Genomic DNA, 57,671 nt, shown 5'->3' with positions numbered 1-57,671 from the left:
CTGTTTATGCAGGAAATCCCGCAAAATATATCTGCGAGATTGAAGATTATGCCGATGTCCTGAAGAAGACAACAATAGATTATCCTATTGATCTTGAAAAAGACCGAAAAAAATTAAACCACTGGCTCATTCAAAATCTGCCTGAGAAATTCAAAATTACAAGATAGTGCCTAAAAAGAAAATTCTCATCCGTATAGGCTCTCTGCGTCATGGCGGAGCAGAAAAAGTTTTGGTGACTTTTTTGAAAAATCTGCCCTCCGATAAGTATGAGATTGATTTGCTGCTGAATCTGAATTCAGGAAAATATCTGCCTGAAGTTCCCGGCTGGATCAATATTCTGCATCTTCATCAAGGCGAAATGATTACGACCAACCGTCCTCATGAAATCCCCAGAAAAGCAGCGCGTGTAATCCATGAAAAGATCCTTAAAAAATTCCCGAATCTTCTTTACAAGGGTAAATTAAAGAATAAGCAGTACGACATAGAGTTCGCTGCCATTCATGGAATGCGGGATGAAATTTTAGGATCTCCTTTAAAAAGTTCAAAAAAAATCGTCTGGATTCACAATGATCTTTCACAGGTGAAAGGCTATACCAATGATGAGATCCGTAAGTTTTTTGGGTTTGACAAAATCATGGTGATTTCTGAAAAAATTGAGCAGCTTTTTCATGATTTAGCTAAAAGTGAGACTGAAAAACATAAAATTGTAAAGATTTACAATCCTTTAGACACCGAAGAGTTTCTCGCCAAAGCAGACCTTGCAGTTGTAAACTATCAGTTTGATCAGGATGTTCCTACCTTTATTTCAGTCGGAACTGTTTTTCCACAAAAAGGATTCGACAGGTTATTGAAAATTCATAAAAAACTTTTGAATGAAGGTTTTCAGCACAAAGTTTTAATCGTCGGCGACGGATATGATTTTGAAAACATTAAAAAATTAAAATCTGAGCTTGGTGTTGATCAAACAGCAACCATGTTAGGATTTACAGACAATCCTTATCCTTATTTTAAAAATGCTGATTTTTATATTTTAAGCTCAAGATACGAAGGCTTTCCGACTGTTCTTTTTGAAGCCATTACCCTGAAAAAGAAAATTATTTCTACTGAAGTTTCCGGAGCCAATGAAATGTTAAACGATGGTGAATTGGGTCTCATTGTGGAAAATTCTGAAGAAGGAATTTATAACGGAATGAAGAAAGCATTATCTGAACCTGAGTTTTTCAACAAATATCCGGAAAGACTTATGAATTATGAAATTCCTTTTAATCTGAAAAATTCCGTAAGCAAAATTATTTCTATTGTGGATGAATTGTAACTGATTAAAAATTTAAACCTGTAGAATTATTACATTTGTGGTATGGCAGAAAACTATTCCATTCTTCAAAAAGATTTTTACCGGGAAAGCGGAAAATGGCTTTCTCCATTTCAGATCTGGGCAAAATGCATCAATCCGAATCTTCATTTTATTTATGTTTTAAGAAAGAGCCAGCAATATCTAAAAACGCCGTTGCTGAATATTTTCTGGAAACTGGTTTTAAGACATTATCAGATTAAGTACGGCTTCCAGATCTATCCCGAAACAGAAATCGGGGAAGGTTTTTATCTGGGACATTGGGGAAGTCTTGTGATTAATCCCAATGCTAAAATCGGAAAAAACTGCAATATTGCACAAGGCGTAACCATCGGACAGCAGAATCGTGGAAAAAATCAGGGATTTCCAGCCATTGGAGATGAAGTATGGATTGGAACCAATGCCGTTATCGTGGGAGGAATTACCATCGGAAACAATGTTCTTATCGCGCCAAATGCCTACGTAAATTTTAATGTCCCTGAAAATTCTGTCGTGATGGGCAATCCGGCAAAAATTTATGAATCCGAAAACGCAACTGAAGGGTATATTAATAATAAGATCTGATAAATAAAAATATTTTAGCTACCATCATCAAATTGTTTGTAATTTTATCATAGAATCATCAAACCATATAAAAAAACATAATTTAATGATCTCTTTTATGATTTTAAGCATATTTTAATATTAAACTTTGTTAAAAGTATTTAGAATCTCTTCAAAAATTATATTTTTGTATCATTATCGATTTGGTCTATTGATTTTGAAAATAATTTAAACCAAATAAATAATTAATCCTTTAAAAAGCTCTTATGTCACAGTCGTACAAAGCTATTTTTGAAAACAACAGAAAATGGGTAGAGTCTAAAATCGCGGAAAACCCGGAGTTTTTTCACGATCTTGCCAAGACCCAGCATCCGGATTATCTTTATATCGGATGTTCAGACAGCCGCGCGACTGCAGAAGAACTGATGGGAGCCAAACCGGGAGAAGTTTTTGTCCACAGAAATATTGCCAATGTGGTGAATACTCTGGATATGAGTTCTACAGCCGTTATTCAGTATGCCGTGGAACACCTTAAAGTAAAAGACATTATTGTCTGCGGACATTACAACTGCGGAGGTGTAAAAGCTGCGATGACTTCTCAGGATTTAGGATTGCTGAATCCGTGGTTAAGAACCATCCGTGATGTATACAGATTGCATCAGGCCGAACTGGATTCTATTACAGACGAATACAAACGCTACGACAGACTGGTAGAACTTAACGTACAGGAACAGTGCATTAACGTTATCAAAATGGCGTGTGTACAGGAAAGATATATTTTAGAGGAATATCCAGTAGTTCACGGTTGGGTTTTCGATCTGAGAACCGGAAAAATCATCGATCTGGAGATCGATTTTGAGAAAATATTAAAAGATATCCAGAAAATTTATAACCTTACCAGCTCAGACTGGGTAATGAGCAGAAAGACCAAATAATTTTTATATAAAGAATGTAAAATGAAACTCTGGAGTATTATTACATTACTGTTTTTTCTCAACTTTACGGCTTTACCGAGTATTGCCGCAGTTTTCGGTTGGGATCTTACAAGAACCAATGTAGTAATTAATGAAGAAGAGCCACATTCCCACCCCTCAACTTTTATAGTTTACGAAAAAACACTTCCTAAAACTCTGGATGTTTTCGATTATCTGAAGTTTTATGAACCCTCACTGGAAGACAGATCGTTTGTACTGATAGACGATTCTTTTCATCTGTCTCCATTACTTACCATATTTTCTCCGCCTCCGGAAGCGTAATTTTACCGTTAGATTTTTTTGATAGCTATTCTTTGTCATACCATTGATATTGAATAAACACGTGCTTTAAAAATTACATTTTCCAAACTTTACAACGGTCTGTTCATAAAAACAGATCACTATTCACAGCATTTTCATCATGAAAAAAACATCATTAATCGGAGGAATTAAGGAGAATTTCCCTTCAGGACTCGTGGTATTTTTAGTAGCGCTTCCTTTATGTTTAGGGATCGCATTGGCTTCTGGAGCCCCGCCTTTGTCCGGAATCATTGCCGGAATTGTCGGAGGTCTTGTTGTAGGATCCATCAGTAATTCCAATATTTCCGTTTCAGGTCCCGCTGCGGGATTAACGGCAATTGTTTTAACTGCCATTACAGATCTTGGCGCATTCGAACTTTTCCTTTGTGCCGGAATTATTGCAGGATTGCTGCAATTGATTTTAGGATTTATAAGAGCCGGAAGTATTTCCAATTATTTTCCTAATAACGTTATCGAAGGAATGCTTGCCGCAATCGGGATCATCATTATTCTGAAACAGATTCCCCACGCTTTGGGATTTGATAAGGATTATGAAGGACACGAATCTATATTCGACAATGGTCTTAATTTCGGATATTTTACAGAATTATTCGGAGCGATTCAGCCGGGTGCGATCATTATTACCTTAATTTCGGTAGCGATTCTGATTACCTGGGACAAAGTTCCGGCTCTTAAAAGGATTAAAATGCTTCCGGGAGCTTTGGTTGCCGTTGTAACAGGAATTATCCTGAACCAGATCTTTAAAATGACAGGAAGTTCATTGGAAATCCAGACCCAGCATTTGGTTTCCTTACCGGTCCCCCAGTCTTTTGATGATTTTAAAAATCTTGTGACGATGCCGGATTTTAACGGATTCACCAATCCGAAAGTGTGGATTGCAGGAGCAACAATCGCTATTGTAGCCTCTATTGAAACCCTGCTTTGTATTGAAGCTTCCGACAGACTGGATGTACAGAGAAGAATTACCGATACCAATCTGGAATTAAAAGCTCAGGGAATCGGAAATTTAATAAGTTCATTCATTGGAGGACTTCCGATGACTTCTGTGGTGGTAAGAAGTTCGGCAAATGCCAATTCGGGAGCGACTTCAAAATTATCGGCCATTATTCATGGAATTTTATTGCTGATCTGCGTTCTGTCGATTCCTGTGGTTTTAAATTTAATTCCACTGGCGACTTTGGCAGCAGTATTAATTATGGTAGGTTATAAACTTGCAAAACCTGCTACATTTAAACATTTCTGGCATTTAGGAAAGTTTCAGTTCATTCCTTTCATTGCAACGGTGGTGGCTGTTGTGGCAACCGATTTATTAAAAGGCGTTGGAATAGGTCTTGCTATTTCAGTATTCTATATTCTTCAGGGAAATATGAAGAGAGCTTATTATTTAAGCCGTGAAAAGCTGGATGATGCAGATGAAATAAAAATGAAACTGGCGGAAGAAGTTTCCTTCCTGAATAAAGCGGCTATCAAAAAAACATTGAAAAACATTCAACCGAATTCTAAAGTAATTATTGATGCAAGAGAAACATCTTATATAGCAACCGATGTTCTGGAAATGATTCAGGATTTTGCCAATATCCGTGCAAAAGAAGAAGACATTACGGTTGAATTGTTAGGATTTAAAACGTCTTACAGAGATTATGAAAGAGACGAAGAATCTCACATTTTAGTTACGCATAAAAGAGCAATGTAAGCTCAAAACAATAAATTTTATACTTTTAAAAAATTCAATTTAATAAAAATTATATGAAAGCACATACATCCGAAACGCAATCGACGATTACTCCTGAAAAAGCATTAAACTTTTTAAAGGAAGGAAACCAGAGATTTGTAAATAACTTAAAGGCTAACAGAGATCTTTTGGAGCAGGTAAACGCAACCCGTGAAGGACAATGGCCTTTTGCGGTAGTATTAAGCTGTATCGACAGCCGTACTTCTGCAGAACTTATCTTCGATCAGGGATTGGGAGACATTTTCAGCATCAGAATTGCGGGAAATTTCGTTAATCAGGATATTTTAGGATCTATGGAATTCGGTTGTAACGTTGCAGGTTCAAAGCTTGTCGTAGTATTGGGACACACAAAATGCGGCGCTTTAAAAGGTGGTCTTGATGCAGCAAAAATCGAAGGTTTGGGAATGGATAATCTTAACCACCTGATCAATCATTTCAACCCTATCATCAACGATATTATCGAAGAAGGAGAAGAGCGTTCTTCTGCCAATGCAGATCTTTTGGAAAGACTGAATCAGCATAACGTAATTAATGCGATTGATGATATCCGTAAGCAGAGTTCTACCCTTAGAAAACTTGAAGAGGAAGGAAAAATTAAGATCGTAGGAGCCAATTATGATGTAGAAACAGGCGTTGTAACCTGGTTAGCATAAGAAATGTTATAGTTTAGATAAATTGATTGGAAATTAGCTTTAAGAGTACAATCGCAAAGACCATCGGATTTCGGTGGTCTTTTGTTTTATTTAAACAGTTTTAGAAAAAATTCAAAGAAAATGATTACCAAAGTATATAAAATCTTACTTTTGATCATTAAATTTTATTCTTTTCATGAAAATACTATTGAATATATTTGGGGTAACATTCTTTTTATTTCTTAATACGGTTTTAAATGCTCAAAAACCAGTTTCGGATACTTTAGCATATGCCAAAAAATTTGAAACCAATAAGCAAAAATACATTGGAAAACCTTTTTCTTTATTGCTGAAAGACATGACGCAGCTTCAGTTTAAGAAAGCAAAATCCGACATTAAAGAAGATCAGGAAAATGCTCTTCCGAGTACAATTTTCAGGTTTTCAGATAAAGAGGTAAATTCTTCAAATGAAGTAAGTTTTGTGATTAAATGGAAAGCCGACACGGCTCCTGTAACTCCGATAGAATTTTTTGAGCAGGAACATAATTATCGTTTTACGCTTAATGAAAGAAACTTTTTCGAAAAGAAGATCATAAAAGATATTGCGGTGTACAAATAACAAAAAACCTCCATTTCCAGAGGTTTTTGACATATTATTTTCTGAGAATTATTTTCCGTTGAATGCAGACATCGTATTGTTGATTCCTGCGAATACAAATGAGAGACACGCCTTGGAGAATTTTTCAATTCTTTCCGGAAGTTTTTCGTTTTCTTCTTCATTCCAGATTCCCAAAACATAATCTACCTGTCTTCCTTCCGAGAAATCGGCAGAAATTCCAAAACGCAGACGGGCATAATTCTGTGTCTGCAATACTTCATTGATGTTTTTCAGTCCATTATGTCCTGCATCTGAACCTTTTCCTTTCATCCTTAAGGTTCCAAAAGGCAAAGCCAGATCGTCTGTTACAATAAGAACATTTTCCAGAGGAATGTTTTCTTTCTGCATCCAGTAACGAACTGCGTTTCCGGAAAGATTCATATAAGTATCCGGTTTTAGGACCAAGACTCTTCTTCCCTTGTATTTTCCATCTGCCATCCAGCCGAAATTGGTGGTATTGAAAGAAACTTCCATGGTTTCTGCTAATTTGTCTGCAACTTTAAAACCTATATTGTGACGTGTATTTTCGTATTCTGCGCCTTTATTTCCAAGACCGACTATTAAATATTTCATTGAGAAATTTTTTGCAAAATTAAAGGATTTCAAATAAAAAAACCCAACCTTCATGAAGATTGAGTTTTTTATTATTTTAATTGTAAATTTTTACAATGGTTTGTAGATATAATTTACACCATAACCTTTTTGCATATAAGTCTGTGCATCGTAGTTGTAATTCGTGGAGAATACAACCGGTGTAGGAATTGGTGTTCCTAAATCCGTAACGGAATATCTCTGAGGGCTGTTTGGTGACAAAATCCAGCTTTTTACATCATTCGCTTCCGTGGATAACAGTCTTGAAATTTTGTACGCATTCGGAATTAAAGTAAACGGATTGATTTTCGTATCATAGTTTGTAAACTCATATCCTAGCTTAGTTGTCGGAGATCCAAACGAACCAGTTGAACCCATTGGTCCGTAATTTCTTGTTACTTTAGAAACATTATCTCCTGCGTATTCATATTTCGTTTTTGAATAAGAGGTATATACAAATGGAGTTCCTGAAGCTTCAGGTCCGTTTCTCATGATAATTGAATCCAGTTTAGCCGTTGCCGCAGCATACTTTAAGGTATAAAGTGTCTTTGTCTTTTTATAAAGCGTCTGTGGTCCCGGTACTAAAGGAGTATATGGAGCTGTAATACTTCTCTTGAAGAAAGATCTGTTTTCTGAAATGGTTTCTATTCTTCCTGTACTTCCATAAGTAAACTGCTGTGTAAAGATAACACTGTCTTTATCTAATTTTCCGTTTCCGTTAAGATCCAAAAATCCTTTGAAATCTATTCTGCTTACTTTGTCTCCGCTCCATGCTAAATCTGTAGTAGAGTTCATACTGTCAGTTACTACTTTCGATAACTGCAGACCATTGTAATAGTAGGTTGCTAAAGTATCTGAGTCTGTGATCTCTCTGTATAAAGCTCTCGGACCATTCAGTCCTGTATTGTCATTAATATCCACCAGAGGATTTCCGTCTTCATCCAATAAATCTTTACAAGAATGAATTGTAGAAATACCTACCAATAGTAAAACAAAATAAAAAAGTCGTTTCATTCCAATAGGGGATTATTTATTTTTTCACAAATATAATTTTTTTTTGAATAAAAATCACGTTTTTATTCATATTATCATAAAACTATTAAAAGATAATTCTTCTTATAACGGTTTATAGATGTATTTAATTGTCTGACTCTGATCTGAAACCGGATAATTCTGTGAATCATACAGATACCCTTTAGGATAAGAAATGGCAGCTCCTGCAGGATTTTGTATCGTAACTTTCCCTACATTGTTGGAAGACAGCATATAAGCATTAAGCTGCGTCATAGTGGAAGATACCATAAAATATTCCTTCGGAAGCGTAGTGTAAGGGTTCACTTTAGTATCGTAATTTTCATACAGGTAAGAAGTGGTAGATGCTGTGGAAGCAGTAGGAGTTCCTCCGCTCATCAACATCGTGGTGTAATCTGCTTTTACGATATTATTTGCCGAAAAGGTAAATTTAAGTTCCGTATAATGAGTATAGGAAGTACTTCCTGCCATTTTTTTCTTCTCAACAATCCTGTATAATGCTCCGTTCGCATCATAATATACTGTAAAATCACTGTGATTAGCCACTCCCATAACGGTCTGATCCATTGTAAATGCGGATAATTTTCCGCTTGTATACGTAAGTGCGTATGTATTATCCGTAACGTGCGGAGTTACATTATCCTGAATTTTTATCTGAGAAATAGTGGTTCCTGAATAGGTTACGGTAGAAGTAAGCGTATTGCTGGATCCGGCATCCCTGATAAAAACCTGAGAAAGCGCGCCTCCTGTAGTTACATACTCCTCCAGATCTTTTGTCCCATTGTTTACTTTAGATAAAATTCTGGGTCCTGTAATCGTAGTACCGGATGTTGTATTCTTGTTCTGATTCGGCGGATCTTCCGTTGTATTGTCACAAGAAACTACAAAACCAAGGGCAATTGCAGCAAAAGTGGACAGGATGTAATTTTTGGTCATATTATTAATTTTTAATGCCGTCAAATATAATTTATTTTCTCCTATCAGAGCCTTAAAATCATTAAATAAATATCACTTTAAAATAAAAAAATCTAAAAACTTTCGCTTTTAGATTCTAATTTATGAAAAATAATCTGTTTTTAATAAGGCTGCAAAACAGACGTTGTTAAAACAGACTGAGACATATCGGAATTCAGAAAGGTTGTATTCACTGCCGTTCCTATTCCCAGAGTTCCGCTGTTCAGATTCCTTTTTGTACAGGCAACCTTCACTTTATAATTGTTTTTCGGAGTTACATTCGTAAGCGTTGCGTTCATGTTATAGATTTTGTAAGAACCGTCTGTCCCGATCAAAACATCGGTTCTCACAGCTTTTAAAACATCATCTACAAAAATTCCGCAGGCAAATCCTGAAGAAGAATTCGAATTATTGGTTTTTTGTGCCGTAGTCTGAAACGTGAAAACTACTTTATTGGTTGTATTGGTTACCGAATACGTATCCTGAGTCCCCGTAAGTACCACCCAGTTAGAATTAATTGCTGAATTTTCAGTATAAGGAGAAGTAGAACCATTAGCACCGCTAAAAGTGGCTCCTGTCTGATCCGAAACGGTATTCATGGAAAATAAAGCCATACTCCCTTGTCCGTCTGCAATTTTTATGCTCTTCCAGTCATTTACCCCAAGTTCAGAATTATTATGAAACATTGTTCCGGCTACTCCGGCAGAACCTTTTACAGTGTTTGTTCCGCCCATTCTCATCTCTCTGTTGACGTTCAGATCCCCGTTGATATCTAGCAAACCTACAGGAGTTGTGGTCTTTATACCGACTTGGGCATAATATCCTATTGAGAATGCAGAAAATATTACTAAAGCTATTTTTTTCATGATTTAGTTTAAAATTGAATTAAATACTTGTGGTATTTCATAAACATCTACCTTAAGCGAAGACTGGGTAATAAAGCTGTCAATATTGCTGGCTACGTTAATTCCAATACCTAAATTTGCCGAAGTGTTATAAGATTTTAATCTGGAACACGCCACACTTACCGTATGCTGTCCTTTTGAAAGATTCTGTACCATCCCGATCTGGTTATGCGTAATAAATGTGCTGGATGCGCTACTTGCCTTCAGATTTCTCTGTCTGAGATTAACCAGTTTATCATCTACAAAAATTCCGCACGCATAATCTATGGAAATATCCGGAGAAGTATTTGCCGGAAAATCTGCCTGAACCACCGTTTCAAACTGGAAATACGTTTTACTCTCTGTACTGTATACAAAGAATGGCTGCGATAAAGAAGCTATTTTTTTAAACTGATTAAGACTGCTGTAATCTGTATCTTTTACCAGAGTCGTAGATCTGCTTGCACCGTTGCTAGATTCTTCTGTACTGGAAAATGTAACCCCTGTCTTATCTGAAAAGGAATTATTAAAAATTAAATAAAATTTATTGGGTTCATATTCCGGAATACGGAGTGATTTCCATATTGGAGGATTTCCTGCTCCCTGAGAAACCAATATCTGATCGTTATTTCCCTGAGAAATACTGTTATCTGTAGGATTGAAAACAGACAATTTATCTCTGAGATTAACATCACCATTTACATCAAGTGTAGATTTTGGAGTCGGAGTTTTGATACCAATTTGCGCAGAAGATAGAATTCCTGCAGAAATACAGAAAATTAAAAATATTTTTTTCATTGGTGAGATTAGTTACTTTTATACGTTACATATTCAATAATATCCACTTTAAAATCGGATTCAAGATTGAATGCGTTGGAAATTGAATTTGAATTCGAGATATTTTTTCCGATGGTAAACTGAGTATTGACATCTGAAGATTCAATTTTTCTGCAGGCAACCTCAATTTTCTGTGTACCTACAGGAACATTCTGCTCCGTATAGTTCAGCGTGAAGATATAATCCTGAAAACCTCCTTTCTCGGTATTGTTGTTGGAGGTAATTTTATCCGGACGTACCGCAACCAGCTTATTGTTTCGGAATATACCGCAGGCAAAAGTAACACTCTGAGAAGTCGTAGCAGCCGGAGCCTTCATTTCAATTCCTGTCTGGAACTGATACGTGAGCCTGTTTCTTCCGTTTTTAATGGTGAAATTATTCTCAAGACCGGCAATTTTTACCCATTTCCCGTTCGCAACATCTGTAATGTCGTTTCCGACAGAATTTTTATAAATTCCGTCTGCAGCAACACCGTTAGAAAGCGTACTGATTCCCACCTGATCGGAAGATAAATACGAGTTGATGAGTTTATACTGACCTTCTTCCATAAAGGTAACATTGATCGATCTCCAGTTTGGTGCAAGACCTTCACCCTGAGAAACCAGGACCTGTCCGTTCAAACCGGGATTACCCAGCGTAGTAGAAGTACCTCCTACTCTTAATTCTTTTCTTAAGGTGGTTTTCCCGTTTACATCGAGAACAGCATTGGGGGTACTTGTACCAATTCCCACCTGAGCGTAAGCCGTAACAGAAAATAATAATCCGGCTACACAGCTATATATAGTTTTTTTCATAATAAGGGACTGCAAAGATAAATAAAAAAATATACAGAAAGTAGAGTAGAAATACGTAAACTGATAGAAATTAAATAATTACGACATAGTGAGCATTCAATAAAAAGTAGAATTATTACTACTAACAACTGTTAGGGTAACCGTTATTTTGAATAAAATTTCATATTAATGTCTCTAATTGAGGAATTAGACAGGCTGATTTTTATGAAAGTCTCAGTATTTCAAAAAAAATATATCTCATTAACATAAAAACAGTTACATAAACCGGAAAAACAATTACCAATTAAAAAATTTATCCACAAACAGTGATAAATAGAAGAGTTTATAAATTTTTAAGACTAAAATAAATCACTTTTTTACTCCAATTTTTTCGATCAGTAAGAAAAACAAAAACACGACAAAAATCATGTTATCGGTAATTTTTTTAATCTTTTTTTAATGTTAAGTTTTCTTAACATTGCCATTGTAAAGCACTGTCTGTCAGTTACCTTTCAGAATACCGAATAAAAAATGCCGCATTGTACAACAACACGGCAAAATATATCAGGTAATGCAATCAATTACACATCACTCTTCAGAATTGTTTTCAGAAGATCATTTACCTCATCCACATTCCCTACTTTATCCTTTCTCATCATCAGCTGATTGCCTTCCTTTCCGGTCTTTTCCTTAAGCTGTGCTTCCTTAGGATTTTTCGTTAAATAATTAATGATGGTTCTAAATTTATTGGTCTGATAAAACTTATCCTGAGGATTTCCCGGAAAATATCCCAGAAACACACCGTTTTTCATGACAATCTTTTCAAAACCTATATCTGCAGCAAGCCATTTTAAGCTTACACTTTTTAATAGATTTACAGCTTCTTTCGGCAGTTCCCCAAAGCGGTCGATCAGTTCAGATTCAAACTTCGTCAGACTTTCTTCGCTATCAATTTCCGCAAGTTTCTGGTAAAGCAGTAATCTTTCTTCAGTATTTGAAATGTACCAGTCCGGCAACATCAGCTCCAGATCGGTATCAATATTAACGTCTTTTGTCGTTTTAAACAATTTGTTCCTTTCTTCTTCATTTTCGAAAAGATTTTCAAATTCCTCATCGTCTTTCAGCTCTTCCAAAGCTTCCTGCATCAGTTTTTGGTAAGTTTCAAACCCCATTTCATTAATAAACCCGCTCTGTTCCGCTCCCAGTAAATCTCCGGCTCCACGGATTTCAAGATCTTTCATGGCAATTTGGAAACCGCTTCCCAGATCCGAAAACTGTTCAATGGCTTCCAGACGTTTTCTGGCATCGGAAGTCATCATATCATAAGGCGGCGTAATAAGATAACAGAATGCTTTTCTGTTGCTTCGCCCGACACGGCCTCTCATCTGGTGAAGATCTGCCATCCCGAAACGCTGTGCATCATTAATAAATATGGTGTTCGCATTCGGAACGTCTACTCCACTTTCCACAATCGTGGTAGAAACCAGAACATCATATTTCCCTTCCATAAAATCCAGAACGTTCTTCTCCAACTGTTTTCCTTCCATCTGTCCGTGTCCCGTAATCACTCTCGCATCAGGAACCAGTCTTTGAATCAGTCCTGCAATATCTTTCAGATTTTCAATCCTGTTGTTGATGAAATAAACCTGCCCGTCACGCTGAAGTTCATAAGAAACGGCATCACGAAGAATCTCTTCACTAAAGCCAATCAAATGTGTTTCAACAGGCTGTCTGTTTGGCGGAGGGGTTTTAATAACGGATAAATCTCTTGCCGCCATCAAAGAAAACTGAAGGGTTCTTGGAATTGGCGTTGCCGTTAATGTTAAAGTATCAACATCAGCTTTTAAAGTTTTCAGCTTATCTTTTACGGAAACTCCGAACTTATGTTCTTCATCAATAATCAGCAATCCCAAATCTTTAAACTTTACAGAGCTGCTTGCCAACTGATGTGTTCCTATAATAATGTCTACTTTCCCATCTTTTAAAGCCGCAAGAGTTTCAGATTTCTGCTTGGCTGTTCTGAAACGGTTTACATACGCTACATTCACCGGAAAATCTTTCAATCGTTCCTTAAAACTTCTGTAATGCTGAAACGCCAGAATCGTGGTGGGAACCAAAACAGCAACCTGCTTTCCGTCTGTCGCCGCTTTGAACGCGGCACGAATCGCAACTTCCGTTTTACCGAAACCTACGTCTCCACAAACGAGACGATCCATCACCGTATCTGCTTCCATATCCTTTTTAACGTCGATGGTGGCTTTTTCCTGATCCGGAGTATCTTCGTAAAGGAAGCTTGCTTCAAGCTCATTCTGAAGATAAGAATCCGGAGTGTAGGCAAAACCTTTCGCAGATTTTCGTTGAGCGTATAATTTTATTAAATCAAAAGCCAATTGTTTTACCCTTGCTTTTGTTTTCTGCTTTAAAGATTTCCACGTTGGCGATCCGAGTTTACTCAGTACAATTTCTCTTCCTTCCGGACCGTTGTATTTCGAAATTTTATGTAGAGAATGAATGCTTACATATAATAAGTCTCCGTTTTTATACGTCAGTTTAAAACATTCCTGAATTTTTCCGTCGTTATTCACCTTTACCAGTCCCATGAATTTTCCGATTCCGTGGTCGATGTGAGCGATATAATCACCAATTTTCAAAGACATTAAATCTTTCAGGGTAAGCTGCTCCGATTTGGCAAATGTATTTTTCGCCTTGTATCTCTGGTAACGGTCGAAAATCTGACGATCGGTGTAGACCAGAATTTTATGATCGTTATCCACAAAACCTTCATGAAGTTCAGATTTAAAACTTTTGAACGGAAGCTGGTGTTCTAGCTCTTCAAAAATAGATTCCAGCCTTTCCTTCTGTTTTTCGGTGGAGAATGAGATCCATGTTTCAAAACCTGCATTCTGCTTCTCCTCGATATCTTCAATCAGTAATTCAAAATTTTTATGAAAAGATGGCTGCGAAGTCTGGTCAATTTTTATTTCGGATAATTCAATCAGTCCTTCAATAGGAACGCTTCCAAAATCTACGGTTTTGAATTTTTTATAATCAAAAAGAAATTCCTGATCTGAAATAAACAGCTCCTGCGGAGATCTGTGCGCAATATCTTTGCTCAATGTTTCATATTTTTCTAATGATTTTTCGTAGAAAGCTTTCAGCCTTTGCATTCCTACAATTCCGTTCTTGGAAATTACAAAACTTTCTTTCGGCAAGAGTTGCAACAAAGAAACCCTACTTCCCGTCACCGTAAAATTCATATTGGAAACCAACTGAAATTCTTTTACCTTATCAATCGAAAGCTGGGTTTCGATATCAAAGGTTTTAATATTTTCCACTTCATTTCCGAAAAATGTGATCCTGTATGGCTTTTCATTGGAAAACGAGAAAACATCCACAATTCCCCCTCTTACAGAAAATTCTCCCGGCTCTGAAACAAAATCCGCCTGTTGGAAATGGTAATGATTGAGCAGCTCATCCACAAAATCAAAATCCAGCTGATCGCCTACTTTTATATGATGCGAAATCGCCTTAAAATCTTCCTTTTTTAAAACCTTTTCAGACAGCGCTCCTGCATACGCAACGATAACGCGAGGAGATTTTCCGGATGTAACTTTATTAATAACTTCAGTTCTCAGGACAAGATTGGCATTCTGCGTTTTTTCAACCTGATACGGCTCCAGATGAGTCGCGGGAAAATAAAGCACTTTTTCTTTTCCCAGCAGATCTTCCATTTCCGTATTGGCATACAATGCATCTTCCTTATCATCAAGAATATAAAGAATGGTTTTCTTCTGCGTAAGAAACAGCTCGGCAACAAAAATAGAAACCGAAGATCCTGCGTTTCCTTTTACAGAAATATGTTGATTATTTTCCAGTTGAAAGAAAATCTCTTTTCCGAATTCTTTAAGAAGCAGCTCGGGAAGAAATTTTTCGTTAATGGTTTTTAATTGCATAGATAATTTGGTCTAAACGACAAAAGCGATTTCGGGAGTTTTCCGAAACCGTTTAAGCCTTACAAAGATAAGGATAAATATTTTTCTTTAAGATGCTGAATAAAGTTTTATAGGCACACATTTTCCTTAAAATTGCTATAACTCTTAATTTTTTGCTAATTTTTCAAATATAAAGTTAAAAAAATTTTATACCTACCACATGGCACTGCGTTTGAATGTGTCCTTCTACAACCACTAAAGAAATATTATTATGAAAAAAGCAATCAGAATTTTAGGAGCATTCCTATTACTATTCTTTGTAGTCACGGCAGTATCATGCAGCGATGATGATGATCCGGCTAACAACGACTTCTTCGCAGGAACCTATAAAGGCAGCGTCGGTTATAACGACAGCGACAACAACATCAGCTCCAATGACGGAAGTGTATTTGTAACAAAAATTGCAAGCGGTACAAAGTACAACTTTGCCTTCTCAAACGGAATTCCGGATCTTAACGGAGTAGAATTTAATAAACAGGGGGACAACACTCTGGTTATGGTAGGATCTACCGCAACATCGTACATCAGAATTGACAATAACGATCTGAAAATCTTATACATAAAAGATGGAAAAACCTGGACAGCCAACTGTACAAGATAAACCAACTTTTCATACATATGTTAGAACCTGCTTTTTCTTCGGAGAAAGCAGGTTTTTTATTTTAGTGGAAGTAAATTGGGATTATTGAAATCAAACTCAATATATTTATCTTTATTTTTGATGATAAGTTCTGTTGATTGTTCAGGCTTGATGATTGAATCTCCAACACTAATGTATTGATCCCAACTTTCAGAAATCATGATACTGTCTTTTTCATAAACAATGGAATGAATTCCGTGATTACTGTAATTAACAGACTTCCTTAAAACAACAGATTTTATCACTGTTTTTTCAATTTTTTCTTCATAGGTTTCATCTTTATACAGAGATTTATAAACGATCATTAGTCCGATAATGATAATCACGATCAGAGTATTTTGCGTGTTCCTGTTCATCATATCAAATGTACCATTTAATCTTTTTTTAAGCTGTAATAAACTTTAGTTAAGTTTAAAAAAATAGATTTTTCAGTTAGATTTTTCTCTACCTTTGATTCAACAAAACAAACAAATTCTCTATGAAAAAATTTTTAACCGCAATGTCTATCGTTTTAGGACTTGGACTTGCTTCCGCTCAACAGACGGCTCCGGCTGCTGCCACAAAAACTCAGACGGTAAAAACAGTAAAGCCTGCTAAAGCCGCTCCGGCTGCTACTGTAAAACCTTCAACAGCACCAACCGCAGCAAAAATGAAAAAAGACGGAACTCCGGACAAAAGATATAAGGAAAACAAAAAACTGAAAAAGGACGGTACTCCTGATAAAAGGTACAAAGAAAACAAGTAAACTCAACATTATTAGTTGTTATTTTCATAATCAAATTTCGAAGAACCGATGCACACTCATTCATCGGTTTTTTTGTGTCTTATTTTCTGAAAATGATCGCCAGTTGTTCAGTTATTTATAAATTTGAACCATGGTAAACTTCCTAAAGAAATATGCAGCTTTGATCTGGGCGAAAAACCACGTCCGGAAAGCAGAAGAGTTCAAAAAAAATGCGGAAAACGATCAGGAAAAGCTTCTTTTATCCTTAACGGAAACTGCGAAAAAAACGCTTTTCGGAAGAGAGCACGATTTTGAAAACATCAAAACGGTAAAGGATTTTCAGGAACGTGTAAAAGTTTCGGATTATGAGGATCTTAAACCTTACATCGAAAGGGTAAAAAAAGGACAGGCAAATATTCTCTGGACCGATACTCCCGAATATTTTGCCAAAACTTCAGGAACCACTTCAGGATCAAAATACATCCCGATTTCAAAAGAAGGAATGCCTTTTCAGGTAAAAGGAGCGCAAAGTGCATTGTTTCATTATATTGCTAAAAAAAACAATGCCGATTTTGTACAGGGAAAAATGATCTTTTTACAGGGAAGTCCTGAACTGGAAGAAGTGTACGGAATAAAAACAGGAAGACTATCCGGAATTGTAGCCCATCATATTCCTGATTATTTGCAGAAAAACAGACTTCCAAGCTGGGAAACCAACATCATAGAAGACTGGGAAACGAAGGTGGATAAAATCGTAGAGGAAACCGAAAAGGAAAATATGACGCTGATCTCCGGAATTCCACCCTGGCTGATTATGTATTTTGAAAAGCTGATTGAAAAACACGGCAAAAAAATAAAACAGATTTTCCCTAATCTTCAGCTGATTGTTACGGGTGGCGTTAATTACGAACCCTACCGCGACAAAATGGAAGAACTCTTAGGAGGAAAAGTGGATATTGTACAGACTTTTCCTGCTTCCGAAGGTTTTTTTGCGTTTCAGGATGACTATACGAAAGAAGGCTTATTGCTTTTAACCAATCATGGGATTTTCTATGAATTTATTCCTCTGGAAGAATACGGGCGCGTCGACTCCGATCAGCATAGCACAAAAAGACTGATCTTAAAGGAGGTTGAACTGAATAAAGATTATGCTTTAATTTTAACAACAAATTCAGGACTTTGGGCATATTCCATTGGAGATGTCGTGAGATTTATCGATAAAAATCCGCACAGAATTCTCGTGAGTGGAAGAACGAAACATTTTACCTCAGCTTTTGGAGAACACGTGATTGCCTTTGAAGTGGAGGAAGCCATGAAAGCCACGTTGGAAAAATATCCTGCACAGATTACAGAGTTTCATCTTGCACCACAGGTAAATCCCGATGAAGGACTTCCCTATCATGAGTGGTTTATTGAATTTGAAAAAGAACCGGAGAATTTAAATTTGTTCAAGAACGAACTTGATGATCAGCTCAGAAAGCGCAATACCTATTATGATGATTTAATTTCGGGAAATATTCTGCAGAAACTTCACCTCACAGCTCTGAAGAAAAATGCATTCCACGAATATGCAAAGTCTCAGGGAAAACTGGGCGGACAAAACAAAACGCCAAGACTTGCGAATGACAGAAAAATCGCCAATTTATTAGAAATTTATAAACTTTAAGCACATTTTTTTGATTCCGGAAACGTATATTCGAAAAAAATTATAAATTTGGAAAACTAAAAAATAATAATGAAAGCATCTGTACTTTTAAAATCATCTTTATTGACGTCGTTATTTGTAATTTCATCTTGTGCAACCACAAAATATAGTATGGATACTGCTAAAAATGATTATTCTAATCTGGAGGCAGGAAAAGTATATACTGTAATGATGAGAGATGGTTCCAAAAATCAAAAAATGTTATTCCGTAACGTGGAAGGAGATAATCTTATCGGAACGAAAGGAAAGAAAGACAGTACAGTAGTAACCATTCCTAAAGCCAATGTTGCTGCCGTAAGAGACAGCAGAAAAGCAGGAATTGCAACCGGAGCCACCATTATCGGAGCAGCGGGAGTTGCCGCTTTGGTGTTCAGTGCTTCAAGAGCAGACTAAAATAGATTTTATCTTTTAAGTCTCATTTAATTTTTCATTTAAAAAATGACGATAACAATAGCCTCAAGTTAATATTTGAGGCTATTTTTGTCGTATGATTTCATTTACCCCGCTACAGACATTGAAAAATGTCGAATTCAGAAACCTTCTTACCGGAAGATTTTTTATCGTTTTAGCTTTCAGAATGCTCGCTACTTTACTCGGATGGTGGGTGTATCAATTAACAAAAGATCCTTTTTCAATCGGTTTAATCGGACTTTCGGAAGTAATTCCTGCCGTAAGCTGCGCTTTGTACGCCGGTCATGTTATTGATATGAATGAAAAAAAACGGTTGCTTCTGATCTGTAATTACGTCTACATTTTTTTAATCAGCCTTTTGCTGATTCCTGCTTTCTTTAATGTTAAAATGCATTTTTCGGGACATGAGATCACTTACTTTATTTACGGTGTTATTTTTTTTACCGGTATTGCGAGAGCCTTCATCGGCCCCATTATTCCGGTGATGATTCCTAAAATTGTAAAAAAAGAAAATCTTCCAAATGCTGTTACCTTAAATCAGGCAACATTTCTGATCTCTTCCGTTTGCGGACATGCTGTCGGAGGTTTTCTGATCGGCTATTTTGGCGTAAAATGGACGCTGGTTGTCATCATTTCATTAATCTTTCTGGCTTCATTATTCTTTTTTCAGTTAAAAAAACAACATTCCGAATACAAAAAAGAGAATATTAACGTTATGGATAGTATGCGGGAAGGAATTTCGTATATTTTTAAGACGAAAGAAATTCTCGGAGCGCTGTGTCTGGATATGTTTGCCGTTCTTTTCGGAGGTGCGGTAGCGATGATTCCGGTGTATGCAACGGATATTCTGAAGGTAGGAGCGGAAGGATTCGGATTACTGAATGCCGCATCTGATATCGGGTCGATGTGCATCATCACCATTTTATCGGTGATTCCGTTAAGAAAAAATCAGGGTAAGATTTTGCTTGGCGTGGTTATAGGTTTCGGGCTTTGTATTATCGGTTTCGGGCTTTCGAATCTGTATTGGCTTTCATTCCTTTTCCTTGTGATGAGCGGAATGCTGGATGGGATTTCCGTTGTAATCAGAGGAACAATTGTTCAGCTGAAAACGCCGGACAACATCAGAGGAAGAGTATTGAGCGTAAACTCAATCTTCATTATGTCGAGCAATGAAATGGGACAGTTTGAGAGCGGATTATCTGCAAAATTACTGGGAGTTGTCCGTTCAGTAGTTTTCGGAGGAACCATGACGGTGCTGATTGCAGTGATTGTCGGGGCGACCAATCCAAAATTGAGAAAAATGCAATATTAGGGCAATATACACGTTTTTATTAAATAAATCTTAAAAACTTCAAATTAAAGTTAATAATTTTTTATATTTGTCTATAAAATATTTTCTATTATGGTAAAAAAACTATCTATTATCTTTTCTTTAGTGGTGGCTGCCTATGGCTTTGCACAAACCTCCGCTGAGAAAGGACTGGAGACTCAGATTGCAAAATTAGAGTCTGCTAAAAAATCTGAAGACTTTCAGCAGTCTAAGGATTATTTCATGAAATATGTAAATACCCTTTCCAGAGGTACTGAAACAAAAAAAGAAGACTGGAGAGCATATTATTACACTGCTTTATCATTGGTAAGAAGTGAAATCAACGCTCAGCGACAAGGAAATACACAAAATATTGATGAAACTTCCGGGTTAGCAGAAAAATATCTTTCAGGGGTATTTGTGAAAAATCCAAATAATGCGGAAGCCAATATTCTTTTGTCTCAAATTTATGTATTAAAAGCATCAAATAATTCAGCGGACAGTGCTGCTCATTTGGCTAAAGCAAACGAATATCTTGCTAAAGCAGAATCTGAAGACAAAAACAATCCGAGAATTGATGTGATAAAAGGCGAAATTGCATTTAATTCTAATAAAGAACTGGCAAAAACCTATTTCAATTCTGCTTTAAATAAATTTAAAACGTATAGTAAAAAATCCAATCTTGACCCAAATTGGGGGAAAGAAGATATTAACTACTATCTTTCTATTCTTAAATAATCATAATCAAGATAAAATTCTACTATTATGAAAAAAATCTACCTTATATTACTATTAATTTTTTCACAATTCTTTTTTGCACAGTCCGATTGCGCCTCTGCAATACGAGTATGTGGAAACTCAGATATTTCTTATTTTCCCACGGGCCCGGGAATCGTGGACGATCAGGTAAATGCCAACGGAAGCTGTCTGAGTGCAAACGAACATTACTCAGTTTGGTACGAGTTTACGGTGGCAACAGCCGGAACTTTAACTTTTACGATTTCTCCTCAGGCTCCTTATACCGCAGATTATGATTTTGCCGTATACGGACCTAATAAAACCTGTGGTACAAAAGGTGCTCCGATTCGTTGTAACTACGCAGGTGCGCAGGCTTTTCCAAACCAGACAGGATTACAGACAGGTCTTACAGGAAACTCTGGAGCGTGGAGCCCTGCACTGAATGTTCTTCCGGGAGAAACCTATTATCTTATTGTTGATAACTGGTCCGGAGCAAATGCTGCGATGGCTTTTTCATTAACCTGGGGAGGAACGGCTACATTAACTTCTCCGTTCAACGATCCTGCGATTCAGCCTAACCCGTTCAATCCTATCGGAATTCCGGGAGCTACTGCATCAGATCCTAGAATCATCGAAGTATGTGATATTACAGCACCTTACAATTTCCAAACTAACAGTGCCAATATTGTTAACGGTAACCCTAACTTCTATGTAAAATATTACAGAACATCTAATGATGCTTTAGCGGATACCAATGCGATTACTTCTCCAATTGTTGTAAATACAACCAGTACCTATTATTATACAATTCGTTATCAGGATCCAACGAATCCTAATAACCCGACAAATAAATGTTTCAACGTTAATGCATTCAAATTTAAAGATGTTACCTTTAAAGCAACAAATGCCAGTTTAACGGCGTGTAACAACAATAATAACGGGGTTGCCGTGTATAACCTTACCTCAACAACCTTATACACTCCTAACCCGAATTATACTTACGTTATAAAGTATTATCCAACGCTTGCAGATGCCAATAACGGAACCAATGAGATCTTGAATCCTGCAGCTTACACATCGTCTACAGGAGATGTATATGCAAAAATTACAACCAACTTAGGCTGTTCTGATATTGCAAAAATTACATTAAACTTCTTCCCTGTTGTTGTGGTAACAGATGCAACGTTAAGATCTTGTTATCTCGATACCAATCCGGCTTTAGCTTCTTTCGATCTTACTTTGGCTCCTGTAACGACTCAGGCAGGAACAAAAACATATTATCCGTCTCTTACGGATGCTATCAACGGAACGAATGCTATTCCAAATCCTAGTACTTATACTGCTCCGAACGGTGTTGCATATATTAAAGTAACCAACGGAAACGGATGTTATGCAGTAGCAAAAGTAACTTTAATTGTTCTTCCGCCAGTTTATTCAAGCGTACTTGAAGATAAGATTATCTGTATGGAAGATAAGACAACTTTAGATGCAGGACCTGGATTTACAGCGTACAAATGGAGTACAGGAGCTACTACACAGGCAATCAACAATGTAACCGTAGGAACTTACTGGGTTGAACTTAAAACAGGAAACTGCGTTACAAAACAGACTGTAAAAGTTTATCCTTCCGAACAGCCGGTAATTTCCAGCATCGATATTACAAACAATACAATAACTGTAAACGTAATCGGAGGAACTGCTCCTTACAAATATTCTTTAGACGGAATCAAATGGCAGGATTCAAACGTTTTCGAAAATGTTGCCAGAGGAGACAATACCGTTTATGTAAAAGATGGTTACGACTGTGATCCTCTTACGGTAACTGTAGTTGTTCCAAACCTAATCAACGTGATTACTCCAAACGGAGACGGTGTAAATGATGTGATCGACTACTCTGCTTTAGCAGGAAAACAAGGTCTTGTTCTAAGCATTTTCGACAGATACGGAGTAAAAGTTGGTCAGGCTGATAAATTCAACGGATACAAATGGGACGGAACTACCAATGGTAAAAAAGTACCTACCGGAACCTACTGGTATACCGTAGAATGGAAAGAAAATGACAAGAAAAACACACCATTCAAGTTCTCAGGATGGGTAATGGTTAAAAACAGAGAATAAACACCAGAAATTAAATAAAAAAACCGCTTGGGAAAAGCGGTTTTTTTCACATCATAAAGTCTAATATATTTTTAAAATCTTTCTAATGAAGAAATTATTACTGCTGACTATTTTATTCCTGTCGCAAATGGTTTTCTCGCAATCAGATTGTATTTCGGCAATTCCTGTTTGTGGAAATTCAGACATTTCTTATAATCCGAGCAGTTCAGGAACCGTTCAGGAAGCCACTTCAGGAAGCTGTCTTGCCGATGAGCATTATTCTGTATGGTATGTTTTTACCGCTGCCACAACAGGTACTATAGAATTCACCATTACCCCAAATACCGTTCCGGGTGTAACGCATTATGATTATGATTTTGCGGTTTACGGACCCAACATCAATTGCGCGACATGGGATTTTGGAAACGCGATTAAATGTAACTTTTCCGGAACCAGCGGTCCTACAGGATTAAGCTCAACAATCACGGGAAGCCAGTGGGAAACTCCACTGAACGTAATTGCGGGAGAAACTTATTATCTTCTTATTGATAATTATATTCCGAGTAATCCGTATGGATTTTCTTTAACGTGGGGAGGAACCGCATCTTTAACTTCTGCATTCAACAATCCTGCTTTAACGCCTAATCCGTTCATTACTCCGGGAACACCTGCTGCAAACCCTGCAGATCCGAACGAAATTTTAAAATGTGCTTTACCAACCATGTTTGATTTCAGCACATTGTCTACAGGAATTATCAATGGTAATCCAAACTTCACGGTAACTTATCATTTAACAAGTAATGATGCGATTACAGGAACGGCACCTATTACAACGCCGATCATGGTAAATGCTACCACAATCTATTATTACAGACTTAAATATGTAGATCCAAATAACCCGACCAACCCGATAAACGGATGTTTTCAGGTTGGAAAATTCAAATTCAGATCAGGAAATATTGTTGTAAATAATGCTACGATTACTTCTTGTAACTATGACAATACAGGAATCGGTTATTTCGATTTAAATTCCGCAAACGTATACGGACCGACCAATGTTGTGAAAAAATACTATCCGACTATGGCAGATCTTACGGCAGGAACCAACGAAATTACAACACCGTCTGCTTATGCGTCTCAGGCTCCAAAAACAGTTTTTGTAAAGATTACCACCAATGAAGGATGTACTGCAAATGCAGAAATAACTTTACAGTTCTTACCAGCACTTGCTGTAGTTCCGGCTACTGTAAAAGCTTGTAACAACAACAATGCAGGAACTGGTGTTTTTGATCTAACGGCTCCTGATGTTTATCCTACATCTACAAACGTTACAAAAAAATACTACCCTACTTTAGCAGATCTTAATGCAGGAACCAATGAAATTGCCAATCCTGCAGCCTACACTTCTGCAGCTCCGAAAACAGTATATGTAAGAGTGAGAAATCCTCAGGGATGTACAGGTTACAACCAGATTACTTTACAATTTAATCCGGTAGTAACGGTAAATGATGCTTCTATTGAAGAATGCTACATTGAATCTAATGTAACGACTGCTTCATTTAATTTAACTGTACCAAGTGTAACGACACAGACAGGACACACCAAGAGATATTACAAAACTCAGGCAGATGCTATTGCAGGAATTAATGAAATTTTAAATCCTACAACATATATTTCAACAACAGCCGTAGTTTATGTAAAAGTAATCAGCATAGAAAACTGTTATGCCATTGCAAAAATCAACCTGAAGGTTTTACCTCCGGTACAATCATCCGTTCTTAAAGATAAGATCATCTGTATTGAAGATAAAACAACGTTGGACGCAGGACCTGGTTTTGATGCTTATGAATGGAGCACGGGAGCAACGACTCAGTCTATCACAAATGTTTCTGCAGGAATCTACACGGTAAAATTGAAAACAGGAAAATGCTGGACATTACAGCAGGTGAAGGTTACCGCTTCAGTACAGCCTGTAATTACAAGTATAGACATCAACAATGATTCATTTACAATTAATGCAACAGGAGGAAAAGCGCCTTATAAATATTCTATCGACGGAGTAAACTGGCAGGATTCCAATGTTTTCACAGGTCTTCCGAGAGGTGAAAATAAAGCGTACGTAAAAGATGCTTATAACTGTAGCCCGATCAGCGTTCAGGTAACGGTTCCGAATCTTCTGAATGCCATTACGCCAAACGGAGATAACAAGAACGATTATATCGATTATTCTGCTTTAGCATATAAAAAAGATTTGGTTTTCACGGTTTTCGACCGATACGGGAACATGATTTATAAAGCAGACAAGATCAGAAATTACACATGGGACGGAACTTCCGGTGGTAAGAAAATCGTTACAGGAACTTACTGGTACACGATAACGTGGACAGAAAATGATAAGGATAATACACAAACGAAATACAGCGGTTGGGTATTGGTAAAAAACATCCAGTAATCATTTAATCTGATTTTCAAAACATTAAATCACCTCATTTTTGGGGTGATTTTTTTATTCTCTTTGCAAAGCCTTTCTGAATAACGGTTTCAAAAGTTATCCACATTTTTTTGTTAGTTACTCCGTTTCATTTGCTTTTCAAAAAAACTATCTTTGCACTATTATGGCGCAGAAAGAAACATTATCTTCTTTGACGAACGGAAATTTTGCAAAAGAACTCTCCATTGCAGACGGGAAAATGCCTCCCAATGCATTGGATTTTGAACGATTGGTGATTGGTACTTTTTTAATTGATAAAAAAGGGCTCGATCATTCCATCGATTTGCTTACCCCTGAAGTTTTCTACGATCCGAGACATCAGGTCATATTTTCTACCATTTTAAAATTATACGAAGGCAACCAGCCTGTCGATTTAATGACGATTATTCAGGAGCTTAAAAAAGAAGGAAAATTAAGCTCTGCCGGCGGAGACAGCTACATCATCGATCTTACGATGGGAGTAAGCTCTTCTGCCCATATTGAATACCACGTCCGCGTTATTCTTGAAAAATATATTCTTCGAAGCTTAATTAATGTTTCGGCAAACGTAATTGATGCTTCCTATAAAGAATCTACAGACGTTTTTGAACTTCTGGATAAAGCCGAGCAGTCTTTTTTCGAAATTACAAACGGAACCATTAAAAAAGGATTCGATACTGCCAATTCACTGGTAAAACAGGCAATCGACACCATTAAATCTCTAAAAGACAAAGAAGGACTTTCCGGAGTTCCTTCCGGATTCCGCGATGTGGATAAAGAAACCGGAGGATGGCAAAACTCCGATCTTATTATTATTGCAGCACGTCCTGCGATGGGGAAAACAGCATTTCTTCTTTCGATGGCAAGAAATATTGCGGTAGGACATAAAATTCCTATGGCTCTGTTCTCGCTTGAGATGGCATCGGTACAGCTTATCACAAGGATGATTGCTTCCGAAACAAGAATTTCATCAGAAAAACTCCGAAAAGGAACACTGGATGATGAAGAGTGGGAAAGACTCTTCTCTAATGTTTCTGAACTGGAAAACGCACCATTATATATTGATGAAACACCATCACTTTCCATTTTCGATTTCCGAGCCAAATGCCGAAGACTTGTCATGCAGCATGGCGTAAGGCTCATCATGGTCGATTACCTTCAGCTGATGACAGCCGGAAGCGGCGGAAAAGGAGGTGGAAACCGTGAACAGGAAATTTCCATGATTTCACGATCTTTAAAAGCCATTGCCAAAGAACTGAATGTTCCGGTAATTGCACTTTCGCAGCTTTCGCGAAGTGTGGAGACACGTCCGGGAAAAAGACCTCAGCTTTCCGATCTAAGGGAATCCGGAGCAATTGAGCAGGATGCGGATATTGTATCTTTTATTTTCAGACCGGAATATTATAAAATTACGGTTTGGGACAACGATGAAGAAGGACAGGAAACCTCAACAGAAAATCAGGCGGAGCTGATTATTGCAAAGCACAGAAATGGTGCAACTGCCGATGTGCGTTTATCTTTCTTAAAACATTTTGCAAAATTCGGGGATATTGAGGCTGCTTTTGACGGAGGAATGAGCGGAGGAGCTTATCCTTCAAACTTTGGAAAGCAGGAACCGAGCGGTTTTGATAAAATTAAAACAACCATTCAGCCGGGCGCAGCTTTTGATCTTCCGGACAGTTCAAAACTTTCAGGATCTTCAATGAATGATTTTGATGAAGATGACGATTTTCCTTTTTAAATTCAGGATAAGATTTAAAAATGAAAATTGAAATATACACCGACGGAGCGTGCAGCGGAAATCCCGGAAAAGGCGGATATGGAATTCTCATGCGCGTTCCTGAAAAAAATTACCAGAAAACATTTTCAAAAGGCTTCCGGAAAACCACCAACAACAGAATGGAACTTCTTGCTGTGGTTACTGCTCTGGAAAAACTGAAATCTCCCGATAACGAAATTCATATTTATACAGACAGTAAATATGTTGCGGATGCCATAAACCAAAACTGGTTAGCCGGATGGATCAAAAGAGGGTGGAAAAATGTAAAAAACCCTGATCTATGGCAGAAATTTGCGGTACTTTATAATCTACACAAGCCTAAAATGCACTGGATTAAAGGTCATGCAGGACACTTTGAAAACGAATTGTGCGACAAACTTGCCGTAACCGCTGCTGCATCAGCAAATTTAGAAGTTGATTCTTACTTCGAAAATCTCGAAAACAATACATTGTTTTAAACAGCAATTATGAGATTGCTGAGAAAATTTTTCAGCATTTCTTTCTTTTTCTTATCATTTATTACAAAATAAACACTAAATAAGGTAAATTTAATATTAAATACATATTATTTAATTAGGATTTAATATATTTACACGTCTAATTTTAAGCATGTTAATAAATGAATAAAAAACTACTCCTTTATTTATCCCTTTTCTTAGTTTGCTGTTTCGGAAAAATTTCCTCCCAAACCTATCAGCTTATCGGAAATCCCGTTAATACTACAGGTTGGAATATTGTTCCGTCTGCTACTGTAAATACAGATTTTATACAGCTCACCGCAGATCAGATCAGTCAGGTAGGTGGTATAAAATTAGACTCTCCCATCAATCTTAAGTACTGCGATAAATGGAGAGTGGAATTTGATTTCAGAATCGATGGAAACGGAACAACAACGTATGGACGCGGAGACGGTCTTGCTTTCTGGTATCTGGCGAATCCGCCGGCTTCCTATACTGCAGGTGGAGGATTAGGAATTCCGGCCAACTCTACCGGTCTGATGGTTGGATTTGACATTTTTAACAATACAACAGAAGGACAGATGAGCAAGGTTCATATTTTATATGGAACCAATAATACTGCGGGATCAAATATCGAATACAACAACACTCCCGGAAGTACATTCCACTCTCCGGATCTTAACCCTACACAACCTTTTGTAGGAGCAACTTTCAAACACGTTGAAGTAAACGGACAGGTAAATCCTGCAGCTCCTGCAAGCTGGATCATCACGCTTAAAATTGACGGTAATACAATTGTGAGTCAGTCATTTGCTCCTTCCGGTGCTGCGGCGACCATGACAACCGGTTATTTCGGATTTTCCGCTTCTACAGGGGGCGCAAGCGCAAGACATTCTATTAAAAATGTAAAAGTTTATATTGATAAAGTAGCACTGACCCAGACCTTGGTAACTGATACTTTCTGCCCGAATCCTACAACAGGACAAGGAACCGTGAATTTAACGTCTTATCAGGGACAGTTTGTAGCCAATCCTGCCAATTATACGTTCTCGTACAGTGTGGGCGGAACTCCGATTACGAATCCAACCAACTATCAGTTCAGCGCGAATACTTCGGTTTCTGTTTTAATTAAAGACAATTCCGGATTGCTTTGTGATAATCCGGACGGGAAAATTCAGTTAAATCTTTCTCCATTCACGGCAACACCGGCAACGCTTACGGAATGTAATAACAACAATACAGGAACGGCAACCTACAATCTTACGCTTGCCAATGTAAATGAACCGACAGGTTCTACAAAGAAGTATTACAAAAACATGGCAGATCTGAACGCAGGAACAAATGAAATTACGAATCCTACCGCTTATACTTCTGCAGCAGGAACCGTATATGTAAAAGTAACGACTCCGCTTGGCTGTCAGGGTTCTGCTGCAATTACTTTAGCATTTTATCCTCAGATTGCCACTACTGATGCTACTTTAGAGTCGTGCTTTATTGATAATGCACCGACTACAGGTTTATTTAACCTTACACAGGCAAACGTAACTTCTGCAACAGGCATTACCAAAAGATATTTTAAGACACAGGCAGATGCTTTAGCCGGAACAAATGAGATCCTGAATCCCGCAGCTTACGTAAGTACCTCATCGGTAGTGTATGTAAGAATTACGAATGTGACCAATTGCTGGACACTTGTAAAGATAACTCTGAAAGTTTTAGCGCCAATTTATTCTTCCGTATTAAAAGATAAAATCATCTGTATCGATGCGAAAACCACTTTGGATGCCGGTTCGGGCTTTGACAGTTACTTATGGAGCACAGGAGCAACCACTCAGTCTATTGCGAATGTAACGCCGGGAATCTACTGGGTACAGCTTAAATCAGGAAGATGTACAACACAGCAGACCGTAAGGGTAAATCCTTCGCAACAACCCGTAATTGCAACGATTGATATTAAGAACAACACGATAACTGTGAATGTGAAAGGTGGAAAAACACCGTATCAATACTCTTTAGACGGGATAAACTGGCAGGATTCTAATGTCTTCACAGGTCTTGCAAGAGGTGAAGTGGTCGTGTATGTAAAAGATGCTTACAACTGTACACCTATCCATGTTCAGATTACTGTTCCGAATCTTCTGAATGCCATTACTCCGAATGGAGACAACAAAAACGATTATATTGATTATTCCGCACTGGCGTATAAAAAGAATTTAGTGTTCACGGTGTATGACAGATACGGAAATAAAATGTACGAAGCGGACAAAATCCGAAACTATAAATGGGACGGAACAACCGGCGGTAAAAAAGTAATGACAGGAACTTATTGGTATACCATCACCTGGAATGAAAATGACAAAAACAATACTCAGACCTCTTACAATGGATGGGTACTCGTAAAAAATATAGAATAACACTTCTCTTAAAGATCATCCGTTTTCGGATGATCTTTTTTCTTGGAGCATTTTTAAAATTCTAATTATTGCGGCATGATGGTTTTTTGCCACTCTTGTGGTGAATTCTGAAATTTATTTAAAGAAGTTTTATGAATTTATTTGATAAAAACCATTTTTCACGGCAAAAATAATCAGATCACTGGTTCTGTTGACATTAAATTTCTTCATAATGTTTTTATAATAGCTTTTAACGGTATGCACGCTCAGATTCATTTTATAAGCAGCTTCCTTAATTGTATTTCCTGAACAGATAAGCTGTAAAACATCTTTTTCTCTGGGAGACAGATGATAGACAATTTGCTCATCAGAAATAAAATTATTGATGATGTTTGTCCGCAGTTTCGTTCCGATGTATTTATTTCCTCTCATACATTCATGAATAGCTTCTATAAGCTCTTCTATCGTAGACTCTTTTGAGAGATACGCATCTGCGCCATAACGCATTGCCATTTTAACGGTTTGAGGATCTGAAATGGTGGATAAAACAATAAGCTTATACTCTTTCTTATTTTTACTTTTAAAAAATTCCTGGTAAGCTTTGAGTAGCTCGACACCATTTGTTCCGGGCATTAATAAATCTGTGATGATAATTCCGGGCAGGTTTCCGGGATCAATTCCGTCAAAAAAAAGCTGAGCGCTGTTGAACGTAAAGATCTCGGAAGCAACGTTCTGAGAGAGCAGACAGCTCTTTATTGCCTCTGCAATCATTTTATGATCGTCTATTATTGCGGTAACCATCTTTGTGTATATATGTTACAAAACTATCATAAAAATATCAGAATTTAATACCCCCTATTGGAGGGAGTGTATTTTATTACGATTGAGGGAAATAAAATAGTCAATTAAGTAGTAATTTGCATAAAAAACAAGTGATGAATGATATTCTGTTGGACAGTGTCTTTCCTTATATTACAATGGGAGCTATTGTAATCGTCATTTTATTTTTCTCATTCTATCTTCATTATGTAGAAGAACCTGTATTCAGGAAATACCGTAATTATCTTTGCTTCTGTTTCCTGTATCTTGTGATGAAGGAAATGATCCTCGTTCCTAAATATACACAAATACCTTTGCCTCTTTATTTATTAAGCGAATGTTTCATTTGGGGCAGCTTTGTGTATTATGTAAGGTTTATTTACAGCACAGTGGATTTTAAAGACAAAAAATCTTTTTTTGAACACCTTGTAAAAATTTCTCAGATTATTTTGATGCTGGGTTTCGTAATGTACGTCATTACACACGTCTTCTTTAAAGAATATAAAGATTTGTTCAGCATTATTTACATTTTCATCTCGCTGTATATGTTGGGGGTTTCCGTTATTTTTATCCTTTTTTTATACAAAAGCAGATCTTTCCTGTATTACAAGTACTTATATCTCGGAAGTATATTTTTACTTCTTTTTAATATTATTGCTTCGTTTTTTGATGATCCTTCTAAAAATTTTTTCGGATTTACCAATCTTTCCATCATATCAATGGGCTGGTTTTCAGAATTAATCATGTTCTTACTGGCATTGGGAATCAAAGTGAAAAATGAATGGGAAGAAAAACTCAGCATTATGAAGCAGAATCTTGAGCATGAAAAGAAAATACTGCTTCAGGAAATCGACAACCAAAAACTGGTTTACCAAAGCCGACAATCTGAAAGGTTACGCATTTCAATTGACATCCATGATGGAATCAGCAATGCCATTACCGGACTGAAGTTTTACATCAGCGATAAAAGACTTCAGGCTAAAGAAAATTCTGAAAAAATTCTGCTTCAGGATATCGAGCAGGAACTTAACAGTATTTATATGCAGGTAAGAGACTACATTCAAAAATTATACGGAGGACAGGATGAAGAAAAGTACGATATTTTATTCTTCCTGTCCTGTTTACAAAAACAGTATCACAACTCTAATTTGAATCTCATAACCGATGTTGATGAATTGGCAATAACCAGAAATCTGAATATCGATCAACAAAATGAGCTTTATTTTATTCTGAATGAATGCATTGGGAATTCCATAAAACACTCTCAGTGCAATACCATAAAAGTTTCCATCTGCTTTGAAAATTCTATTTGCTGTTTTAAAATAAAAGATAACGGAAAAGGGTTCGATTATGCAGAGAAATTAAATGCAGATTCAGGTCATGGTCTTTCTAATATTATGCAAAGAATTAAAAAATTAAACGGAAATATAACTTTTGAAAACTCCTGCGGAACATTAATCTCAGGAAATTTCCCTTTCGCCAATCCCTCATGAATACCCCTTTTTGTGGGAGGAAAAAACACCCCGTTTTAGTGTGATGACAGTATTGATCCTGCTTATACCTTTGAAACATCAATTTTTATATTATTTTAAACACTTCAAAAATGAAAAAATTTATATTTCTAGGAATCCTTACGATTTCTTCGTCCGTTTTTTCCCAAGTAGGAATTAATACACCATCTCCCAATGCCACGCTCGATGTTACGGGAACACCCAACAATCTTAATGCTACTGACGGGATAATCGCTCCCAGAATTACCGGCAACGAATTAAAACTAAAAGACCCGCTGTATGGCGCTAACCAGACGGCTACTCTGCTATATGTAACAGCCGCAGCAAGCCCCACAACTACAAAAACAGCCAATGTTACTGAAGCAGGATACTATTATTTCGATGGTGCAAAATGGACAAATGGAAATTTCTGGCGCCTTTCAGGGAACGCCGGAACCACAACGGGAACCAACTTTTTGGGGACAACCGATGCCCAAAACCTAATGTTTAAAGTAAATAATGCAGAATCGGGATATATTCAAAGATCTACAAGCTCAACCGCTGGTTTTGATTATAAAACAACCTATGGTTACAATGCAGGAGCAGCCATTACAACAGGAGATGACAATTCATTATTCGGGGCCAGTTCAGGAGCAGTATTAACAACGGCTGCAAGGAATACTGCCATTGGTTCCCGAACATTGCTGAGTACAACCACCGGAAACGACAACACCGCTGTAGGAGCTTATTCTTTAGGACTGAATACTACAGGAACAAGAAATACGGCACTCGGTTCCAATACTTTATTTAGCAATACAAATGGCAATAGCAACGTAGCTATTGGTACTTCCTCACTAAGCAATTTAAATAGCACTACTTTTGCTACACAGAATACAGCTTTAGGACAAGCTTCTTTATCTGGAATGAAGTCCGGAACAGGAAATACAGGTCTCGGAGCTTTAACTCAGATATCCGATGATTTAACCAACGCAACAGCTATAGGATATAGCGCATTTGCAACCCAAAGCAATAGTCTGATTTTAGGAAGTACCGGCGCTTTTGGGGTAAATGTAGGCATTGGAACCACGGCGCCAAAAACGAAGCTGCACATTACTTCAGGAGATGTCTATTTAGAAACCATAGGAAATGGTGTTATTATGAAATCCCCCGATGGAAATTGCTGGAGAGTAACCGTAGATAATTCCGGAAGCTTTTCTTCGGCATCCATAAGCTGTCCATAAAAGATAAAATATATTGTAAAAAAGATCACTTCAATTAGTTTTTGGGGTGATCTTTTTTTATGTCTTATTTAGAACGAAATATTTTGTTTTAAGCATACTTAATTCGCATTCAATTCTTAAATTTGAACTATGAATTATTTAGAGGCTTTAAGCAGAAGATACTCTGTAAAAAAATTTAATCACGAAATTATTCCTCAGGAAATATTGCATAATATTCTTGAATCCGGAAAATTATCGGCAAGCTCTCTTGGTCTTCAGCCTTACGAAATTCTTATTGTGGAAAGTGAGGAAATGAAGCAGAAATTAATTCCCGCGTTCTACAACCCGTCACAGATTTCCACCTGCTCTCACTTAATTGTTATTGTTTCCAAAAAAATCGTAGACGACAATTACATCAACGGATATTTCCGGCACATTTCAAAAGTGCGGGAAACACCGCTGGAAAAACTGGATCTTTTTAAACACAGCATCAACCAGCATATTAATCAAAAAACACAGGATGAAATTTTCAACTGGGCAGAAAAACAGTCTTACATTGTTTTAGCGAATCTTATGTACGCAGCAGCGATAGAAAACATAGACACCTGCCCGATGGAAGGCTTCCGTCAGGAAATTATCGAAGAAATTCTGGAGATAAATCCTGAGACCGAAAAAGTAAGTGTAACCCTCGCTTTGGGATACCGTTCGGAGGAAGATCATTTTCAGCACATGAAAAAAGTAAGAAAACCAAACGAAAAATTGTTTAAATTTATTTAACTATTTAGACAATTGTCTTAAACCAAGGATATGATAAAAGCGGATGTACTAGTAATCGGTTCCGGAATTTCGGGACTTTCCTATGCCATAAAAATTTCTGAGCAGCTTCCTGATGCCAAAATAATCATCGTAACAAAATCGGACGAAGATGAAAGCAATACCAAATATGCACAAGGCGGTCTTGCGGTAGTTACAGATTCTAAAAATGATAACTTCGAAAAACATATTGCCGATACGATGCGTGCCGGAGACGGCGAAAACAAACGCGATGTCGTAGAAATGGTGGTTACGGAAGCGCCTGCAAGATTCAACGAAATTGTAGAATGGGGGGCAAATTTTGACAAAAAAAACGGCGAATTTGCTTTAGGAAGAGAGGGAGGACATACCGAAAACAGAATTGTACACCACAAAGACATTACCGGTTTTGAAATTGAAAGAGCACTTTTACAGACCGCAAAAAGCAGTCCGAATATTGAAATTCTCGATCATCATTACGTGATTGATATCATCACGCAGCATCATGTTCCGGGAAAAGAATTAAATGAAGGCGATATCCATTGCTACGGAGCTTATATTCTGGATGAAAAATCCAAAACCATTAAAAAAATTACCTCAAAAATAACATTGGTTGCAACCGGAGGAGCGGGTCATGTTTACAAAAACACCACTAATCCGACGATCGCAACAGGAGACGGAATTGCTTTTGTAGCAAGAGCAAAAGGGAAGGTTTCCAATATGCAGTATTATCAGTTTCATCCAACGGCTTTGTACAGTAAGTTGGATGGGATGTTATTCTTAATTTCGGAAGCCGTTCGTGGAGACGGAGCCAAATTAAGAACCAAAAGAGGCGAAAAATTCATGCATAAATATGATGAGCGTGAAGAACTCGCTTCCAGAGACATTGTTGCAAGAGCTATCGATGCGGAAATGAAAATTACCGGAGACGAATTTGTAGGGTTGGATTGCCGTGAAATGGATCATGAAAAATTCCTTGAACATTTCCCAAATATTTATAAAAAATGTAAAGACGAAGGAATAGATCCTTTCAGTCAACTCATTCCTGTAGTTCCTGCTTGTCATTATCTTATGGGGGGAATTGAAGTTGACCGTGACGGACAGTCCTCTATCCGAAATCTTTTTGCGGTAGGAGAATGTACCAATTCCGGACTTCACGGAGCGAACAGACTGGCTTCCAACTCATTATTGGAAGGATTGGTTTTCGGACACAATGCTGCAATGAAAACCGTTGAACTTTTAAACGAAAATAATTTCAACTTCGACGATCTGAAAGCCGTTCCGGAATGGGATGAAGAAGGAATGAAAATCATGGACGAAATGGTGATCGTTTCCTATCTTAGAAAGCAACTTCAGGAAATGATGAGCGATCTTGTAGGAATTGTACGAAGCAACCGCCGTCTGAATATGGCTTTGCAAAAACATCAGGAAATCGCTGCCGCAGTGAACGAAATTTACCACTACTCTATCCTTTCGCCACAGTTATCGGAGCTTAGAAACTTAACAACCGTTGCCCACCTCATCATTACGCAGTCTATGGAAATGACGGAAAATAAGGGTGCGTTTTATAATAAAGATCTGGTTTAAAAATTCTTCCAATTTAATGAGGATTTCCAATTTAAATATTCTTACGGTAACGAACATTTTATTTTACTCAAGGATAGTTATTTCATTAATTTTTGGTGGTCTTATTTTATTTATAACAAATAATGGAAAAATGGTTGAAAATCAAATACTCAACGCAGTTTTGGTTTTTGGATTATTACTTTTCTGTTTATTGTTAGGACAAATAGGTTGTGTTTTACTAAGAATATATTTTACCTCTAAATCAAAATATCCTTATATATTAAATATCATTTGTAATATGTTAGGTTTTGGAAGAAAGCGGCTCCAAAAAGAAAATATCAATATTAATCTTGATGATTTTATTAAAGACAACAATCTTTCATTAATACTGTATTACATTAATAATCCTCAATATCCCATTTTAGATTTTCATAAAAATAAAATTCGTTATTTTACACAAGAATATGATTGGGAAAACTTTAGATGGAGCTATAAAATTAAATCTCAAGGAAGAAATAGTATTCAAATATTAGAATATGAAGGAATTAATCAAAATAATGAGAAAATAAAAGATTTTATTGATTTCGAAAAAATAGATGCTGAAGAAAATGAAGTTCTGCTATTATTTATAGTTCATGATTTGTTATTTGGGAAATCCTCATCCATATATTATTAAACTTAAAAAAATATGAAAAGACCGGCATACGTAACCGATAAAGTTTTAAAACAGTTTATTAAAAACGCGCTTGAAGAAGACATTCAGGATGGCGATCATTCTACGCTTTCCACCATTCCGAAAGATCTGGAGCAAAGTGCAAAACTACTGGTAAAACAGGATTGCATTCTAGCCGGAGTGGAACTCGCTGAAATTATTTTTAAAACTTTTGATAAAAACTTAAAAGTTGAAACTTTTGTAAAGGATGGAGATGCAGTAAAATTTGGGGATATTGCTTTTATCGTAACCGGAAGCGCAAGATCAATCCTTTCAACAGAAAGACTGGTATTAAACTGTATGCAGCGAATGAGCGGAATTGCAACGTTAACGCATGACTGGGATTCCAGACTTATCGGCACAAAAACAAAACTTCTGGATACCAGAAAAACAACCCCAAATTTCAGAGTATGCGAAAAATGGGCAGTAGCAATTGGTGGCGGAACCAATCACCGATACGGTCTTTATGACATGATTATGCTGAAAGACAACCATATCGATTATAACGGAAGCATCACGAATGCCGTAAAAATGGCAAAAGATTACATCAAAAAGAACAAGAAAAAACTAAAAATAGAAGTTGAAACCAGAAATCTGGAAGAAGTTCAGGAAGCAATTGATGCAAAGGTAGACAGAATCATGCTCGACAACATGGATGTAAAAACTATGAAGAAAGCAGTAAAGCTAATTAACGGTTCCTGTGAAAGTGAAGCTTCAGGCGGAATTACCCGTGATCAGCTTAAAGAAATCGCTTCTACAGGCGTTACCTACATCTCTGCAGGGGCACTTACCCACTCAGCAGAAAATATGGATTTAAGCCTCAAAGCCGTGAAATAGCATTGAATTTTTATTAAAAATGATGCCGATTTGTTAAAAATTCAATAATGTGATTTTTTTCATGCGAAATCTCAATTATTATTCAATACATTGTAAATCAATATTTTAAACCTTATTAAGAACCTTTAAAAATTAACATACAGTTAATATTAGTTAAAATAAATTTCCTCAATTTTGCAGAAAATTAAATCTAACTATTACTAACGATTATGAAATTAATCAACAAATCAATGCTAACTGCGATAATTACATTATCCACAGCTAGCGTTTATTATGCTCAACAGGTTAAGGACACTGTAAAAGATACAAGGTCTAAAGACATTGACGAGGTAGTGTTAATTGGAGTTGCTGATATCGCAAAAGATAGAAAAACTCCTGTAGCAGTTTCAACAATCAAAGAAGCGCAAATCGTTGAAAGATTAGGAAATCAGGAATTCCCTGAAATCTTAAATACAACCCCATCTGTATATGCTACAAAAGCTGGTGGTGGTTTTGGAGACTCTAAAATTAACATTAGAGGATTCGCACAGGAAAACATTGCTGTAATGGTAAATGGTGTTCCCGTGAATGATATGGAAAACGGAGCTGTTTATTGGTCTAACTGGTCTGGACTTTCTGATGTAACTTCTGCAATGCAGGTACAAAGAGGTCTTGGATCTTCAAAATTAGCCATTGCTTCTGTTGGAGGTACAATTAACGTATTAACAAGAGCTGCTGATAAAAAGCAGGGAGGAACTGTTTCTTTGGGTCTTGGTAATAATGATTATTTAAAAACTTTATTTGCATATAATACAGGTAAATCTGCGAAAGGATGGTCTTCTTCTTTCTTAATGAGCAGAACTGCAGGATCGATGTATGCAGACGGAACAGAATTTGAAGGATACAACTATTATTTTGCCTTAGGATATCAGCCAAATAAAAAACATGATTTCCAGTTTACCATTACGGGAGCTCCTCAATGGCACAATCAGAGAACAACCTATTCTACTATTCAAAATTACATTAAATATAATTCTGATAATGACGGAACTCCTAACAGAAGATATAACGCAGACTGGGGATGGAGAAACGGTGAAGTTTTATCAAACAGAGTAAACTACTATCACAAACCAGTAATGTCATTAAACTGGGATTGGAATATCAGTTCAAAATCTAAATTAAATTCAGTATTCTATGCTTCTTTCGGTAGAGGTGGCGGAACTGGAGATTTAGGTAGAATCTCAACAGGTGTAGGTACTGCAACAGGAGGAGTAAATTCTTTTGTTGATGCAAACGGACAAATTGCGTATGACAGAATTTTTGCTACAAACGCAAATGTTAATCTAAACACTGCAGCAGCAGGTAGCACTTTAGTAAGAAGATCATCTATCAACTCTCATAACTGGTTTGGAGCAATTATTAGTTTTAATCACAAAATTAATGATAACTTAAACTTCACAATCGGTACAGACGATAGATACTATTACGGATATCATTATCAGGTACTTTCTGATCTTTATGGGGCAGCAGGATACAAAGATAATACGAATAAAAACTTTTACACTGCTCCAGGAAATCTATATACTGTAACTCCAAGAGTAGTTTCCAATACATTTAAAGCTGAACCTACTTTCAATCCGTTCGGAGGAAAAAGAAACAGCATGGATGATATGGTAGGATATAACAATGATGGTGAAGTTCTATGGTATGGAGGATTTGGTCAGTTAGAATATTCTAGTGATAAATTATCTGCATTTGTTTCAGGAGCATTATCTAACCAGTCATTCCAGAGAATAGATCACTTTATCATCGATGGAGTTACTCTTTTAAATGGTCAGCAAGCAGGTTTTAGAAATTCAGCAACATCTACCGTAGTTGCTCAACCAACCGCTACTAATCCATTATTGTATGAGAAAACAGGCTTTAAAGATATTGTAGGATATAATGTAAAAGCAGGTGCTAACTACAACATTAATGATCAGCACAACGTTTTTGTAAATATCGGATATTATTCTAAGCAACCTTTCCTAAACGCTGTTTATCCAAATAACAAAAACTACTTAAATCCTAACTTAACGAATGAAAAAATCTTCGGTGTTGAAGCAGGATATGGATTCCGTTCCGGTATCTTCACAGCCAATGTGAACCTTTACAGAACTGAATGGAGAGACAGATTCTTGAGAAGAGGTAATCTTTCATTTAATTACACAGATCCTACAACAGGGCTTCCTGTAAGCACTACAACTGCTTATTCAAACCTTCAGGGAATTACAGAAATTCACCAAGGATTTGAAATTGAAGCAAATGCTAATGTTCACAAAATGCTAAGTCTATTCGGTATGCTTTCTGTGGGAGACTGGTACTATAAAGGAAATGCACAAGGAAATATCTTTAGCGAAACGAATGAACTGATCAGCGCAGATACTCAGACACTTTATATAGATAAAGTAAAAGTTGGTGGAGCAGCACAAACTTCAGCAGCAGTTGGATTTACATTCAAGCCAACAGACTGGTTCTCATTCGACGGAACATATAGAGGAATTAAAAATTTATATGCTAACTTAAACCTTCTTAACTTCTCCAATCCGGATGCAGGAAACCAAGGTGCTTTAGAATTACCTTCTTATGGTTTAGTTGATTTAGGAATATCTTTTAAAATCAAATTAAATAATCCTAAACAATTCTTTACGATTAGAGGTAATGTTTATAACTTGCTGGATAAGACTTACATTGCTGAATCTAATACAAACACCAAAACTGGATTAACTCTAGATCAGTATATTGCAGTAAATAAACCTCTACAGTCAACACCATTAACCACTGCTCAGATTGCAACATTAACGTCTAACTATCAGACGTACCAGGCAGCAGGAACATGGAATGGAGTAAGCCAACAAAACCAGGTTTATTTCGGATACGGAAGAACATGGTCTGCAACCCTGTCTTTCAACTTCTAATAAATACATGAATTAGATTTTATAAATATCAATCCCGGCTTTTCGCCGGGATTTTTGCTATATTTGTGTCTGAAAAACAGAAAAAAATAAATATGGACTTTTACAACATTTTACTTAATGCTCACAAAGGATTCGGATATCTGGAAATTCTTTTGGTGACGCTGTTTGTTATTGCACTTTTAGCAACCATGTTCGGATTCAGTGGAAAAGTAAATAACTTCCTTAAGAAGACCACTCTTTTGACGATGATCTTTTTCCATGTTCAATTCTTATTGGGATTGGTAATGCTGATTATCAATTTCTCTAATGGTTTAAATATGGGTGAAGTGATGAAAAACTCAGCATTAAGATTTCAATATGTAGAACATCCGTTTTCTATGCTGATCGCCGCTGTTTTAATGACGATCGTTAACAAAAAAGTAAAAACCAATCCTACGATTTCTTTAGGAGTCGTAATTATGGGATTAATTGCCGTAGGTTTATTTGCATTCGCGTTCCCGTGGGCGAGAGTCTTCGGGGAATAATATATTAACAAAATAATTTTTAATTAAATCAATGAAAGTAGCTGTAGTAGGTTCAACAGGAATGGTTGGACAAGTTATGCTTAAAGTTCTCGAAGAGAGAAACTTCCCTATCACCGAACTAATTCCGGTAGCATCCGAAAAATCTGTAGGTAATAAGGTGAAGTATAAACAGGAAGAATTTACGATTGTAAGCATGAAAGACGCTATAGCTGCCAAACCGGATATTGCTATTTTTTCTGCCGGTGGCGGAACTTCCCTGGAATTCGCTCCTCTTTTTGCAGAAGCAGGGACAACAGTAATCGACAATTCTTCAGCATGGAGAATGGATCCTGATAAAAAACTGGTGGTTCCGGAAATCAATGCAGATGTATTGACGAAAGAAGACAAAATTATTGCAAATCCGAACTGTTCTACCATTCAGTTAGTAATGGTTTTAGGACCTCTGAACAAAAAATACGATTTAAAAAGAGTAATTGTTTCCACCTACCAATCCGTAACAGGAACCGGTAAAGCTGCTGTAGATCAGTTGAACGGAGAAATCAGCGGAGACGATTCTATTGCAAAAGTATATCCTTATCAGATCTTCAAAAATGCATTGCCGCATTGTGATGTTTTTGCAGACGACGATTACACGAAAGAAGAGATTAAATTAATGAAAGAGCCTAAGAAAATTTTAGGGGACGATACCTTTAATTTAACCGCAACCGCAGTAAGAGTTCCGGTTCAGGGAGGGCATTCTGAAAGTGTAAATATTGAATTTGAAAATGAATTTGATCTTGACGAAGTAAGAAAAATCTTATCTGAAACTCCCGGAGTTGTGGTGGTAGATAACGTGAAAAACAACGAATATCCGATGCCGCTGTACTCGGAAGGAAAAGACGAAGTCTTCGTAGGAAGGATAAGAAGAGACCTTTCGCAGCCCAAAACACTGAATCTCTGGATCGTGGCAGACAATCTGCGAAAAGGAGCCGCAACGAACGCGGTACAGATTGCAGAATACCTTGTAGAAAATAACTTAGTATAAACTAACAAACATAAAAAGAGTCTCAGAATTGAGATTCTTTTTTTTATCAAACCTATGAACGTTCAGAAGAATAAAAGTAAAGATAAATTAGCCTTTCAGAAACTTATAGCCGCTTTCGGAGTTATTCTCTTTATCGGAAAAATTATCGCCTGGAAACTTACCAATTCCGACGCTGTTTTTTCTGATGCCATGGAAAGTATTGTAAATGTAATCAGTGCCTTTATGGGGCTTTATTCACTGTATCTCGCGGCAAAACCAAGAGACGACGATCATCCATACGGACACGGAAAAGTAGAATTCGTAACTTCCGGAATCGAAGGTGCCTTAATTGCCATTGCAGGAGTTATGATTATCTACGAAGGCATTAACAGCTTAATTGTCGGAAAAGTTTTAAGCAAAATAGATTTCGGAATCTGGATCATTGCCGCCACTGCTGCTATTAACTATTTATTAGGCTATATTTCCATTCAAAAAGGGAAAGCCGAAAATTCTATCGTTCTTATTTCATCCGGAAAACACCTGCAATCCGACACCTTAACAACACTTGGCGTTGTCGTGAGTTTAATTGTAGTATACTTTACCAGAATTTATTGGCTGGATTCCGTTGTTGCCTTAGGTTTCGGTATATATATTATTGTAGTGGGATACAAAATAGTCCGCAAATCCTTAAGTGGAATTATGGACGAGCAGGATCCCGATCTTCTGGAACAAATCATACAGGTTTTAGAAGAAAACCGAAAAACGGAATGGATTGATGTTCACAACATGAAAATCCAGCAATTCGGAGCACATCTTCATATTGATGCACATATTACTTTGCCTTGGTATTACAGCCTTCGTGATGCACACAATGAAATGGAAAAAATGATCATCCTTTTGGCAAAAAACACAAAAAGAACGGTGGAATTTAATTTTCATATGGATGACTGTAAGCCAATTTCCTGTTCCGTTTGTCAAATATCAAATTGCCCTGTGCGCGAAAAAGATTTTGTAAAAAGAGTGGTTTGGACTCCGGAAAATGTGACTTCTGTGGATAAGCATACAGCGGAATAAAAAAATTATTACATTTGTTAAAAATAATAATATGGGAGTAGGAACAAATCTTAAAAGACTAAGAAGCAAAACAAAATTTTCTCAACAGGATATTGCAGATAAGCTAAATATCGACAGGGTAACCTATGCCAATTGGGAAAGTGAAATGTTTGATGTAAAGTCTCAATACATCCCGAAATTAGCAGAAATTTTTGAGGTTGAATTAAAAGAGCTTTTTGAAAATGATCAAAAAATACAGGTAACAAACAATATTGAAAATAAGGATAAAACAGGAGCAGGTGGAGTTGGTGTACAAAAAGGGAAGGTTATTATAAACATGATAATCACCGATGAAAACTCTCTTTCAAAAGTTAAGGAGGAATTGGATAAATATCTTAATAAAGAATAATTTTTATTTAAATGTTATTAATTTGAAAACACCAACAATTTTTGAATCACATTACGTCAAATAAAAAACCTTGCAATATGAATTGCAAGGTTTTATTTATAAAAATGTTATACTTAGCCCTTATTAAGTTTTTTATATTGTAAAAAATTATACAATATAATACCTATTGAACCTACAAAAGGGAATAAAACCATAATAAGAATAGCTTCTATACCCATCTTTTTTTTAATTATTAAATATAAAGATGCTAAATAAAGAGCAAATAACGTAAATAATACGTAAGATAATTTAAATGGACCCAAATACATATTCATGGTGATTAATATTTTAAATTTATATTATTCAAGTACTATAAACAACAGAAAGCTCGATTTTGTTGAAACCAATGTACCGTTACAATAAATAACTCAATTTCATTTTCTACCATATGTGCTCCTCCTAAAGCAGTGCAGGATTTTCCTCCAGGTAATGCTCCATGTGATAAATTCCAATTATAATCTGCACTCGCAGCTCCAGGTGTATATCCCCATCCTGTTACATAGTATGTGTTAATCCAAGAGCATCCCCCACCGCCTGTATAAATTCGATTTACATGGTTATTATAACTATCCTTACCTTTTTCAGAAGAATTAAGTTCTGTGAATATAATCAATAATAACCTAGACTCCAAATCTAGAGAAGAAAAATTCAAATTTTCATCAATTACAAATAAATTATTTTCAGTCTTTAGTACTACATTTTTATCATCTAAGGTTATGTATTTCGTACCTAAACTAACTTTATTTTCCTCAATCTTAAAATCATACGTAGAAAGATTACCTACTTTATCATCTACATTAAAATCTCTGTAAGTTTCAAAAGTAATTTTGTCATTACTTACGGTATAGGATTTAGCACCATACATAAACAAATTTTCTGATATAGATTCTACTTTTACATTTTCTCCTAATCTATTTGTTTGTGCCGTTTTGAGTTTGGATACTTTTGTCGCTTCTTTTTCTCCGGTAGTCTCATCATTATTTCTATTACAAGCGAAAATAACCAATGTTAAAACTAATAAGAAAAATCCAAATTTAATTTTTTTCATAATTATACTATTTTTTGTTAACATCACAAACCTATGAAGTAAAAATGAGAACTTATGTAAAAAAAACACAGCAAATATTGCTGTACTTTTCCAACATTTAATCAAAATAACAGGCTCACATTTAAAACATTACAAATAAGTCACTTTTAAATGAAATTTTTAAAAGCAAAACCAATTTTCAAAGCAAAAAAATTATCTTTTTATTCCTAAAGCTGCTTTGTAGATTTCAATTTCTTTTTCCATATCTGCTATTCTTTGGGTTTTCTCTGTAAGCTCCTTTACAATCTTAGCATCCTCGTTTAAAGCTAAAGTAGACGGATAATAATTTGTAAGCTCAGTGAGAAAATCGTAGCCTATTGCTAAGCCAATATTCCAGACAATCCCGAATTGCAGCGACGATTGATTGAAGTAATTAGCTAATGATGTTGGAGAAATCTGCATTCTTCTTGCTACTTCCGCCTGTGTAAGTTTTTTATCATCAATAATTTTTCTTACAAGCTCCCCAAGATGGGGATGCGGAAAGTCTCCTTTTTTTTGATATTTTCTGGAACTCATAACCTACTATTTTAAGTGTAAAATAAATAATTATACGTATTAAATATATAAATTTATGTTTAAAGAATATTTTTCAAAAATTAAAACACATAATTTTATGTAAAAAGCATATATTGAATTATATAAAGCATGTAAAAATAGGTCTTATGTATATAAAAATACATCTTATGCTTTTTTTTAAGATATTTTTCACTTGTTTATTTGCTTCCTGTAATAAAACATCGGAATAATAAGAAGTAAAATCAAAGGCTGAATGACAAACCTTCTCATATAAAAAGAAAAAAGATACCCGATTTCAAATCTGTCATAAATACAGTACAAATAAATCGGAAAAGTGATCGCAAAAATAATCGTAATTAAAATAGCACCCTGAATTGTCCATTGCCTGTTTTTAAACCAAAAGTGAATAACAACGCATGAAAATAACAGATTCAGAATAAACCGGAAAAGATATCCGGGAATTAATTTTCCCCATTCAAAAGAGGGAAAAGGAATATTCTTATTGGCTTCATGGAAATAGTTGAGAAATGGATCATAGAAAATCATGTCTTCAAGTATTCTTACACTTACAAGACCTAAAATCCCCAATATGACTAAAACCCAGTTAAGATTTTTCATGTTTTAAAGCAAAAAATTTTATCCAGACCAGCCATAGTAACACTACCGTTCCGTAAATAACCGCCGGAAAAATATAATCATGTGCTATTTTGCCGTATTCTTTGTGATTCAAAATCACAATATTCAACCCTGCAATTCTTAAAACATTAATGATATAAAGCAAAACCAGTCCTAGAATTACAAAAACAAAGGTCTTTTTTCCTTTGTAAAAGGCAAAAACAAATGCCACAAAAAGAATCATCACAGAAACGGCATTGCAGCCTTCCACCATTCTTGTAGGATATTCGTTCCGGACATAAAAATACACCTGTTCGCCTTTAACATCATCATACAGTTGTATTGAAAAACCCATAAAGTTCTGGATATCCCTCACCTGCTCTGCAATCATTCTCGAAAAGGGATCAAGACCTTCTTTCTGAAAACTGTTCAGAAAAAACTGATACGCAAAAAGCAGCACCAGATAAATGATGATGAAGCGCAGCAGAATGCCCAAAACAGGTTTAAAATCCTTTAGCATAATGCAAATATAGAAATTAGCCTGTAAATTATTATATTTGTGACATCTATGATTTCCGAATACGCCCAAAATTTTTTTGAAAATTATACTGGAAAACAACCTTCTGAGTTGATCACTTTAGCTCAAAGTGGTTCCGCGAGAGTAAATTTTATTGCGAAAACTGATAAAAAGTTTATCATTACCTACAATGAAAATATAGCGGAAAATGAAAGTTTTTTGTATTACTCAGACCTATTTTCAGATTTAAAGCTTAATACGCCTAAAATTTTTGCCGTTTCGGATGACCGTAAAATGTATATTCAGGAGTTTTTAGGAGACAATACCCTTTCTGAAATCATCTCAAAGGAAGGTTTGTCTGAACATGTAAAATCTTTGGTAAAACAAACCCTGCAAAAACTGTATCAGTTACAGATTTCAACGCAGAATAAAATAGATTTCACAAAAACTTTCGAATATGAGAGCTATGATGAACTTCCGGTAATGCACGATCTGTATTATTTTAAAAATTTCGTGGCGGATGTTTTGGAACTGGAATATCACAAATCTACCCTTCTGAAAGAATTTAAAAAAATTGTTGCCCTGATTGAAAATCTGGAACCCAAAGGATTGATGATCCGCGATTTTCAGGCAAGAAACATCATGGTGAATGATCAGAAAGAAGTCTCGTTTATCGACTATCAATCGGCAATGAAAGGTCCGTTGATGTATGATGTCATTTCTTTTCTGTTTCAGGCAAAAGCAAACTTTCCGGAAGATTTCAAAAATGAGATGTTGAATTTATATATAAATCAGTTTGAAAGTCAGGAAATTAAAGACAAACTAAATTTTTCGGTAAAACCAATTCAACTGATGAGGTTTCTTCAGGTTTTGGGAGCTTACGGTTTCCGGGGATTAATTCAGAGAAAACCGCATTTTATTTCAAGCATAGAAAAAGGAATAGAAAACATTACAGCGTTTGCGCAAAACTGGGAAAATATGAAAGATTATCCCGAACTGGAAAAAGTGATTAAACAATTGAGTTCGGATAAAATAAAATTGAAAATTGAAGAAATATTAAACCATTAAGATTTATATTTAAGAAGTTAAGCATAGTTAAGTGTTATGACGAAAAAAGAAATTACACAATTATCTTATGAAATTACCGGTTTTGCAATAAAAGTTCACAAAACACTTGGACCCGGTTTGCTTGAAAGCATTTATGAAGAATGTTTAAAAATTGAACTCATTAACAATGGATATGATGTAAAACAACAACTTTTTACAACCATTAATTATGAAGGAGTTGATATCAAAACGAAACTGGTTGTTGATTTGCTTGTAAATGATGCTGTTATAGTAGAATTAAAAGCAATCGAAGAAATTTTGCCTATCCATGAAGCTCAATTATTAACTTACATGAAAGTTTTGAAAAAGCCTCAAGGTCTGTTAATCAATTTCTTCACCGATAACATAACCAAATCTTTAAAACCTTTTATTAATGAGTATTTTAAAGAGCTTCCAAACTAAATTTTGATTTATCAAAAATCTTAAATAAACTTAACTTCTTAAATATAAATCTTAACGGTTTAAGAATAAATAAATAATTATAAAATTAAAAAAATGCTACACATCGATATACACAGTTTTTCGTACAAAAAAGGAGGAATTCCGAAAGATGAAACAGGAAACGGAGGAGGTTTTACGTTTGACTGCCGCGGAATTTTAAATCCGGGAAGAGTGGAAGAATATAAAACCCAGACCGGAAACGACATCGGTGTTCAGGAATATCTGGAAACCAAAACCGAAATGCCTAAATTTCTGGAATTAATCAAGAATCTTGTTTCCATTAATATAGATAATTATCTGGAAAGGGGATTTGAAAACCTTCAGATCAACTTCGGCTGTACAGGAGGACAGCACAGATCGGTTTATTCTGCGATAAAAATCGCTCATTTTATTGAAGAAAAATATGGTGAAAAAGTTGAAATCAGCCTTCATCATGACGAACAGCATCAACTTAATCATAAGTAATGAATAATATGCAATAAGTAATATTTTTAACCTTATTGTTCATTTTAAAATGTATTTCATCTATTACTCATTACCCATTACTCATTACCCATAAAAAATGAAGGCACTTATTTTCGCAGCCGGAAAAGGAACCCGACTGAAACCATTCACCGACCATCATCCGAAAGCTTTGGCAAAGGTGAATGAAGTTCCGCTTCTGGAAAGAAATATTAAATATTTAAAAAATTTCGGAATAAACGATTTTGTCATAAACATTCATCATTTTGGAAATCAAATAGTTGATTTTTTAAAGCAGAACGATAATTTCGGATGTAAAATAGAAATCTCAGACGAGAGCGAAGAGCTTCTGGAAACCGGAGGCGGCTTGGTTTTTGCTAGAAAATTTCTCGATCATGGAGAAGATTTCCTGATCATGAATGCCGATATTCTTACCAACATTAATATTACAGAATTTGTAGAATATCATAAAAAGATAAAAGATTTTGCTACTTTAGCTGTATCGGACAGAGAAAGCTCAAGAAAACTGCTTTTTAACGATGATATGGTATTAAGAGGATGGCTGAATGTACAGTCCGGAGAGCAGAGACTGGCAGAATTCAACAAAGGATTCAAAGCTCTGGCTTTCAGTGGGGTGCATTGCATCAATCCGCTTATCTTTGAAAAAATAAAAAGAACAGGCAAATTTTCTGTTATGGAAGAATATCTGGATCTTATGCATACCGAGCATATCCATGGTTTCCTTCACGACAGTATTCTGATCGATGTCGGAAGACCGGAATCTGTAACGGAAGCCGAAAAACATTTTAAATAATTGTACAATGGGAATTGAAGGAACGAGGGATGAAAGTCTGGTAAATCCTGAATTTGACAGTAACGAAACGAAATTACAAAACAGCCTCAGACAAAAAACCTGGGACGAAACCATCACGAAAGACAGTTGGATGGTTTTTAAAGTAATGGCGGAATTTGTGGATGGCTATGAAAAATTGGCTAAAATTGGTCCGTGTGTTTCTATTTTCGGATCTGCAAGACTGAAGCCACAAAGCAAATACTACAAAATGGCGGTGGAAATTGCTGAGAAAATTACAAAATTAGGCTTCGGAATTATTACCGGAGGTGGTCCCGGAATTATGGAAGCCGGAAATAAAGGTGCTTTCAACACTCAGGGGAAATCAATTGGTCTGAATATCGATCTGCCCTTTGAACAGCATTTTAATCCTTACATCAATAAATCATATTCGATGAATTTCGATTACTTTTTTGTAAGAAAAGTAATGTTTGTGAAATATTCTCAGGGGTTTATTGTAATGCCGGGAGGATTTGGAACACTGGATGAGCTTACGGAGGCTTTAACGCTGATTCAAACCAACAAAATAGGAAGATTCCCTATTGTTCTGGTCGGTTCGGAATTCTGGAGCGGATTACTGGATTGGTTTAAAACCACTTTGCTGAAAGAAAAGATGATCCACGAAGAAGATCTTGAGCTTTACCGTGTGGTAGACAGTGCTGATGAAGCGGTAGCGCACATCAAAGCTTTTTATGATAAATATTCCGTAAACGTGAACTTTTAATTGGCACATTATTTGTGACTTAAAACTAACAATCATGATTGTAAATCTATTATCTAAGATGAAAAAAATTTTATATATATTAGGAATTTTAACATTTTTTGTGTTAATGAGTTTCACGTATGTAGACTTTTTCTCTTCAATGACTAAAGTGGATTATATTGATGGAAGCAAAACATTGAAGTTCACCACAAAAATGAATACAAATCATATTTCTGATGCGATAAAGATCAACCCGAATACGGCAGGATTTGAAGCAGAGGTTAAAAAGTATGTAAACAATAATTTTGATGTGTACGTCAATGGCTCACCGAAAACAATAACATTTACGGGAAGTCAGGTCAGCGGAGAAACTGTATGGGTATATTTTGAGACGGGAGGCGTTTCCGACATCAGTACCTTAAGAATAAAAAATACGATCCTTTTAAGTGCCTTTCCTAAGCAGATTAACCTTGTGAATATTGCTTATAAAGGAAGCCAGAAAACAATGAATTTCCAGCGCGGAAAAGAGGTAAACGAAGTATCTTTTTAAAGACAATGAAATGAACAACGAAACCATCGCAAAAGCGGTGGTTTTTTGTTTGAGCCGAATCTTCTCTCTAAGACCTAAGAAAATACAAAAGCCGAAAGAAAACTTCCGGCTTTTATATTATTTATAATTACAATAATCTTAAGGTGTTTTGAAAACTTTTACATTATCAATTTCCACAGCACTTGCAACTGTTGTTGATGGGTTTGTATACTTAAATGCAATTCTGATATTTTGGTTTAAGTAAGGCGTAAGATCAACCAATCCGGAACCTACAAAACCTCCAAATGAAGCGATATCTGTATCTATAACAGCATTAAGAGGTGTCCAGTTTAATGTATTAGGATTACCTCCCGCGTAAGTATCTGTAGTAATTAAAACCTGTAAAGGATTTCCAGGAAATCTTACGTCCGTTTCAAAGTAAAGCTTAGCTGCTGTAGCGCCGGATAAAGAAAGAGATTTTGAAATCAACCAGTCTTCATTAACGCCTCCTAATCCGCTAACGTAAGCAGAAGGTGCAGGGTTACCAAAGTTTGTAGTTCCCCAAACCTGCGTACCTGAAACATTGAAGGCTGTCCATGCATTAGCTGTCAAGTTTGCAAAAGGTTCGTTCAGCACTAATGTTGCAGCCGTTAATCTAGGATTTTTAAATTCAATATCACTAATTCCTCTTATCACATTTTGGAATGAGCTATTATATTTACTTACTACAAATGTAATATCTCCACTTGTATTGGGAATTGCATAAGTTGGTTTAAAGAATCCGTCAGTTCTAACGGTTGCCTGAGTTCCATAAATATCAATGATATGTCTGTCTGTATCTACTGCGGTACCCGACGCATCGGTATTCATTAAATTTAAACCAACTTCAGCATCAACAAACTGAACATTCTTTACTTTAGCAAGCGTATTGATATATTTATCATTTTTAATATCTGCAAGAGTAAGTTCACGAGGAGTGATCGTAGCAATATCTAACCCTGTTCCGTTACAAACACCTGCAATATATCTGCTGATAATAGACTCCGGAATTCTTCCGATAGCAAAATCTGGATCTTTAACTCCTAAAGTAATAACCCCCGCAGATTTTCCGATAACCATACCGTTTGCTCTGATTCTGATGTGCGCTCCTACAGGGAAATCTGCATAGTTTAGAGACTTATTGATCCCTACTACCAAACCTACCGTAGGATTTTGAGGTTTGTCCTGAAAAACAAGAGTTTTATAGAAGTTTCCGTTTGCATCAGATGAAACAACATATCCATCAAAAATTACCTCTGGATGAGTTGCATCCTGCGCAGGAACAGTATATACTCCTGAAGATGGTGATAATGCAACAAAATCTGCCATCGTGATGGTAGGTGCAGCAAATTTATTGTTACATGTAATTTCTGGTGCATCCCACTTATCATCATGGATGCAAGAAAGCTGAGTAGCTCCTAATACAGCTACACCTAAGCTAATTTTTAAGAAGTTTTTTATATTCATTTTTTTATATTTCTAAGGTTAAATTTATTAGAATCTTACTTGCAAGTTTACAAAGTAAGAACGTCCTTGTGTATACCAGTATTTAGGTGCAAAGTTTGGATATCTGCTGTTATAATCGTTTTCGAAATCAACATTACCATTTGCACTTCTTATTTGCTCGAAACCTCCTGTAATATATTTTCTGTTATCAAGAATATTATTTACTGAACCAGAAATCAATACATAATACTTACCGATAATCCATGATTTTCCAACATTAGCATTCACGAAGAATGATGAAGGAAGTTTTACCTGTTGCATATAACGCTCAATTTTCGGATCATCAAGATTCACAAAAGGAGTACTGCTGTTATTGTTTTGAATAAAATCGTTCGTTCTAAGAATTGCAGATGGATCAAGATTGTTGTCATCAAGATAATTCCAGCTCGCTCCAAACCACCAATACTTAGGAGAATTGTATCTGAATCCTGCAGAAAATGCTTTCTGAGCTGTTCCCCCGACTTTAAAATCTTTTATATATGCTGTTCCTAAATTAGAATAAGGTGCAGCCATTACATCAGAAGATATGTAAACATTAGGATTGTTGGTATATTTATACTCTCCCCAACTTGCAACTCCCTGTAATGAAAGAGTCGGAAGTACTTTTACATCTACACCAAGTTCAGCACCCATGTTTCTTTTGTTTACATTAGACATAGTCTGTGTTACAAACGCACTGGCTGTTTTATCTTCAGATCCTGTATCTGCTTCGGACACATTAAGAACTAAACCGTCTGCAAAAAATCTCTGAACATTGGTATCATTTTGTGTATTAACAATATAACCCGTTGCTCTTAATTTTAAGAAAGGCGTAGAAATAACATAGCTTAAATCATTAGCACTAATTACTGCATTCTTAATATTTGGAACTGTATAATTATTCGCTCTAGGATTAATGAAAATATCTTCCAGAAATGGAGCTTGTGAGAAATAAGCACCATTATACACAAAGAAATTTCTACCGTTGAGTCTATAAATAATTTGTCCTTTTAAACCATAATTCCAATAATTATAATCTTTACTTTCTCCAAAAGAATTGTTTTGATAAAGATAATTTTTAAAAAGACCCTCTCTATTTGATGTTGAATATCCGAAAAGACCACTAACAAATACATCAAACTGTCCTGTAGATAATTTGAGTCCCGGATTTACTTTTACTTCTTGTCTTCTAAGAATATAATCATAATTGATCTTATCGCCAACATGTTTTGCCAATTGTGTATCATTCATATCAAACAGACCTGAAGAACCTGCTTTGTTAGAATCTGCATACGGATCGACATTTAATGCATAATCTGCCCCTAACAAATCATTAACCTCTCTATAATATTCTGACTTAAAGTTTTGATAAGAAACATTTAACAAAAATCTTGTTTTATCATTAAAGTTATAGGTATAATGTGTAGCAGCATTGAAAATCTTATCGTCACTTACATCATTTACTAAAAAATACTTAGCTCTTTTCCCTGTAAGTCCAAATCGTGTAGACATCTCAGCCTGATCTACAACATCATTTGCAAGATTGGCGGCATATAAAGAACTCCAGTTAATCTGAGTTACATCTTGATTATTATTGATCCAGTTTTCATTCGCAGCCTGATATCCTTGCAATAGCAAATCATAATTAGCAGCGGGAGTATTATTATGGTATTGGCTGTAAATAATACTGTTTAAGTAATAACTCGGTAATTTTTTATAATACGTTGGAGAAGGATTTTGTGCATTCTGCCAGTCTAGTCTTGACCCTTTATCTTTTCCAAACTGGTAAGAAACACTCGTCCACAAATTAGATTTTTTGTTGATTTTTAAAAAATCCTGAATCTGGAAGATTGGCTGAAAACCTTTTCTAACTCTTTCACTTCTTTTTTCGCCATCTTGCCATCCCCAATATGAATTATAATGGACTCCTCTGTAATCAAAAACTTCCTGAGTACTCGGACTTGCTGTAGACCTTCTGTAAGGAGAAGCAAAAGCATTAAATGTAATCGTATGATTATCGTTAATTCTCTTCTCAATACCTAAATAAGTTCCGTAAGCATCATAAAACGTTCCTTCCTGAATACCTTCTTCAGCCCATCTTTTGGCCCCCATTACAGTAAATGCCCAACCTTTTTTACTCATTCCGGAAGTGTATCTCAAAGAAACTCTCTGACGATAATTTCTGTTGGTAATGGAATAAGTTGCCTGAAATCCTTTTCTGTACTCACTCGCTTTAGTATTTTTATAAATAATTCCGCTTGCTCCACCAAATGCATATTCTGAAGGTGAGTGGTTAGAGAAAATTTCAGGATATCTAACGATTTCATTAAGACCTCCCCAATTAGAAAAGTCTACATTTCCGTTATCAGATTTTACCATGGAAACTCCATTCATCATATTTTCGGAAGTTCTTCCGTCAATACCTCTTGGTCTGAACCAATATGCTCCCAAATCAAAACTGGCAATTCTGTTAAATACATCCTGAGAAGATTGTAATAAACCAACCGTAGAAGCTTGTCCGCTACTTCCGTCTTCATCATCACTTCCACTATTGTCAATGATTGCTAAACCTTGATCCGCGCTTGTAAGTGCAGAATATAGGGTGATTGTCCCTAAATCCTTTTTCTTCTCACTGTCCATTACATCAAACTCCATTACTTTGGTTTCGTAATTCGGTTTTGTAATCACAATTTGGTAATGCCCCGGCTTCAGGTCTACAAACTGGAAGTATCCGATTTTGTCAGCCGTTACATCATTGTCATTCCCTTTAAGATCTACTTCTGCCCTTTCAACGGGCTTTCCTTCAGCATCTTTTAAATAAGCAGAAACCGTAGTCTGTGCAAAATAGTATGATGCTGGAAGTAAAGTAAATAAAGAGACTAATGATAGTTTTTTAATCATGAGTATATTTATTTTTTTAAATACTTTTCTTGTTAATTCTCAACAGTTTAAAAGTTGGGGACGCAAATTTAGTCAAAATTTAGAATTTACAACTTTTTTTACGTTATTTTTTCTTAACATTGCAAGCTTTTAAGAATCATTATAAATAAAAACGTAAATACCACATTTTAAATTTACAAATATTTAAAATAGCGGGAAGTTAAAAAAAAGTAAATTTGCAGATTAAATAATATTAATAATAACTCTAAGAGAATGAAGAAATTTTTGAGTTTTTTTGCCATCATTTTTTCGATAATGGCATTTTCACAACAGCAGGGAAAACTGAGAAAGGTGGCTACTGTAGGTTTTTTGAATGTGGAAAACCTTTGGGACACCATTCAGTCAGCAGATTATATTGACGGAACTAAAGATATTAAAAATCCGGCTTTCCACAGAAGTATCCCTTTGGATTCCGTTAAGTTTTTAGAAGCTGAAAAATACGACGGACCATGGAGCGATGGCGCTTTAATTGGTAAGAAAGTAGTAAGATTTCAAGGCGGCTCGGAAGAATTTACTCCAAAAAGTGCTAAAAACTACAATACGAAAGTGTATAAGGCGAAACTTGCCAACGAAGCCAAAGTAATTTCTGAAATGGGAGCGCAATACACTAAAACGGCTCCTGCAGTCGTAGGTTTAATTGAGGTGGAAAACAGACAGGTTATTCAGGATCTTATTAATGAACCGGCACTGAAAAAATATGATTACGGAATTATTCATTACAATTCTTATGATTACAGAGGAATTGATGTGGCTTTGATTTATCAGAAAAGAAGATTTACCCCTACCAATTCTCTGAAAAAAGAACTGAAAGTTTTCGGTGACGAAGGAAAAAGAGAATATACCAGAGATATCTTGGTGGTTACAGGTTTCCTTGATAATGAAAAGGTAGCATTCTTTATGAATCACTGGCCTTCAAGAAGAGGGGGGGAAGCCGTTTCTCTTCCTAAGAGAAATGCAGCAGCAGCTTTACTGAAACAACAAATGGACAGTGTAAGAGCAGCAGATCCTTCAACAAAATTATTTGCAATGGGAGATTTTAATGATGATCCTGTAAGTGCAAGTTTAAAAAATCACCTGAAAGCACAGCCAAGCCCGAAAGATTTAAGTGATGCCAATCCTTATCTTAACTTAATGTACCCTTTGTACAAAAAAGGAGTTGCTTCATTAGCGTATCAGGATGCACCAAACTTATTTGACCAGATTATTGTTTCTAAAAATTTAGTTTCAGATCAGGTAACAAAAGATTATTCGGTTTATAAGGCTGAAATTTTTGCTCCGCCTTACTTAGTGAATAAAGAAGGGAATTACAAAGGCTACCCTTTCCGATCATGGAACGGCGACCAGTTTACCGGCGGTTACAGCGACCACTTCCCGGCATTTGTAGTTCTCCAGAAAGAACCATAAAAATACAAGGCACTCAGATTGAGTGTCTTTTTTTTGTAACTTTATGAGATGAAAAATTTAGTTTTACTATTAATACTTTCTTTATTTTCAGTCTATTGCTCTGCGCAGAGCAATACTAAGAATGAAAAAGAAAAGTCGGAAATGAAACCATCAAAGAATGACGATGGAGAATGGGATCTTACGGTAATCGATACTCAGTTTGATTATTTTCTGAATGCGATTGCCAAACCAATCAGCCAATATTCTGAATCTTATCTGAAGAACAGAAATACTTTTCTGGTCACAGAATGGAATTCCTACTATAGTTCCGGGAGATACAGAAATGTGATAGAATCATCCATTGACTATGATCCGAAAGAAAAATACGGTATCAAATTCGAATACAAATTGTATCAGGTTTTTGCGTATGTAAACTGGAAATACGGTTTAAAAATGAACGGACTTTCGGGAAGTGATACCACAAGATACTAAAAAAGGTTCAGAGCAATTCTGAACCTTTTTTTATGAAATAGTTGAATAATTATTTGTTGAATAATTCTTCTACTTTATCCCAGTTTACTACTTCGAAGAATGCTGATACATAATCAGGTCTTCTGTTTTGGTAATTTAAATAATAAGCGTGCTCCCAAACGTCAAGTCCTAAAACAGGAGTTCCTTTTACGTCTGCAACCGGCATTAACGGGTTATCCTGGTTTGGAGTTGAAGAAACGGTAACAGAACCGTCAGCATTTTTTACCAACCAAGCCCATCCTGAACCGAATCTTGTTTTAGCAGCATCAGAAAAATCTGTCTTGAATTTTTCAAAACCTCCGTAAGCTTCGATAGCAGCTTTTACATTTCCTACAGGCTCTTTGCTGCCGCCCGGAGTTAAAATTTCCCAGAATAAAGTATGGTTAAAGTGTCCTCCTCCATTGTTTCTTACTGCTGGTTTATCAGTTCCTGTCTGGCAGATTTCTTCAATAGTTTTTCCTTCAAGATCTGTTCCTTTAATCGCATTATTTAAATTGTCTACGTATGCTTGATGATGTTTTGTATGGTGGATTTCCATTGTTTTTGCATCTATTGTTGGCTCTAATGCGTCGTAAGCATATCCTAGTTTTGGTAATTCAAATGACATAATTTTATTTTTAATGTTATTACCCAAATTTAGCCATTATTTAATCTATATTCAAAAAATGGGGATTACTTTAATAAATCTTTAACATTGATATATTGATTTAGAATGAATTAAATTTTCATGGTAAGAAAGTCTAATGACGGAAGCTTATCAATTTTGAAAAATTTATTTTTGAATTAAAGCTGATAACAAACCAAAGGGTTCAAACAAGAATTTTTTCAGACTTTATTTTAATGCTATATTGAACTCTTTCAGGATCACAAATTTTGTGGGTCCAATGAAGTATTGAAATATCTGACAAAAACCCTAGCCTCGATTGCAGCAATTGTCTGAGCTCATTTTAGGATTTCGGCGGCGGCTTCGCCGCTAGTCATGGTCGGAAGATTTTTTTTATTATTTTGAATAATGTTTTTTTTAATTTAACTATTTGATTTCCAATTAATTGTATTTCTGTTTTGGT

General features: G+C 36.0%; 54 protein-coding genes (1 of these 54 running past the window's edge). 38 read left to right on the top strand and 16 right to left on the bottom strand.

The annotated features are described in order from the left end of the window. From DD829_RS00770 to DD829_RS00735, 8 genes are all read left to right on the top strand, one after another. Positions 1 to 167: the final stretch of an acyltransferase gene (locus tag DD829_RS00770; protein ID WP_108408838.1), read on the top strand. Its footprint begins 391 nt before the window's first position; 167 of the gene's 558 nt are visible here — the last part of the coding sequence; its start codon lies beyond the left edge, outside the window; its stop codon occupies positions 165 to 167. Then, the gene (locus DD829_RS00765) at positions 167 to 1,315 is read left to right on the top strand and encodes a glycosyltransferase (protein ID WP_108408837.1); all 1,149 of its coding nucleotides are present in this window, start codon (positions 167 to 169) and stop codon (positions 1,313 to 1,315) included. Before DD829_RS00770 ends, DD829_RS00765 begins: the two co-directional genes overlap by 1 nt. A 42-nt stretch (positions 1,316 to 1,357) precedes the next feature. Then, positions 1,358 to 1,915 carry a serine acetyltransferase gene (locus DD829_RS00760; protein WP_108408836.1) on the top strand — a complete coding sequence of 186 codons (558 nt, stop codon included), beginning with the start codon at positions 1,358 to 1,360 and terminating at the stop codon, positions 1,913 to 1,915. Positions 1,916 to 2,160: 245 nt separating this feature from the next. Beyond that, complete coding sequence (locus tag DD829_RS00755; protein WP_108408835.1) at positions 2,161 to 2,829, top strand: carbonic anhydrase; 669 nt, start codon at positions 2,161 to 2,163, stop codon at positions 2,827 to 2,829. Between the two features lie 21 nt (positions 2,830 to 2,850). After that, the gene (locus DD829_RS00750; RefSeq protein ID WP_087708722.1) at positions 2,851 to 3,150 is read left to right on the top strand and encodes a hypothetical protein; all 300 of its coding nucleotides are present in this window, start codon (positions 2,851 to 2,853) and stop codon (positions 3,148 to 3,150) included. A gap of 139 nt (positions 3,151 to 3,289) precedes the next feature. Then, positions 3,290 to 4,882, top strand: a complete 1,593-nt coding sequence (locus DD829_RS00745; RefSeq protein WP_108408834.1) for a SulP family inorganic anion transporter — start codon at positions 3,290 to 3,292, stop codon at positions 4,880 to 4,882. Positions 4,883 to 4,935: 53 nt separating this feature from the next. Then, a complete protein-coding gene (locus DD829_RS00740; protein ID WP_076391687.1) occupies positions 4,936 to 5,574 on the top strand; it encodes a carbonic anhydrase family protein in 639 nt (212 codons plus the stop codon). A gap of 175 nt (positions 5,575 to 5,749) precedes the next feature. After that, a complete protein-coding gene (locus DD829_RS00735) occupies positions 5,750 to 6,172 on the top strand; it encodes a hypothetical protein (protein WP_116547439.1) in 423 nt (140 codons plus the stop codon). Between the two features lie 48 nt (positions 6,173 to 6,220). Here the strand turns inward: DD829_RS00735 and pth are convergent, their stop codons facing one another. The 7 genes from pth to mfd form a co-directional block, all read right to left on the bottom strand. Beyond that, positions 6,221 to 6,784, bottom strand: a complete 564-nt coding sequence (gene pth / locus DD829_RS00730) for an aminoacyl-tRNA hydrolase (protein ID WP_108408846.1) — start codon at positions 6,782 to 6,784, stop codon at positions 6,221 to 6,223. Between the two features lie 90 nt (positions 6,785 to 6,874). Beyond that, positions 6,875 to 7,816, bottom strand: a complete 942-nt coding sequence (locus DD829_RS00725; RefSeq protein ID WP_116547438.1) for a hypothetical protein — start codon at positions 7,814 to 7,816, stop codon at positions 6,875 to 6,877. A 102-nt stretch (positions 7,817 to 7,918) separates the two neighbouring features. Continuing rightward, a complete protein-coding gene (locus DD829_RS00720) occupies positions 7,919 to 8,770 on the bottom strand; it encodes a hypothetical protein (RefSeq protein ID WP_076391679.1) in 852 nt (283 codons plus the stop codon). A gap of 140 nt (positions 8,771 to 8,910) precedes the next feature. Continuing rightward, positions 8,911 to 9,654 (bottom strand): hypothetical protein, encoded by a 744-nt coding sequence (locus tag DD829_RS00715; protein ID WP_108411468.1) that lies wholly within the window; start codon positions 9,652 to 9,654, stop codon positions 8,911 to 8,913. Positions 9,655 to 9,657: 3 nt separating this feature from the next. Further along, positions 9,658 to 10,470, bottom strand: a complete 813-nt coding sequence (locus DD829_RS00710) for a hypothetical protein (RefSeq protein ID WP_108411469.1) — start codon at positions 10,468 to 10,470, stop codon at positions 9,658 to 9,660. 8 nt (positions 10,471 to 10,478) lie between these two features. Next, a complete protein-coding gene (locus tag DD829_RS00705; protein ID WP_076391673.1) occupies positions 10,479 to 11,303 on the bottom strand; it encodes a hypothetical protein in 825 nt (274 codons plus the stop codon). A 560-nt stretch (positions 11,304 to 11,863) separates the two neighbouring features. Continuing rightward, positions 11,864 to 15,235, bottom strand: a complete 3,372-nt coding sequence (gene mfd, locus DD829_RS00700) for a transcription-repair coupling factor (protein ID WP_108409685.1) — start codon at positions 15,233 to 15,235, stop codon at positions 11,864 to 11,866. 250 nt (positions 15,236 to 15,485) lie between these two features. Here mfd and DD829_RS00695 point away from each other — a divergent pair, with 250 nt between their 5' ends. Next, a complete protein-coding gene (locus DD829_RS00695) occupies positions 15,486 to 15,875 on the top strand; it encodes a hypothetical protein (RefSeq protein WP_076391667.1) in 390 nt (129 codons plus the stop codon). A gap of 56 nt (positions 15,876 to 15,931) precedes the next feature. On the opposite strand, the gene DD829_RS00690 is transcribed toward DD829_RS00695, so the two are convergent. Beyond that, on the bottom strand, positions 15,932 to 16,273 hold the full coding sequence (locus DD829_RS00690) for a hypothetical protein (RefSeq protein ID WP_123906771.1): 342 nt from the start codon (positions 16,271 to 16,273) through the stop codon (positions 15,932 to 15,934). A 119-nt stretch (positions 16,274 to 16,392) separates the two neighbouring features. Between DD829_RS00690 and DD829_RS00685 the strand changes: the two genes are divergently transcribed. From DD829_RS00685 to DD829_RS00640, 10 genes are all read left to right on the top strand, one after another. Continuing rightward, positions 16,393 to 16,659, top strand: coding sequence for a hypothetical protein (locus DD829_RS00685; protein ID WP_108410800.1), 267 nt, complete (start codon positions 16,393 to 16,395; stop codon positions 16,657 to 16,659). Positions 16,660 to 16,789: 130 nt separating this feature from the next. Beyond that, positions 16,790 to 18,304: a GH3 auxin-responsive promoter family protein gene (locus DD829_RS00680; RefSeq protein ID WP_108410799.1), complete on the top strand. Its 1,515-nt coding sequence runs from the start codon at positions 16,790 to 16,792 to the stop codon at positions 18,302 to 18,304. Between the two features lie 69 nt (positions 18,305 to 18,373). After that, on the top strand, positions 18,374 to 18,736 hold the full coding sequence (locus tag DD829_RS00675; protein ID WP_076391659.1) for a hypothetical protein: 363 nt from the start codon (positions 18,374 to 18,376) through the stop codon (positions 18,734 to 18,736). A 94-nt stretch (positions 18,737 to 18,830) separates the two neighbouring features. Then, on the top strand, positions 18,831 to 20,066 hold the full coding sequence (locus DD829_RS00670) for an MFS transporter (protein ID WP_108410798.1): 1,236 nt from the start codon (positions 18,831 to 18,833) through the stop codon (positions 20,064 to 20,066). A 90-nt stretch (positions 20,067 to 20,156) separates the two neighbouring features. Then, entirely contained in the window at positions 20,157 to 20,801 is a 645-nt protein-coding gene (locus tag DD829_RS00665) for a hypothetical protein (RefSeq protein WP_108410797.1), read from the top strand. Between the two features lie 27 nt (positions 20,802 to 20,828). Next, a complete protein-coding gene (locus DD829_RS00660) occupies positions 20,829 to 22,919 on the top strand; it encodes a T9SS type B sorting domain-containing protein (RefSeq protein ID WP_076391653.1) in 2,091 nt (696 codons plus the stop codon). An 85-nt stretch (positions 22,920 to 23,004) separates the two neighbouring features. Further along, positions 23,005 to 25,350 (top strand): T9SS type B sorting domain-containing protein, encoded by a 2,346-nt coding sequence (locus DD829_RS00655; RefSeq protein WP_228408092.1) that lies wholly within the window; start codon positions 23,005 to 23,007, stop codon positions 25,348 to 25,350. 163 nt (positions 25,351 to 25,513) lie between these two features. Beyond that, entirely contained in the window at positions 25,514 to 27,109 is a 1,596-nt protein-coding gene (gene dnaB, locus DD829_RS00650; protein WP_108410796.1) for a replicative DNA helicase, read from the top strand. A 20-nt stretch (positions 27,110 to 27,129) separates the two neighbouring features. Then, entirely contained in the window at positions 27,130 to 27,606 is a 477-nt protein-coding gene (gene rnhA / locus DD829_RS00645) for a ribonuclease HI (RefSeq protein WP_108410795.1), read from the top strand. Between the two features lie 161 nt (positions 27,607 to 27,767). Further along, positions 27,768 to 30,020, top strand: a complete 2,253-nt coding sequence (locus DD829_RS00640; protein WP_108410794.1) for a T9SS type B sorting domain-containing protein — start codon at positions 27,768 to 27,770, stop codon at positions 30,018 to 30,020. Positions 30,021 to 30,149: 129 nt separating this feature from the next. Here DD829_RS00640 and DD829_RS00635 read toward each other — a convergent pair whose 3' ends face one another. Then, entirely contained in the window at positions 30,150 to 30,800 is a 651-nt protein-coding gene (locus DD829_RS00635) for a response regulator transcription factor (RefSeq protein ID WP_076391643.1), read from the bottom strand. A 134-nt stretch (positions 30,801 to 30,934) separates the two neighbouring features. Here DD829_RS00635 and DD829_RS00630 point away from each other — a divergent pair, with 134 nt between their 5' ends. The 11 genes from DD829_RS00630 (at position 30,935) to DD829_RS00580 (ending at position 43,360) form a co-directional block, all read left to right on the top strand. Beyond that, the gene (locus DD829_RS00630) at positions 30,935 to 32,311 is read left to right on the top strand and encodes a sensor histidine kinase (protein ID WP_108410793.1); all 1,377 of its coding nucleotides are present in this window, start codon (positions 30,935 to 30,937) and stop codon (positions 32,309 to 32,311) included. Positions 32,312 to 32,421: 110 nt separating this feature from the next. Then, positions 32,422 to 33,549: a hypothetical protein gene (locus tag DD829_RS00625; RefSeq protein WP_108410792.1), complete on the top strand. Its 1,128-nt coding sequence runs from the start codon at positions 32,422 to 32,424 to the stop codon at positions 33,547 to 33,549. A gap of 129 nt (positions 33,550 to 33,678) precedes the next feature. Beyond that, on the top strand, positions 33,679 to 34,305 hold the full coding sequence (locus DD829_RS00620) for an NAD(P)H-dependent oxidoreductase (protein WP_108410791.1): 627 nt from the start codon (positions 33,679 to 33,681) through the stop codon (positions 34,303 to 34,305). A gap of 30 nt (positions 34,306 to 34,335) precedes the next feature. Beyond that, entirely contained in the window at positions 34,336 to 35,907 is a 1,572-nt protein-coding gene (gene nadB / locus DD829_RS00615) for an L-aspartate oxidase (protein ID WP_076391635.1), read from the top strand. A 16-nt stretch (positions 35,908 to 35,923) separates the two neighbouring features. Beyond that, on the top strand, positions 35,924 to 36,562 hold the full coding sequence (locus DD829_RS00610) for a hypothetical protein (RefSeq protein ID WP_116547436.1): 639 nt from the start codon (positions 35,924 to 35,926) through the stop codon (positions 36,560 to 36,562). 12 nt (positions 36,563 to 36,574) lie between these two features. After that, on the top strand, positions 36,575 to 37,435 hold the full coding sequence (gene nadC, locus DD829_RS00605; RefSeq protein WP_076391631.1) for a carboxylating nicotinate-nucleotide diphosphorylase: 861 nt from the start codon (positions 36,575 to 36,577) through the stop codon (positions 37,433 to 37,435). Positions 37,436 to 37,644: 209 nt separating this feature from the next. Continuing rightward, positions 37,645 to 40,371 carry a TonB-dependent receptor gene (locus DD829_RS00600; protein WP_108409618.1) on the top strand — a complete coding sequence of 909 codons (2,727 nt, stop codon included), beginning with the start codon at positions 37,645 to 37,647 and terminating at the stop codon, positions 40,369 to 40,371. 92 nt (positions 40,372 to 40,463) lie between these two features. Beyond that, on the top strand, positions 40,464 to 40,895 hold the full coding sequence (locus DD829_RS00595; protein ID WP_108409619.1) for a hypothetical protein: 432 nt from the start codon (positions 40,464 to 40,466) through the stop codon (positions 40,893 to 40,895). Between the two features lie 31 nt (positions 40,896 to 40,926). Next, positions 40,927 to 41,919 (top strand): aspartate-semialdehyde dehydrogenase, encoded by a 993-nt coding sequence (locus DD829_RS00590; RefSeq protein WP_076391627.1) that lies wholly within the window; start codon positions 40,927 to 40,929, stop codon positions 41,917 to 41,919. Between the two features lie 54 nt (positions 41,920 to 41,973). Next, the gene (locus DD829_RS00585; RefSeq protein ID WP_108409617.1) at positions 41,974 to 42,972 is read left to right on the top strand and encodes a cation diffusion facilitator family transporter; all 999 of its coding nucleotides are present in this window, start codon (positions 41,974 to 41,976) and stop codon (positions 42,970 to 42,972) included. A 31-nt stretch (positions 42,973 to 43,003) separates the two neighbouring features. Further along, a complete protein-coding gene (locus DD829_RS00580; RefSeq protein WP_108409616.1) occupies positions 43,004 to 43,360 on the top strand; it encodes a helix-turn-helix domain-containing protein in 357 nt (118 codons plus the stop codon). A gap of 349 nt (positions 43,361 to 43,709) precedes the next feature. Here DD829_RS00580 and DD829_RS00570 read toward each other — a convergent pair whose 3' ends face one another. The 4 genes from DD829_RS00570 to xrtF form a co-directional block, all read right to left on the bottom strand. Further along, a complete protein-coding gene (locus DD829_RS00570; RefSeq protein ID WP_123906770.1) occupies positions 43,710 to 44,447 on the bottom strand; it encodes a hypothetical protein in 738 nt (245 codons plus the stop codon). Between the two features lie 192 nt (positions 44,448 to 44,639). Further along, complete coding sequence (locus DD829_RS00565; RefSeq protein WP_116547433.1) at positions 44,640 to 45,002, bottom strand: helix-turn-helix domain-containing protein; 363 nt, start codon at positions 45,000 to 45,002, stop codon at positions 44,640 to 44,642. 189 nt (positions 45,003 to 45,191) lie between these two features. Next, on the bottom strand, positions 45,192 to 45,620 hold the full coding sequence (locus DD829_RS00560; RefSeq protein ID WP_108409024.1) for an exosortase F system-associated membrane protein: 429 nt from the start codon (positions 45,618 to 45,620) through the stop codon (positions 45,192 to 45,194). After that, complete coding sequence (gene xrtF, locus DD829_RS00555; RefSeq protein ID WP_108409023.1) at positions 45,607 to 46,137, bottom strand: exosortase family protein XrtF; 531 nt, start codon at positions 46,135 to 46,137, stop codon at positions 45,607 to 45,609. Before xrtF ends, DD829_RS00560 begins: the two co-directional genes overlap by 14 nt. Before the next feature lie 48 nt (positions 46,138 to 46,185). Here xrtF and DD829_RS00550 point away from each other — a divergent pair, with 48 nt between their 5' ends. The 6 genes from DD829_RS00550 (at position 46,186) to DD829_RS00525 (ending at position 50,247) form a co-directional block, all read left to right on the top strand. Continuing rightward, positions 46,186 to 47,202 carry an aminoglycoside phosphotransferase family protein gene (locus DD829_RS00550; protein ID WP_108409022.1) on the top strand — a complete coding sequence of 339 codons (1,017 nt, stop codon included), beginning with the start codon at positions 46,186 to 46,188 and terminating at the stop codon, positions 47,200 to 47,202. A gap of 36 nt (positions 47,203 to 47,238) precedes the next feature. After that, complete coding sequence (locus DD829_RS00545; RefSeq protein WP_108409021.1) at positions 47,239 to 47,643, top strand: GxxExxY protein; 405 nt, start codon at positions 47,239 to 47,241, stop codon at positions 47,641 to 47,643. A 93-nt stretch (positions 47,644 to 47,736) separates the two neighbouring features. Beyond that, positions 47,737 to 48,147: an RNase adapter RapZ gene (locus tag DD829_RS00540; protein ID WP_076391609.1), complete on the top strand. Its 411-nt coding sequence runs from the start codon at positions 47,737 to 47,739 to the stop codon at positions 48,145 to 48,147. 97 nt (positions 48,148 to 48,244) lie between these two features. Beyond that, positions 48,245 to 48,958: an NDP-sugar synthase gene (locus tag DD829_RS00535; RefSeq protein WP_108409020.1), complete on the top strand. Its 714-nt coding sequence runs from the start codon at positions 48,245 to 48,247 to the stop codon at positions 48,956 to 48,958. 7 nt (positions 48,959 to 48,965) lie between these two features. Next, complete coding sequence (locus tag DD829_RS00530) at positions 48,966 to 49,718, top strand: TIGR00730 family Rossman fold protein (RefSeq protein ID WP_108409019.1); 753 nt, start codon at positions 48,966 to 48,968, stop codon at positions 49,716 to 49,718. 106 nt (positions 49,719 to 49,824) lie between these two features. Beyond that, complete coding sequence (locus DD829_RS00525; protein WP_317048562.1) at positions 49,825 to 50,247, top strand: DUF6702 family protein; 423 nt, start codon at positions 49,825 to 49,827, stop codon at positions 50,245 to 50,247. A 138-nt stretch (positions 50,248 to 50,385) separates the two neighbouring features. On the opposite strand, the gene DD829_RS00520 is transcribed toward DD829_RS00525, so the two are convergent. Together DD829_RS00520 and DD829_RS00515 are read right to left on the bottom strand one after the other, a co-directional pair. Continuing rightward, positions 50,386 to 51,732 (bottom strand): DUF5689 domain-containing protein, encoded by a 1,347-nt coding sequence (locus DD829_RS00520; protein ID WP_108409017.1) that lies wholly within the window; start codon positions 51,730 to 51,732, stop codon positions 50,386 to 50,388. Positions 51,733 to 51,759: 27 nt separating this feature from the next. Next, positions 51,760 to 54,651 carry a carboxypeptidase-like regulatory domain-containing protein gene (locus DD829_RS00515; RefSeq protein ID WP_108409016.1) on the bottom strand — a complete coding sequence of 964 codons (2,892 nt, stop codon included), beginning with the start codon at positions 54,649 to 54,651 and terminating at the stop codon, positions 51,760 to 51,762. 252 nt (positions 54,652 to 54,903) lie between these two features. On the opposite strand from DD829_RS00515, the gene DD829_RS00510 reads away from it, so the two are divergent. Continuing rightward, positions 54,904 to 56,094: an endonuclease gene (locus DD829_RS00510; RefSeq protein ID WP_108409015.1), complete on the top strand. Its 1,191-nt coding sequence runs from the start codon at positions 54,904 to 54,906 to the stop codon at positions 56,092 to 56,094. A 48-nt stretch (positions 56,095 to 56,142) separates the two neighbouring features. Further along, complete coding sequence (locus DD829_RS00505) at positions 56,143 to 56,565, top strand: DUF6146 family protein (RefSeq protein WP_108409014.1); 423 nt, start codon at positions 56,143 to 56,145, stop codon at positions 56,563 to 56,565. A gap of 49 nt (positions 56,566 to 56,614) precedes the next feature. On the opposite strand, the gene DD829_RS00500 is transcribed toward DD829_RS00505, so the two are convergent. Beyond that, positions 56,615 to 57,211: a superoxide dismutase gene (locus tag DD829_RS00500; protein WP_076391591.1), complete on the bottom strand. Its 597-nt coding sequence runs from the start codon at positions 57,209 to 57,211 to the stop codon at positions 56,615 to 56,617. Positions 57,212 to 57,671 lie beyond the last annotated feature (460 nt).

The sequence above is a fragment of the Chryseobacterium sp. HMWF035 genome (assembly GCF_003094695.1).
GTDB lineage: Bacteria > Bacteroidota > Bacteroidia > Flavobacteriales > Weeksellaceae > Chryseobacterium > Chryseobacterium gambrini.
This window is presented reverse-complemented; position numbering and strand designations above follow the sequence as displayed.

What these genes read in the sequence shown, in the direction of transcription:
- DD829_RS00720 (WP_076391679.1), bottom strand. Translation starts at nt 8,770, where the DNA reads ATGACCAAAAATTACATCCTGTCCACTTTTGCTGCAATTGCCCTTGGT.
- DD829_RS00560 (WP_108409024.1), bottom strand. Translation starts at nt 45,620, where the DNA reads ATGAAAAATCTTAACTGGGTTTTAGTCATATTGGGGATTTTAGGTCTT.
- DD829_RS00525 (WP_317048562.1), top strand. Translation starts at nt 49,825, where the DNA reads ATGAGTTTCACGTATGTAGACTTTTTCTCTTCAATGACTAAAGTGGAT.
- DD829_RS00585 (WP_108409617.1), top strand. Translation starts at nt 41,974, where the DNA reads ATGAACGTTCAGAAGAATAAAAGTAAAGATAAATTAGCCTTTCAGAAA.
- DD829_RS00715 (WP_108411468.1), bottom strand. Translation starts at nt 9,654, where the DNA reads ATGAAAAAAATAGCTTTAGTAATATTTTCTGCATTCTCAATAGGATAT.
- rnhA (WP_108410795.1), top strand. Translation starts at nt 27,130, where the DNA reads ATGAAAATTGAAATATACACCGACGGAGCGTGCAGCGGAAATCCCGGA.
- DD829_RS00740 (WP_076391687.1), top strand. Translation starts at nt 4,936, where the DNA reads ATGAAAGCACATACATCCGAAACGCAATCGACGATTACTCCTGAAAAA.
- DD829_RS00665 (WP_108410797.1), top strand. Translation starts at nt 20,157, where the DNA reads ATGGTAAAAAAACTATCTATTATCTTTTCTTTAGTGGTGGCTGCCTAT.
- mfd (WP_108409685.1), bottom strand. Translation starts at nt 15,235, where the DNA reads ATGCAATTAAAAACCATTAACGAAAAATTTCTTCCCGAGCTGCTTCTT.
- DD829_RS00535 (WP_108409020.1), top strand. Translation starts at nt 48,245, where the DNA reads ATGAAGGCACTTATTTTCGCAGCCGGAAAAGGAACCCGACTGAAACCA.
- DD829_RS00680 (WP_108410799.1), top strand. Translation starts at nt 16,790, where the DNA reads ATGGTAAACTTCCTAAAGAAATATGCAGCTTTGATCTGGGCGAAAAAC.
- dnaB (WP_108410796.1), top strand. Translation starts at nt 25,514, where the DNA reads ATGGCGCAGAAAGAAACATTATCTTCTTTGACGAACGGAAATTTTGCA.
- DD829_RS00520 (WP_108409017.1), bottom strand. Translation starts at nt 51,732, where the DNA reads ATGAATATAAAAAACTTCTTAAAAATTAGCTTAGGTGTAGCTGTATTA.
- DD829_RS00735 (WP_116547439.1), top strand. Translation starts at nt 5,750, where the DNA reads ATGAAAATACTATTGAATATATTTGGGGTAACATTCTTTTTATTTCTT.
- nadB (WP_076391635.1), top strand. Translation starts at nt 34,336, where the DNA reads ATGATAAAAGCGGATGTACTAGTAATCGGTTCCGGAATTTCGGGACTT.
- nadC (WP_076391631.1), top strand. Translation starts at nt 36,575, where the DNA reads ATGAAAAGACCGGCATACGTAACCGATAAAGTTTTAAAACAGTTTATT.
- DD829_RS00610 (WP_116547436.1), top strand. Translation starts at nt 35,924, where the DNA reads ATGAGGATTTCCAATTTAAATATTCTTACGGTAACGAACATTTTATTT.
- DD829_RS00515 (WP_108409016.1), bottom strand. Translation starts at nt 54,651, where the DNA reads ATGATTAAAAAACTATCATTAGTCTCTTTATTTACTTTACTTCCAGCA.
- DD829_RS00750 (WP_087708722.1), top strand. Translation starts at nt 2,851, where the DNA reads ATGAAACTCTGGAGTATTATTACATTACTGTTTTTTCTCAACTTTACG.
- DD829_RS00530 (WP_108409019.1), top strand. Translation starts at nt 48,966, where the DNA reads ATGGGAATTGAAGGAACGAGGGATGAAAGTCTGGTAAATCCTGAATTT.
- DD829_RS00565 (WP_116547433.1), bottom strand. Translation starts at nt 45,002, where the DNA reads ATGAGTTCCAGAAAATATCAAAAAAAAGGAGACTTTCCGCATCCCCAT.
- DD829_RS00755 (WP_108408835.1), top strand. Translation starts at nt 2,161, where the DNA reads ATGTCACAGTCGTACAAAGCTATTTTTGAAAACAACAGAAAATGGGTA.
- DD829_RS00725 (WP_116547438.1), bottom strand. Translation starts at nt 7,816, where the DNA reads ATGAAACGACTTTTTTATTTTGTTTTACTATTGGTAGGTATTTCTACA.
- DD829_RS00675 (WP_076391659.1), top strand. Translation starts at nt 18,374, where the DNA reads ATGAAAGCATCTGTACTTTTAAAATCATCTTTATTGACGTCGTTATTT.
- DD829_RS00635 (WP_076391643.1), bottom strand. Translation starts at nt 30,800, where the DNA reads ATGGTTACCGCAATAATAGACGATCATAAAATGATTGCAGAGGCAATA.
- xrtF (WP_108409023.1), bottom strand. Translation starts at nt 46,137, where the DNA reads ATGCTAAAGGATTTTAAACCTGTTTTGGGCATTCTGCTGCGCTTCATC.
- DD829_RS00690 (WP_123906771.1), bottom strand. Translation starts at nt 16,273, where the DNA reads ATGATGAACAGGAACACGCAAAATACTCTGATCGTGATTATCATTATC.
- DD829_RS00625 (WP_108410792.1), top strand. Translation starts at nt 32,422, where the DNA reads ATGAAAAAATTTATATTTCTAGGAATCCTTACGATTTCTTCGTCCGTT.
- DD829_RS00540 (WP_076391609.1), top strand. Translation starts at nt 47,737, where the DNA reads ATGCTACACATCGATATACACAGTTTTTCGTACAAAAAAGGAGGAATT.
- DD829_RS00745 (WP_108408834.1), top strand. Translation starts at nt 3,290, where the DNA reads ATGAAAAAAACATCATTAATCGGAGGAATTAAGGAGAATTTCCCTTCA.
- DD829_RS00500 (WP_076391591.1), bottom strand. Translation starts at nt 57,211, where the DNA reads ATGTCATTTGAATTACCAAAACTAGGATATGCTTACGACGCATTAGAG.
- DD829_RS00590 (WP_076391627.1), top strand. Translation starts at nt 40,927, where the DNA reads ATGAAAGTAGCTGTAGTAGGTTCAACAGGAATGGTTGGACAAGTTATG.
- DD829_RS00620 (WP_108410791.1), top strand. Translation starts at nt 33,679, where the DNA reads ATGAATTATTTAGAGGCTTTAAGCAGAAGATACTCTGTAAAAAAATTT.
- DD829_RS00510 (WP_108409015.1), top strand. Translation starts at nt 54,904, where the DNA reads ATGAAGAAATTTTTGAGTTTTTTTGCCATCATTTTTTCGATAATGGCA.
- DD829_RS00705 (WP_076391673.1), bottom strand. Translation starts at nt 11,303, where the DNA reads ATGAAAAAAACTATATATAGCTGTGTAGCCGGATTATTATTTTCTGTT.
- DD829_RS00505 (WP_108409014.1), top strand. Translation starts at nt 56,143, where the DNA reads ATGAAAAATTTAGTTTTACTATTAATACTTTCTTTATTTTCAGTCTAT.
- pth (WP_108408846.1), bottom strand. Translation starts at nt 6,784, where the DNA reads ATGAAATATTTAATAGTCGGTCTTGGAAATAAAGGCGCAGAATACGAA.
- DD829_RS00640 (WP_108410794.1), top strand. Translation starts at nt 27,768, where the DNA reads ATGAATAAAAAACTACTCCTTTATTTATCCCTTTTCTTAGTTTGCTGT.
- DD829_RS00600 (WP_108409618.1), top strand. Translation starts at nt 37,645, where the DNA reads ATGAAATTAATCAACAAATCAATGCTAACTGCGATAATTACATTATCC.
- DD829_RS00760 (WP_108408836.1), top strand. Translation starts at nt 1,358, where the DNA reads ATGGCAGAAAACTATTCCATTCTTCAAAAAGATTTTTACCGGGAAAGC.
- DD829_RS00545 (WP_108409021.1), top strand. Translation starts at nt 47,239, where the DNA reads ATGACGAAAAAAGAAATTACACAATTATCTTATGAAATTACCGGTTTT.
- DD829_RS00595 (WP_108409619.1), top strand. Translation starts at nt 40,464, where the DNA reads ATGGACTTTTACAACATTTTACTTAATGCTCACAAAGGATTCGGATAT.
- DD829_RS00550 (WP_108409022.1), top strand. Translation starts at nt 46,186, where the DNA reads ATGATTTCCGAATACGCCCAAAATTTTTTTGAAAATTATACTGGAAAA.
- DD829_RS00710 (WP_108411469.1), bottom strand. Translation starts at nt 10,470, where the DNA reads ATGAAAAAAATATTTTTAATTTTCTGTATTTCTGCAGGAATTCTATCT.
- DD829_RS00670 (WP_108410798.1), top strand. Translation starts at nt 18,831, where the DNA reads ATGATTTCATTTACCCCGCTACAGACATTGAAAAATGTCGAATTCAGA.
- DD829_RS00580 (WP_108409616.1), top strand. Translation starts at nt 43,004, where the DNA reads ATGGGAGTAGGAACAAATCTTAAAAGACTAAGAAGCAAAACAAAATTT.
- DD829_RS00655 (WP_228408092.1), top strand. Translation starts at nt 23,005, where the DNA reads ATGAAGAAATTATTACTGCTGACTATTTTATTCCTGTCGCAAATGGTT.
- DD829_RS00660 (WP_076391653.1), top strand. Translation starts at nt 20,829, where the DNA reads ATGAAAAAAATCTACCTTATATTACTATTAATTTTTTCACAATTCTTT.
- DD829_RS00685 (WP_108410800.1), top strand. Translation starts at nt 16,393, where the DNA reads ATGAAAAAATTTTTAACCGCAATGTCTATCGTTTTAGGACTTGGACTT.
- DD829_RS00695 (WP_076391667.1), top strand. Translation starts at nt 15,486, where the DNA reads ATGAAAAAAGCAATCAGAATTTTAGGAGCATTCCTATTACTATTCTTT.
- DD829_RS00570 (WP_123906770.1), bottom strand. Translation starts at nt 44,447, where the DNA reads ATGAAAAAAATTAAATTTGGATTTTTCTTATTAGTTTTAACATTGGTT.
- DD829_RS00630 (WP_108410793.1), top strand. Translation starts at nt 30,935, where the DNA reads ATGAATGATATTCTGTTGGACAGTGTCTTTCCTTATATTACAATGGGA.